Origin of the sequence: Rhodococcus gordoniae (genome assembly GCF_001646655.1) — a bacterium.
Taxonomy (GTDB): Bacteria; Actinomycetota; Actinomycetes; order Mycobacteriales; family Mycobacteriaceae; genus Rhodococcus; species Rhodococcus gordoniae.
The window spans coordinates 1-57,237 of the sequence record NZ_LPZN01000004.1 but is presented as its reverse complement, the minus strand read 5'-3'; the positions used below and the strand labels follow the sequence as shown (position 1 = coordinate 57,237).

Sequence of the window (57,237 nt, the reverse complement as noted above, 5' to 3'; positions counted from 1 at the left end):
TACCAGTGGCCGAGCACCTGGATCGCGGCGCAGATCGCGAGCACCGGCGCTCCGCGCTCGGCTGCACGCTGCAGTCCCGGGTAGCGCTGCAGGTGCCGCGTGGCCAGCCGCTGTGCCGCGTCCTCCGCGCCGCCGAGGGTGTAGAGGTCGAGGGACTCGGGGACGGGATCGTTCAATCCGATCTCGACGACCTCGGCGTCGTGACCGCGCATCCGCAGTCGCTGGCGCAGCACCAGGGCGTTGCCGCCGTCGCCGTAGGTGCCCATCACGTCGGGCAGGACGAGTCCGATGCGGACGGTCGACTCAGACATGGGCAGCTCTCCTGGCAATGGCGGTGTTGAGATCGCGGAACGCGGTGTAGTTGGCGAGCACCTCCACACGGCCGGGAGGGCACGAGGCGATGGCCTTCAGCGGATCCGGCACCAGCGTGTGCTCGACCCCCGCATAGGTCAGACGGACCGCGAGATCGGTGCCGCGTTCACCTGCGGCGACGACCTGCACGCCCTCGAAGTGCTCGAACCGCACGTCCCACAACCACGACAGGTCCTCGCCGTCCGGCACCTGACCGTTGACGGCGATGACCAGACCGTCGACGGTCGGATCGATCATCGACAGGGCCTCCTGCCAGCCGGCGGGGTTCTTCGCGAGAAGCATGTGCACCGAATGCGGCCCGACCTGCACCGTCTTGTAGCGGCCGGCGACCTCCTCCACGACCGCTGCGGCCGCGACGGCCTTCTCCGGATCGGCGCCGAGGGCCACGGCGGCCGCAACCGCCTGGGCGGCGTTCCCGCGGTTCGCGCGGCCGGGGAGGGTGAGCTTCAGCGGGAGGACGAGACCGTCGGGTCCGTGGAGGTTCTCGTCGTCGACCCACCAGTCGGGTGTCGGGCGCGCGAAATCGGAGCCCGTGCTGTACCAGTGGTCGCCTTCACGGACGATCGGTTCGCCCGAGCGCGGGCAGCTCACCGAGTCGTTGGCCCAGCCGGCTCCGGCGGCGACCCACACGACGTTCGGGTTGTCGTAGGCGGCGGACGTGACGAGCACGTCGTCGCAGTTCGCGACGATCACGGCGTCGGGATGCCGCTTCAGGCCCTCGCGCAGCTTCCGCTCGATCATGTTGATCTCACCGACCCGGTCGAGCTGGTCGCGGCTGAGATTGAGCAGCACGATCGCTCTGGGTTCGAGGGAGTCGGCGACGTGCGGGGTGTGGAGCTCGTCGACCTCGATCGCGGCGAGCGGCGCCCGGAGGTCGGTGGCGAGAGCGGCGACGATCCCGGCGTCCATGTTCGCGCCGTCCGCCTGGGTGACGACCGAATCGATCGTCTCGAGAGCGGCGGCCGTCATGCGTGTCGTCGTGGACTTGCCGTTCGTCCCGGTGACGAGCACGGTCTGCCGGCCGTGGCCGAGCTGCTTCATCAGTGCCGGATCGATCTTCAGGGCGACGAGCCCTCCGATCATCGAGCCCTTACCGCGTCCGGCCTTCTGGGACGCCCACGCGGCGGCCCGGGCTGCGCGTAGTGCGAGCCGTCCACGTGCGGTGATTCCTGTGCTGGTTCCCACGTCGGCGAGTGTTCCACAGGCACGGGAGCGTTGTGTCGCCGGAGGAGCGTCCTGCTCGTCACACTGCCGTGGCCACCCTGGGCGGCGAGGGCTCCGACGACGACGATCACACCGCCGATCAGCGACGACGGCGCCGGTCGCTCACCGAGCGTGATCCATGCGACGGTGAAACCTACGACCGGCACCATGAGGGAGAGCGGCGCCACGGTCCCGGCGGGATAGCGCGACAGCAGCGAGGCGTAGATCCCGGTACCGGCGATCGTGCCCGCCAGCACGACGTAGGCGAGTCCGGCCAGTGCCAGGCTCCCGTCCACGGTGGTGACGGCGGTACCGAGGGTGGACCACGCCTGCGGGCCCTCGACGAACCAGGAGACCCCGAAGAACGGGAGCACGGGCACGACGCACATCCACAGCATCAGGCGCATGGGGTCACCGGCGCCGGCCTTGCGGGTCCCGATGTTGCCGACCGCCCACGACAGTCCGGCGAGCAATGCGAGGGTCATGGGTATCAGGCTCGCGTCCGCGGCGCCCTGTCCCACGGCGACGATCACCATGCCGGACACGGCGACCACGAGACCGGCGAGACGGATGCCGTCGAGCCGTTCGCGCAGGAACAGCGCGGCGAGCAGGACCGTGAAGGGCGCTGACGACTGCAGTACGAGGGACGCGAGGCCGGTGGGTAGACCGGCCTCCATCGCCCAGAAGAGGAACGCGAACTGGGCGAAACCGAATCCGGCGCCGTACAGCAGGAGCCAGCGCAGCGGAACAGCGGGTCGCGGCACGAACAGCACCACCGGGACGGCGATGACCGCGAAGCGCAGACCGGCGAAGAAGAACGGAGGGAAGTGATCGAGACCCATCCTGATCGCGAGGAAGTTGCATCCCCAGAGCACCACAACAGTGAGAGCGAGCAGACGGTCCCGGAACGACATGCATCGATTCTTTGCTCAGGAAACAATCAGATCAAGCGAATGTTTCTGAAGAGATCGTGTAATTTTTCTACATGGATGTCGCGCGCATGCGGATTCTTCGCGAACTCGCCGACCGCGAGACGGTGGCCGCGACCGCTGCGGCCCTGTCGATGACGCCGTCGGCCGTGTCGCAGCAGCTCAAGGTGCTCGGGCGGGAGGCGGGAGTTCCGCTGCTCGAACCGGACGGTCGCCGGCTACGGTTCACCGACGCGGGTCGTGCGCTGGTAGTGCGCGCCGACGAGGTGCTCGACGCCCTCGACCGAGCGACCGACGAGATGGCCGCCTACGCGCGGTCGCCTCGCGGGCGGGTACGCGTGGCGTCGTTCCCCTCGGGGGCGGCGCTCCTGCTCCCGGCCGTGCTCGAAGCAGCCGAAGCGATCGGTGTCGAGCTGGACGTGAGCGACGAGGACGTCCCTGCCTCGGCCGCACCCGCTCTGCTCGCCGACTACGACGTGGTGCTCACCCACCGCGACGAGCGATCGGCGCCGCTGTCGGGACCCCGCCTCCATGTCGAGACGCTGATGCGTGAACCGATCGATCTCGTCCTGCCGTCCGGGCACCGCCTCGCGTCGCAGGAACGCGTGCGGGTCGACGAACTCGCGGGGGAGAGCTGGATCAGTGTGCGGGGTGGTTTCCCCGTCGACGACGTGCTGCTCTCCGTCGCCGCGGTGACAGAAATACGGCCGCGAGTTGCGCACCGCATCAATGACTTCCGTGTCATCGAAGAGCTCGTGGCGGCGAGTCGCGGGGTGGCGCTGCTGCCCCGGTACTCGGTGCTGCACCCGGCGCTGGTGCGGCTGCCGTTGGCCGGGGTGCGCGCGGCGCGGATCTACGAACTCGTCACCCGTCCGGGCGCGGCGCGACGACCGGCCGTGGGCGCGGTGCTCGACAGCTTCCGTGCCGCCGCGGCGCGGAAGCTGTCGACGTGAGAAACGACGCGATCGTGCGGGTCGGGCGAGCACCCCGGCCTTCAGTGCATCGAACTCGTCCCGGTCGATGACACCGTCGTCGAGCAACTGTCGATGTCCGGATGAACTGCCGGGGTGAAATCCCGGACAACGACGAATGCGGTGGCCCCCGAAGGGGCCACCGCATTCCTGTCGGAAGGGTCAGCGGTGCGAACGGTTCACCGCGGAGACCACCGCGCGCAGCGACGCCGTGGTGATCGACGGGGCGATACCCGCGCCCCACACCAGCGTGGTCGTGCCGTCGGGACGCGTGACGTCGGCCTCGACGTATGCGGCGGCGTTGGCGTCGTCGCCGGCGGACATGGCGTGCTCGGCGTAACCGCGGACGGCCACCCGGTAGCCCAGCGACTCGAGGGCATCGACGAAGGCCGCCAACGGGCCGTTGCCGGTACCGGAGATCTCCTTCTCCACGCCGTCGACCACGAGCACAGCGGTGATGGTGTCCTCGCCGTCGTCGGTCTCGGCTGCGGTGACCTTCTGCCGGATGCGTTCGAGCGGCGTGACCGGAGCCAGGTACTCCTCGTGGAAGATGTCCCACATCTCCTTGGGACTGACCTCGCCACCTTCGCCGTCGGTGACCTTCTGCACGGCCTGCGAGAACTCGATCTGCAGACGTCGCGGCAGGTTCAGGCCGTGGTCCTGCTTCATGATGTACGCGATGCCGCCCTTGCCGGACTGCGAGTTCACGCGGATCACGGCCTCGTAGGTACGGCCGACATCCTTCGGGTCGATGGGCAGATACGGCACGGCCCAGGTGTGGTCGTCGACGTCGACGCCGGCGGCCTCCGCGTCGACCTTCATCGCGTCCATACCCTTGTTGATCGCGTCCTGATGGCTGCCGGAGAAGGCGGTGTAGACCAGGTCGCCGCCGTAGGGATGGCGCTCGGGGACGGGCAGCTGGTTGCAGTACTCGACGGTGCGGCGGATCTCGTCGATGTTCGAGAAATCGATCTGCGGGTCGATGCCGCGGCTGAACATGTTCATGCCCAGGGTCACCAGGCACACGTTGCCGGTGCGCTCACCGTTGCCGAACAGGCAGCCCTCGATACGGTCGGCGCCGGCCTGGTAACCCAGTTCGGCCGCCGCGACACCGGTGCCGCGGTCGTTGTGCGGGTGCAGCGACAGGATGATCGAATCGCGCTTCGCCAGGTTGCGGTGCATCCACTCGATCGAATCGGCATACACATCGGGCGTGGCCATCTCGACCGTTGCCGGCAGGTTGATGATGACCGGGTTCTCCGGGGTCGCGCCGAGGGTCTCGACGACCGCGTCGCAGACCTCCTTGGCGTACGACAGTTCGGTTCCCGTGTAGGACTCGGGGGAGTACTCCCAGCGCCAGTTCGTGTCGGGGTGGTTCTTCGCCTCCTCGAGCACCAGTTCGGCCGCGTCGGTGGCGATCTTCTTCACCGTCTCCTTGTCGGCCCGGAACACCACGCGCCGCTGCAGGATCGACGTCGAGTTGTAGAAGTGCACGATCACGTTCTGTGCCCCGGCGCAGGCCTCGAAGGTGCGCTTGATCAGTTCGGGACGGGACTGCGTCAGGACCTGGATGGTGACGTCGTCGGGAATCGCGCCGTCTTCGATGATCTCGCGGACGAAGTCGAAGTCGGTCTGGCTCGCGGACGGGAAACCGACCTCGATCTCCTTGTACCCCATGCGCACGAGCAGATCGAACATGCGCCGCTTGCGAGCGGGGCTCATCGGGTCGATCAGGGCCTGGTTGCCGTCGCGCAGGTCCACGGCACACCAGGCGGGAGCGCGATCGATGATCTTGTCGGGCCAGGTGCGGTCGGGCAGCGAGACCGGCTCGACCTCCTCGGCGAACGGCCGGTACCGGTAGGCCGGCATCGACGAGTTCTTCTGCTTGTTCCACGACGGCTGGTCGGCCGGGCCCGGCTTGCTCGGCGGCGTGATGGTGCGCGAGCCGGAGGTGAAAGCGTCGGCGGGTGACATGACGTAACTCCAAAGAGAAAAAGGGACCTGTAGGCCCAGATCGAATATCGACCGGCGCGTCGAAACCCCGCGACGGGAAGCCGGTCTGGTCAGATCCCGCCGCGGCGGCCGAGGAGAAGCACGCGCTGCATGTGGAGAAGTGTATCGCGACATCCCCCACAGCACCCAAGTGGCACCGCCCACACCCGACCGGATCGCCGGCTCGTGACCCGATCGATACACACTCGCCGGACATGACGGGTGATCGGCGAGTCGATGGGATCGTGCCCCGTTCATCCATCCCCGGCCCACGGAATCGGACCTGTACTTCGCCGCGTCCCTGTTGCACACGACACTTTCCTGAGACGCCCCGGGGCGACGAAAGGCACGGTCGGTAAGCTGGGCCACTGGACTTGTTCCCGAAACTCGGAGGTTGGCCAGCGTGGCACTCGTCGTCCAGAAGTACGGAGGATCCTCGGTCGCGACGGCCGAGCGGATCCGGCGCGTCGCTGAAAGGATCGTCGAGACCAAGAAGGCGGGCAACGACGTCGTGGTCGTCGTCTCGGCCATGGGAGACACGACCGACGAACTCCTCGATCTCGCGCAGCAGGTGTGCCCGGTCCCGCCGGCCCGCGAGATGGACATGCTCCTCACCTCCGGTGAGCGCATCTCCAACGCCCTCGTCGCGATGGCGATCCACTCGCTCGGCGCCGAGGCCCGGTCGTTCACCGGTTCGCAGGCGGGCGTGATCACCACGGGCAGCCACGGCAAGGCGAAGATCATCGACGTCACCCCCGGCCGTGTGCGCACCGCCCTCGACGAGGGCAGCATCGTGCTCGTCGCCGGCTTCCAGGGTGTGAGCCAGGACAGCAAGGACATCACGACTCTCGGTCGTGGCGGTTCGGACACCACCGCCGTCGCACTCGCCGCCGCGTTGAAGGCCGACGTCTGCGAGATCTACACCGACGTCGACGGCGTGTTCACCGCGGACCCGCGCATCGTCAAGGACGCTCAGCGACTCGAGAAGGTCTCGTTCGAGGAGATGCTCGAGCTCGCCGCGTGCGGCGCGAAGGTTCTCATGCTGCGGTGCGTGGAGTACGCCCGCCGCTACAACGTGCCCGTGCACGTTCGTTCGTCGTACACCACCAAGCCCGGCACCATCGTGTCCGGATCGATGGAGGACATTCCTGTGGAAGAGGCCCTGATCACCGGCGTTGCGCACGATCGCAGCGAAGCCAAGATCACCGTCGTCGGAATCCCCGACACTCCCGGTTACGCCGCCAAGGTGTTCCGTGCCGTCGCCGACGCCGAGATCAACATCGACATGGTGCTGCAGAACATCTCGAAGGTGGAGACCGGCAAGACCGACATCACCTTCACCTGCCCGAAGAGCGACGGGCCGCGTGCGGTCGAACTGCTCACCAAGCAGCAGAGCGATATCGGCTTCACCCAGGTCCTCTTCGACGACCACATCGGCAAGGTCTCCCTCGTGGGTGCCGGTATGAAGAGCCATCCCGGTGTCACGGCCAAGTTCTGCGAGGCTCTCGCCGGCTCCGGTATCAACATCGACCTGATCTCGACCTCGGAGATCCGCATCTCCGTGCTGGTCGACGACAACGAACTCGACGACGCCGTGCGCGCGCTGCACGCGGCATTCGAGCTCGGCGGCGACGAAGAAGCCGTCGTGCACGCAGGAACGGGGCGGTAACAATGACCACCGATCACGCGAGCCGGGCGACGGGGACGACCGTCGCAGTCGTAGGTGCCACCGGTCAGGTCGGCATCGTCATGCGCACTCTGCTCGAGGAGCGCAACTTCCCCGCCGACACGGTGCGGTTCTTCGCGTCGGCCCGCTCGGCCGGCAAGAAGCTGCCGTTCCGCGGTGAGGAGATCGTCGTCGAGGACGTCGCCGCGACCTCCGACGAGGATCTGAAGGGCATCGACATCGCGCTGTTCTCGGCCGGTGGCACCCTCTCCAAGGAGCAGGCGCCGCGGTTCGCGGCGGCCGGTGCGATCGTCGTCGACAACTCGTCGGCGTGGCGCAAGGATCCCGAGGTCCCGCTCGTGGTGAGCGAGGTCAACCCGGAGCAGGTGAAGAACCCCCCGAAGGGCATCATCGCCAACCCGAACTGCACCACCATGGCTGCGATGCCGGTGCTCAAGGCGCTGCACGACGAGGCCGGGCTCCAGCGCCTGATCGTGTCGAGCTACCAGGCCGTCTCCGGTAGCGGCCTGGCAGGCGTCGAGGAACTCGTCGGCCAGGTGCGTGCCGTCGCCGACGAGGCCGACAAGCTCGTCCATGCGGGCGACGCGGTCGACTTCCCGGCCCCGAAAAACTACGTCGCCCCCATCGCGTTCAACGTGGTGCCGCTCGCGGGTTCGATCGTCGACGACGGATCCGGTGAGACGGACGAGGACCAGAAGCTGCGCAACGAGTCGCGCAAGATCCTCGGTCTGCCCGACCTGCTCGTGTCGGGCACGTGCGTACGTGTTCCCGTCGTGACCGGTCACTCGCTGTCGATCAATGCCGAGTTCGAGCGGCCGCTGTCGGTCGAACGTGCGCAGGAACTGCTCGCGAACGCGCCGGGCGTCCGACTCGTGGACGTGCCCACCCCGCTCGCGGCAGCGGGTGACGACGTCTCGCTCGTGGGTCGTATCCGCCAGGACCCGGGTGTTCCGGAGGGGCGCGGTCTCGCGCTCTTCGTCTCGGGCGACAATCTGCGCAAGGGTGCTGCCCTGAACACGATCCAGATCGCGGAGCTGCTCGTCTAGCGATCTTCCGAGCTTCTCGACGGAGCGGGCGGACCTCTTCCGGGTCCGCCCGCTCCGTCGATTTTCGGGTGACCTGCACTCCGGACGTTATTTACAAGCAGTCTGGACTGTTTGTTGTTTTCCCATTACGCTTCGGAGCGTGATCGAGGACACTGCGCCGAACGGTAGTCGGACCCAGGCGGAACGCACAGCCGCGACGCGAGGCAAGCTGCTCGACGCTGCGGTCGACTCGCTCGTCGAACACGGTTACTCGGGCACCAGCACCCAGGGCATCGCCAAACGTGCCGGAGTCTCGCGAGGCGCCCAGCTCCACCACTTCCCGACGAAGGAGAGTCTCGTCGTCGCGGCGGTCGGGCACCTCGTCGACAAGCGACTGCGGGAGATCCTCGAGACGCGGCCCGACCCGGAGCACGGCTTCGAGGCCCTCATGGATGCCTTCTCCGGGCCGCTCTTCGCCGCGGCGCTCGAACTGTGGGTCGCGGCACGGACCGATCCCTCCCTGCACGAGGCCATGATCCCGCTCGAGCGCAAGGTCTCCGACGCTCTTCGCACCGGATGCCTCCAGATCATGGGCGACCGGGTCTCGCCCGACCACATCGACCTCAGCATCGAAATCGCCCGAGGCTTCGCCGTCTCGGCCCTGATGCGTACCCCCGAATCCGATCGAGAATTCCGGGAGCGCCTGCTCCCGGTCTGGAAGGCGCTGGTGATGAAATGAGTCTCGCACTGCTTCCCGATCACGTGCACACGCTCGTCGTCGGCGCGGGCTTCGGCGGTATCGGTATGGCCGCAACGCTGTTGCGCGAGAACCTCGATGCCGACGTCCTCGTCCTCGAGCGCGGTGACGATGTCGGTGGAACCTGGCGTGTGAACACCTATCCCGGTGCCGCATGCGATGTTCCGAGTGCGCTGTACTCGTTCTCCTTCGCGCCCGAACCCGACTGGTCGCGAGCGCACGGCACCCAGGAGGAGATCTACGCGTACCTCCGCCGCGTCGCCCGTGAGCAGGGTGTGACCGACCGGACGATGTTCGGATGCGAACTGCGTGAGGCGCAGTGGGATGCCGAGCGTGCCGTGTGGCGGATCTCCACCTCCCGCGGCGATCTGACCGCCGACGTGCTCGTCGCGGCGACCGGCACTCTCTCCACGCCCGTCCACCCGAAGGTGCCCGGACTGGACTTGTTCCGCGGCAAGAAGTTCCATTCGGCCGAGTGGGATCACGACCACGACCTCACCGGCGAGCGTGTCGCCGTCATCGGTACGGGAGCCTCGGCCGTCCAGTTCGTGCCGGCCATCGTCGATCGCGTCGAACACCTCACGCTGTTCCAGCGCACCGCCTCCTGGGTGATGCCCAAGCACGACCACGTCATCGCGCGGTCGGTCCGCACGCTCTACCGGCGTCTCCCCGTCACCCAGAAGATCGTGCGCGCAGGGGTCTACGGGCAGAAGGAGATCTACGTCGTCGGAATGACGAAGCCTTTCGCCCGTAAGTACTTCCTGCCGCTGTTCGAGGTTCGGGCCCGGCAGGTACTGCGCAGGAGCGTGCGCGATCCCGAACTGCGCAGGCGTCTGACACCGGACTTCGTGATCACCTGCAAGCGGATCCTCCTGTCCAACGACTGGTTCCCCGCCATCACCCGGCCGAATGTGGACGTCGTGTCCTCCGGTCTGGCGGCGGTCACCGAGAACGGTGTCGTCGACGACGACGGCACCGAATACCCCGTCGACACGATCATCTTCGGCACCGGTTTCACGCCGACGGAACCGCCAGTCGCGCACCATATCCGTGGGAGCGACGGCCGCACTCTCGCCGAGACGTGGGACGGCAGTCCGTCGGCCTATCTCGGGATCACCGTGCCCGGCTTCCCGAACCTGTTCCTCATGTACGGACCCAACACCAACCTCGGTCACAGCTCGATCGTGTACATGCTCGAATCGCAGGCCGATTACATCTCCGACGCGCTGCGCACGATGGAGCGCCGGGGAATTGCAGCCGTGGAGGTGCGCGACGACGCGGTGCGCCGTTACACCGCCGACCTCGATCCGGCACTGGACGACACGGTCTGGAACCAGGGTGGCTGCAGCAGCTGGTACATCGACGAGAAGGGCCGCAACTCCGTGATGTGGCCGACCTTCACGTGGCAGTACCGGGCGCGGACCAAGCAGTTCGACCCGGAGAGTTACACCGAGCACCGAGCGACGGGAGGGGCGAGCGCATGACCCGCTACGACGTCCTCGTCATCGGATCCGGATTCGGCGGCAGCGTTGCAGCACTGCGCGCCACCGAGAAGGGTTACACGGTGGGAGTTCTCGAAGCCGGACGGCGCTTCGAGGACGACGAGCTGCCCGAGACGAGCTGGCGGCTGCGCAAGTACCTGTGGGCGCCCCAGCTGGGGTGCTACGGGGTGCAGCGTATGCACCTGCTGCCGAACGTGCTCGTCATGGCCGGTGCGGGTGTGGGCGGCGGGTCGCTGAACTACGCCAACACCCTGTACAAGCCCCCGACGCCCTTCTTCCGCGACCCGCAGTGGGGTCACATCACCGACTGGGAAGCGGAACTGACGCCCTACTACGACCAGGCGGCCCGGATGCTCGGGGTGCGCCCCAACCCCGGCACCACTCCCGCCGACGAAGTGATGCGCCAGGTCGCCGAGGAGATGGGTGTGGGCCACACCTACACGACCACCCCGGTCGGTGTGTTCTTCGACGAGCCCGGCAAGACGGTTCCCGACCCGTTCTTCGGCGGAGCGGGCCCCGACCGCACGGGATGCACCGAATGCGGCAGCTGCATGACGGGTTGCCGTGTGGGAGCGAAGAACACGCTCGTCAAGAACTATCTCTACCTCGCCGAGAAGGCCGGTGCGCACATCCACGCACTCACCACGGTGACCCGTGTGGTGCCCCGTCCGGGCGGCGGATACGAGGTCCACACCCGCAGCACCGACGGGATCAGGAAGCAGCACAAGGTCTTCACGGCCGACCAGGTGGTGGTCGCAGCCGGTACCTACGGTACGGCTCGCCTGCTGCTCGCGAGCCGGGAGACGGGTGATCTTCCGAACCTGTCGCCTGCTCTGGGCACCGTGGTGCGGACCAACTCCGAGGCGGTGCTCGCCGCGACCGCGCAGGATCGTGTCGTCGACTACACGCAGGGCGTGGCCATCACGTCGTCCTTCCATCCCGACGACCACACGCACATCGAGCCGGTGCGGTACGGCAAGGGCAGCAATCTGATCGGCCTGCTCCAGACGCTGCTCGTGGACGGTGGCACCCGTATGCCGCGACTGCTGAGGTTCTTCGGTGTCGCCGCGAAGAATCCCGGTGCCTTCCTCCGCTCGCTGTCGGTGCGGAACTGGTCGGAGCGCACGGTGATCGCCCTGGTCATGCAGACCGACGACAACTCGCTCGAGCTCGCGACGCGCCGCACGCCGGTCGGCCGGGGACTGACCGGCAAACCGGGGCCGGGCACCCCGCCCCCCGAGTGGATCCCGGTGGGCCACGAGGCGGTTCGCCGCGTCGCCGACAAGATCGGCGGTGACGCCGGTGGTTCGATCGCCGACCTGTTCGACATCCCGATGACGGCGCATTTTCTCGGCGGCTGTGCGATCGGGGATTCACCGCGTAGCGGCACCGTCGATCCGTATCTGCGCGTCTACGGGCACGAGGGGCTGCACGTCGTCGACGGGTCCGCGGTGAGCGCCAACCTCGGCGTGAACCCGTCGCTCACCATCACCGCGCAGGCCGAGCGTGCGATGGCGCTGTGGCCGAACAAGGGGCAGAAGGACAACCGGCCGCCGCTCGGTTCCGCGTACGAACCCGTGCAGCCCGTCCGGCCCGTGCGACCGGCCGTGCCCGTCGATGCTCCGGCGGCGCTGAGGCTCCCGATCACCCCCGTGCGAAAGGAGAGCACCCGTGCTCTGGACAGTGCCTGAGAGCAGGGACGACCGCACCGAGTACCCGGTCTCACCGCCGCCGCCCTGGCCCGCCGCCGTGCGGGCCACCCTGTGGTGGCATCGCAGCACGCCGGAGGCCGCCGAATACGGCCCGACCGGGCCGACGCTGCCCGTCACGCTCGCGATGGCGGTCGATTATCTCGACTCTCCGGTCGGACCGTACCGCGAGGTGCTCGCCAGTCCGGTTCTGCGTCGCGGCCTGATCCCGGCGATGGCGGTGCCGTTCATCGCCGTCGATTCCGAGCCGTCGGTGCACGGAGGTCGCGAGCACTGGAAGCTGCCGAAGGTGCTTGCGAAGTTCGACGGAGACGTCCTCGGCGACTTCTCCGCGACCGGCGCGCGGTGGAGTGTCGCCACGTCGACCGTTCCGAAGGGGCCCGAACTGCCGATCGCGGGTGGGCTGACCTTCGCCCAGCCGATTCCCGGTGGTGCGGTCCGACGCGCCACGGCCCGGCTGCGGGGCAGGTTCCGCTATGCGCGGGTCACCGTCGCTGCGGAGGGGCCGACGCTGAGCCGCTGGCTGCGCCCGGGCACCCACCACGGCATCGTCATCACCTCCGGGCGGATGTCGACGGGCCGGTCGCGGGTCGTGCACCGGGTGTAGGTCACCGGGTGTCGTGCGTGCGCTGATGGACCTGGTGTTCGGTCCACCGGCGGCCGCATCGATCCTTTTCTTGACTTATTCCAGAAAAGGGGCATACTTGGGGTCGTGCAACAAGGACGCGAGGATCACTTCGACCCCCAGGAGCAACTGCGCTCCGTGGGTCTGCGGGTGACCGCTCCCCGCGTTGCCGTACTGAGAACCGTTGCCGAGCATCCCCATTCGGATGCAGACCGGATCGCCGCACATGTGCGCGACGAACTCGGTTCGGTGTCGACGCAGGCTGTGTACGACGTACTCAAGGCATGCGTGGGGAACGGGCTGCTCCGCCGGATCGAACCGGCCGGTTCGCCCGCACGGTACGAGACCCGCATCGGCGACAACCATCACCACCTCGTGTGCCGCGCATGCGGCACGGTCGTCGACATCGACTGCGTCGTCGGGGCAGCGCCCTGTCTGACGCCGTCCGACGACCACGGCTTCGTCGTCGACGAAGCGGAGGTCACCTTCTGGGGCCTGTGCCCCTCCTGTCGCGAGAACTAGCTCCCGCTCACTTCGCCGGTGGCCCGGCTCGCCACGGGTCGAGCTGCCGGGTTCGTGTCCCGAGAACCCGAACCCACGTATTCGGAGGTCATCCATGACGAACACCCGTTTCACCACGAACAACGTCGGTATCCCCGTCGCGAGCGACGACGAGTCGCTGACCGCCGGCGCCCAGGGCCCGATCCTGCTCCACGACCACTACCTTGTCGAGAAGCTCGCGCACTTCAACCGCGAGCGCGTACCCGAGCGCGTCGTGCACGCCAAGGGCGCCGGTGCGTTCGGTGAGCTCGTCGTCACCGAGGACGTCTCCGCCTACACCAAGGCCGAGCTGTTCCAGCCCGGTGCGACAACCGAGATGCTGGCCCGCTTTTCGACCGTCGCCGGTGAGCAGGGCAGCCCCGACACCTGGCGCGACCCGCGTGGCTTCGCCCTGAAGTTCTACACCGAGGACGGGAACTACGATCTCGTCGGCAACAACACCCCGGTCTTCTTCATCAAGGACCCCATCAAGTTCCCCGACTTCATCCACTCGCAGAAGCGCCTGCCCGGCTCCGGCCTGCGCGACCACACGATGCAGTGGGACTTCTGGACTCTGCGTCCCGAGACGGCGCACCAGGTCACCTGGCTGATGGGCGACCGCGGCCTGCCGCGCACCTGGCGGCACATGGACGGCTTCGGCTCGCACACCTACCAGTGGATCAATGCCGCCGGTGAGCGCTTCTGGGTGAAATACCACTTCAAGACCGACCAGGGCATCGAGTTCCTCACCCAGGCCGAGGCCGACCGCCTGGCCGGTTCCGATCCCGACTACCACCGCGCCGACCTGTACACGGCGATCGAGCGCGGCGAGTTCCCGAGCTGGACGCTCCACGTGCAGATCATGCCGGTCGCGGAGGCGGAGAACTACCGGTTCAACCCGTTCGACCTGACCAAGGTGTGGTCGCAGAAGGACTACCCGTTGATCAAGGTCGGCACCATGACCCTGAACCGCAACCCGCGCAACTTCTTCGCGGAGATCGAGCAGGCCGCGTTCGCGCCGTCGAACATCGTGCCGGGCATCGGTTTCTCGCCCGACAAGATGCTGCTCGGCCGCGTGTTCTCCTACGCCGACGCCCATCGCTACCGCATCGGCGTCAACCACGCACAGCTGCCGGTGAACTCCGCGAAGGCCGCCCGTGTCGACTCCTACAGCAAGGAGGGCAGCATGGCCTACACCTTCGGCGACCCGCAGACGCCGGTCTACGCACCGAACAGCTTCGGCGGCCCGCACGCCGATCCCGGGCGGGCCGGTGACGAAGGCCTGTGGGACTTCGGAACCGAGGCCGTGCGTGCGGGATACGTGCAGCACCGCGAGGACGACGACTTCGCCCAGGCGGGCACTCTCGTCCGCGAGGTGATGGACGACGCGGCACGTGAGCGGCTCGTGAACAACATCGTCGGTCACGTCCTCGGCGGTACCTCGGAGGCGCTCTACGAGCGGATCTTCGAGTACTGGCGCAATGTCGACGAGGAACTCGGCAAGCGGGTCGAGGCGGGCGTGCGCGCCGGAGCCTGATCCGTCGCCGGGGGAGCCGGCGGGATCAGAGGAGCCCCCACCAGTAGATCAGCGCTGCCAGCGCCAGCACGATCAGCGTGGTATCCATGTCGCTCTCCCTCCGGACCTTCGGTCATGCGCCGTTCGCGGCGCCGACGGTACAACTCCATCTTCCTCGCGGACGAGGAATCCGGCACGGATGACAGGGCCGTCCACCGCTCCGGGGGGCGGCCCCGTCCGTATCCGGGCACGATATCGCTCGTTCGAACATGCGTGTGACAGCTGTGTCGGCTGTGGTTGTTAGGTTGGAGACCCGGACCGGCGGTGTCCCCGTCGGGGCGGGTCCGCGGCCGTTCTTCGAAAGGTGTTGCCCGACATGGTGATGGGTCCTACCCATGCAGTTTCCGGAGCGCTGGTGGGGCTCGTCGTCGCCGATCTGCTTCCTCCCGACTGGGGTGCGCCCGCGTCCACCGCGGAGACCTTCGCCTTCGCGGCGGTGTGCTCGGGGGCGGCCCTGCTGCCGGATCTCGACACGGCACAGTCGACGGTCGCGAGGTCGTTCGGGCCTGTGAGCCAGATCTGCGCCAAGGGCGTCGACGCGGTCTCGCTCGGTTACTACTCGCTCACCAAGGGAAGCCGCGACCGGAAGCGACGTGGCGGGCACCGCACCATGACGCACACCGCACTGTTCGCGGCGCTGCTCGGCGCCGGAGTCTCGGCACTCGTCGCGAGCTTCGGCAGGGAAGCGATCATCGGGGTCCTGTTCGTCACCCTCGGTCTCGCTCTGCGGGGACTGTTCGGGTCGTGGGCCAACAAGCGCGGGTGGGTGATCGTCACCCTGAGCGCTGCGGTGCTGTCGATCCTGTCGTGGACGTGGTTCCCTCAGGAGGTCGCATCGACGGGCCTGGGTGTGGCGGTGGCCCTCGGGTGCGCCACGCACTGTCTCGGTGATGCCATCACCAAGGAAGGCATCCCCTTCCTCGCGCCGTTCGTGCCGTGGCGCGGGTCGCGCTGGTGGGAGATCAAGCTGCCCTCGGTCTTGTCCATCCGTGCGGGCGGCCCGTTCGAGCTCGGCATCCTCGGTCCCGCTCTGACCGTGGCGGCGGTCGCGATGGGGATCTGGTCGGTCGACGGCGCTCCCGAACACATCCTCGGCACGCTGGAGGCGTCGGGACTGTCGTTCTGGAGCGAGGGCGGCGCAAACCGGTAGCAGTACTGGAACGAAAAGAGAACTTGTTCTATTTTTGCGGAGTCCGTGCCCGCAGAACAGAACGGAACCTGCCCCGTGAGCGATCGAGCCTCAGGCCCCACACTCAGCCGTCGCGGTCTTCTCGGAGCGGCCGCCGGAGCCGCTGTCCTCGCAGGCACGGGATGGACTCTCGCAGGTGCGGTGCCACTCGGCGACCCGGCCGCGACCATCCCGGCGCCACCGGATTTCCCGGCCGACATCCCGCTCTCGCAGCAACAGTTCGTCAACTGGGCGAAGACCATCCGGTTCGACGCGGTGTGGACCGCGACCGCGCGCACCGCCGACGACGTCGTCCGCCTCGCCAACTGGGCACACGTCCACGGCTTCCGCATCCGCCCTCGTGGATCGATGCACAGTTGGAGCCCGCTCACCCTCGAAGCCGGCCAGGACATCGGCAACGTCGTGCTGGTCGACACCATGTCGCAACTGAATCAGGTCGTCGTCGACTCCGCCGCCGCACCTCCGCGCGTGACGGCAGGCGGCGGGGCGAGCATCGAAGCGATCCTCACCGCGCTCGAAGCGCACGGACTGGGCTGGGCCAATTCGCCCGCCATCGGCGACATCTCCATCGCGGGCGCGCTGTCGATCGGAGCCCACGGCGCCACCTATCCCGCAGCGGGGGAGACGGTGATCCCGGGCCAGTCGTTCGGATCCCTCTCCAATCTCGTCCTGGCCCTGACCGCCGTGGTGTGGAACCCGTCGGCCGGTGCCTACGAACTGCGCGAATTCCGGCGTGCCGAACCGGAGATCGGACCACTGCTCGCCCATCTCGGACGCACCTTCGTCACCTCGGTGACCCTGCAGGCCGGGGCGAACTACCGGGTGCGCTGCCAGAGCTTCACCGACATCCCGTGGCGCGAACTGTTCGCGCCGCCCGGCTCGCCGGGACGCACCTTCGAGCGCTACGTCGAGGAGCACGGGCGGGTCGAGGCGATCTGGTTCCCCTTCACCGAGACACCGTGGCTCAAGATCTGGTCGATGTCGCCGGAGAAGCCCGCCGCCTCCCGCGAGGTGCGGGGCCCGTACAACTATTTCTTCTCCGACAGCCTCCCCGAAGAGCTCACCGACCTGCTGGGGCAGGTCGTGCGCGGCGCCCAGGGCGTCACACCGGCCTTCGGCGCATCACAGTTCGGTGCGGTGGCGGCGGGGCTCGCCGCGACCGGCACGAGCGACCTGTGGGGATGGTCCAAGGACCTGCTGTTCTACCTCCGCGCGACGACCCTGCGGGTCGTCGCGGGCGGGGGCGTCGTCGTGACCCGGCGCGACAACATCGCCCGCGTCATCAACGAATTCACGACGTGGCTGCACGAACGGATGACGCACTACGCCTCGCAGGGGCAGTACCCCGTCAACATGCCCTTCGAGGTGCGGCTGTGCAAGATCGACGACGTCGACGAAGTGCTCGTCGACGCCGCCGGAGTGCCCGACCTGTCGCCGGTGCGCCCTCGTCCCGACCGGCCCGACTGGGACACCGCGATCTGGCTCAACGTGGTCTCCATCCCCGGAACCGTCGGAATGCCGGCCTTCTTCCGGGAGATGGAACAGTGGATGGCCGCCCACTACTCGGGCGACTACGCGACGTTCCGGTCGGAATGGTCGAAGGGGTGGGCTTTCGACGAACAAGGCGGCTACCGCGATCCCGGTTTCCTCGGGAGCACGGTGCCGGCCATGTACCGCACCGGGGTGCCGTCCGGGCAGGGCTGGGACGCCGCGCTCGCGGCCTTCGAACGGCACGACCCGCATCGAGTGTTCAGCAACCGGTTCCTCGACCGCTTGCTGCCCTGATCGTGCGACGTCAGCATCCCGTGTGCGAGAAGGCCCGCAGGTAACCCGCGGTCTGATAGGCGTACGCCCACGCCCAGTACGACAGGGCGATGTCGCCGGGGCTGGCGGCCATGATGAGTTCGCCGTCGAAGCAGCGCTCGAGGATGAAACGCGCCCGGGAGACGTGTGGCACGAATGTCACGACGATGACGCTCTTCCAGTCGTGCTGCTGGGCGAGACGGCTCAGTTCCATCGCCTCACCGCGCGTGGTGGGTGGGTCCGGTTCGAAGCACGTGACGGAAAATTCGTAGCGCGGGTGGTTGCAGAGGTCCGTCAGCCAGACATCTTCCGCTCCATTGGGATTCGACACGACGACCTGGGGCGCGAAGCCGTCGAGCGCGAGTTCGAGCGCATAGGGGTAGCGCTCGTATATCGCTCCGCCGAGGACGAAGATCGCATCCGCTCGGCGGTACGGACTCAGGTTTTCGATTTCGATCTGCGGGGCCACGTAGACGGGCACGCCCGCGGCGACGAAGGCACACACGGTGAGCAGCAGGAGGACGGCGAGCCACCGTCGTCGGGAGCGGCGCCTGGTCGTCAGCGTGGAACCACCGGAGTTATCCGGCGTGTTCTCCCGGGAGGCCCTGTGTCGTCGCGTCATCCGCCGATTTCCGTCCCCCCGACCGGAGCCGGGACGTCTCGCGGGTGCACTGCCGCGTTTCAGTCTAAGTGAGACAAGTCTGTTTTCACCTCTGAAACAAACTCGAAGAACTTTTACGAAGGTGCGACGTCCGTATTTCCCGTGGAGAGGCATCGATCCGGGAGCGAGCGGCATATTCTGCTCATACACCCTGCGACAGGGCGGCCGGCCACTTCGGTTCGTGCCCGAAGCGGTGGGTTCCTTCCGGGAGAGGATCGCGATGACTCGGATCGGTAGGCCCCCCAGGACCGGACTGCTTCGCGCCAAGTCGGTGGAGCAATCCATCCGCGACACCGACGAACCCGATTCGAGGCTGCGCAAGGATCTGACCGCCTGGGACCTCATCGTGTTCGGAGTCGCAGTCGTCATCGGCGCCGGCATCTTCACGCTCACCGCCCGGACCGCGGGCAACGTCGCCGGCCCGTCGGTGTCACTGGCCTTCGTCTTCGCGGCGATCGCGTGCGCCCTCGCCGCCCTCTGCTATGCCGAATTCGCCTCGACCGTGCCTGTCGCCGGAAGCGCCTACACCTACTCGTTCGCGACCTTCGGGGAATTCGTCGCGTGGATCATCGGATGGGACCTCATCCTCGAATTCGCCCTCGCGGCGGCGGTGGTCGCGAAGGGGTGGTCGCTCTACCTCCACGAGGTCATGACCGTGTCCTCGAGCTTCACGATCGGGCCGGTGAAAGTCGACTGGGGTGCGATCCTGATCGTCGCCGTGATCGGCGTGCTGCTCGCCACGGGTACCAAACTCTCGTCCCGGGTCTCGTTGGTCATCACGTCGATCAAGATCGCGGTGGTGCTGTTCGTGGTGGCTCTCGGCGCCTTCTACATCAAGGCCGAGAACTATTCGCCGTTCATCCCACCCTCGGAAGCCGGCGACACCGGTGACGGACTGCATCAGTCCCTGTTCTCGTTCGCCACCGGCGCAGGAGGCAGCACCTTCGGCTGGTACGGGCTGCTGGCCGCAGCCAGTCTGGTGTTCTTCGCGTTCATCGGATTCGACGTCGTCGCCACCACGGCCGAGGAAACGCGTCATCCGCAGAAGGCGGTGCCGATCGGCATCCTCGGCTCGCTCGCGATCGTGACGGTGCTGTACGTGGCCGTCAGCCTCGTCCTCACCGGCATGGTCGACTACACCGCCCTCGAAGGGGACGAGTCGACGCTGGCGACAGCGTTCGCGCTCAACGGGATGGACTGGGCCAAGAACCTGATCTCGATCGGTGCCCTCGCGGGTCTGACGACGGTCGTGATGGTGCTGATGCTGGGTCAGACGAGGGTGTTGTTCGCGATGGCGCGGGACGGACTCGTGCCACGCGGGCTCTCCCACACGGGCAGTCGAGGAACCCCGGTGCGCACGACGGTACTCGTGACGGTGGTCGTCGCGCTGCTCGCGGGTCTCGTGCCGCTGGGCACGCTCGAGGAGATGGTCAACATCGGCACGCTCTTCGCGTTCGTACTCGTGTCGATCGGTGTGATCGTGCTGCGGCGGACACGACCGGATCTCGAACGCGGGTTCCGGGTGCCGCTGGTGCCGCTGGTCCCGATTCTCGCGGTGATCGCGTGCGTGTGGCTGATGGTGAATCTGTCCGTCGAGACATGGCTGCGTTTCGTGCTGTGGATGCTCCTCGGCCTGATCATCTACTTCGTCTACAGCCGGAACCACTCCGTCCTCGCGACCCCGTCTCGGGTTCGCACCGACCCGCAAACGTAGTCAGGGCACCTTCTCCGTGAGGAGAAAGTGCCCTGACGAGTTCTTCCACGAGTCGGGGTGGCGGGATTCGAACCCACGACCTCTTCGTCCCGAACGAAGCGCGCTACCAAGCTGCGCCACACCCCGTATTGAACCTCGGTCAGCTTACAACACGAGCCCGCAGAAGATTAAATCGGCTGGTCAGCGACGTAACCCTGCGCGCTCTGCCGCGTCGCCACTGGTGTGCTGCGTGGTGTCGCGCGAGGCCGGAACGAGGGTCAGCAGGGTGGCCTCCGGACGACAGAAGAACCGCGCGGGAGCGAACGGCGACGTGCCGATGCCCGCGGAGACGTGCAGTCGCATGTGAGCGCCCCACCGCGACGCGCCCTTCACCCGCGACCGGTCGATTCCGCAATTGGTCACCAACGCGCCGTAGAACGGCAGGCACAGCTGACCACCGTGGGTATGGCCCGCGAGAACGAGGTCGTAGCCGTCCTCGGCGAAACGGTCGAGCACCCGCGGCTCGGGGGAGTGCGTCATGCCCAGCCGCAGATCGGCCGACGGATCGGCCGCACCGGCAATCGTCTCGTACCGGTCGCGGTCGAGGTGCGGGTCGTCGACACCGCCGACAGCGATGCGCACACCCCCCACCTCGATGTCGCGGCGCACATGTGTCATGTCCTGCCAGCCCCGCTCGGTGAACGCCGCGCGCAGGTCGCCCCACGGCAACGGAGGACCGTAGACCCGGTCGTGGTTCTTGTCGAAGTAGGCGAGCGGGTTCTTCAGCACGGGAGCGAAATAGTCGTTGCTCCCGAAGACGAACAGACCCGGGCGGGCGAGAAGCCCGCCGAGGGCCTGGACGACGGCCGGAACGGCCTTCGGGTGCGAGAGGTTGTCGCCCGTGTTCACCACGAGATCGGGCTCGAGGCTGTCGAGCTCACGCAACCAGTTCTGTTTGAGCTTCTGGTCGGGAGTCATGTGCAGGTCGCTGATGTGCAGCACCCGCAGTGTCGACGCGCCGGGTGCGAGCACCGGCACCGTGACCTCGCGAAGGGTGAACGCATTCCGTTCGATCAGCGTGGCGTAACCGAGGCCGAGAGCGGCGGCGCCGGCAGCACCGAGGGTTACACGGCGAATTGCAGACAGGTCAGGCACTTCTCCAGCGTACCGCCGTGTGTGGTCACTGCACGCGGTTCGCTTGCCCCGCGTAGCGTTTCCGGCATGAGCAACACCACATCCTCCCTCGAATCCAGACTGCGGACAGACCTGACGGCTGCGATGAAGGACAAGGACAAGCTGCGGACCGAGACGCTCCGGATGCTGCTGGCGGCGGTCCGGAACAAGGCGGTGGCAGGCAAGGAGGCACGTGAGCTCTCCGACGACGACGTGCTCGAGGTTCTCGCGAAGGAGTCGAAGAAGCGCGGCGAGGCTGCCGAGATCTACACCGAGAACGGACGCGGCGAGCTCGCGGCCAAGGAGCACGCCGAGGCGCGGATCATCGACGAATACCTGCCCACGCCGCTGACCGATGCCGAACTCGTCGACGTCGTCGACACCGCACTCGCGCGCGTCGCCGAGGAACTCGGAACGCGTCCGGGCCCGAAGAACATGGGCCAGGTGATGAAGGCCGCCACCGAGATCGCGGCAGGAAAAGCCGACGGCAAGCGCTTGTCCGCAGCCGTTCGTTCACGCCTGTAGCCGGACGGCCGTGCAGTTCTCGCGGGCCTTCACCAGGAAGGGGCGACGAGAACTGCACGGCCGTGGACGCCCTGCGGCTCAGTTGTCGGGGCGACTCGGTGTCGTCGTGGGAGTGGAGTCCTCGTCCGCGGGAGGACTCGACTCGCTCTGCTCCAGCTCACGTTCCGGAACAGGCGCGCGGGTCGACGGGCGGGTCGTGTCGGGAACCTCGCGATCGCGCGGACGCGCCGGGGTGGCGCTGGTGGTGGGAGCCACGCGGACCGATCCGTCGCTGATGAACAAGGTCACCGTCGAACCCGGCACCGCCGAGCCGCTCGGGGACGTGCCCGTCACGGTTCCGGCGCGTTCCTCACCGGCGATCGTCGCCTCCGACACCGAGAAACCGGCGTCGCGCAGGCGCTGCACCGCGCGGTCCTTCGACAGGCCTGTGACGTCGGGGACCTGAGCGTTACCGGCACCGCGGACGTACCGCGGGTCGGGGGCAGGGAGCTCGACGGGACCGAACTTGTTCGCGACCGGCAGCATCGCCGAGAACCACGTCCGAGCCGGCTCCGTGCCACCGAAGAGGTTGCCGTCGTAGCAGGGGCGAACCGGACCCGAGCAGATCTGCCCCGGGGTGGGGGAGTCGCCGTAGGTGTAGACGACCCCGGCGAACCGGTTGGTGAAGCCGAGGAACGCCGACGACATGTGCGACTCCGTGGTACCGGTCTTCGCCGCGACCGGCAGGTTCCAGCCCACCGAACCCGCGGCACCCGAAGCGGTGCCGCCGCCGGCGGTGTCCTTGCTCATCGCCGTCGCGAGGGTGTCGGCGAGTCCGGGCTCGACGGCCTGCTCGCAGGCCTGCTGGGTGATCGGGACGGGCTTGCCCTCGCGGTCGAACACTCCCTCGATCGGGCTGGGCGGGCACCACTTGCCGTGCGAGGCGAGGGTCGCCGCGACGTTCGACAGCTCGAGCGCGTTGATCCACGTCGGGCCGAGCGTGTACGAGCCGAGGTGCTGGTCCTTCTGCATCTCGGCCATCGACTGGTCGCCGAAACCGGAGGTGCGGGGCTGCAGGTACGACCGCAGGCCCAGCCGCACCGACATGTCGACGACCGCGTCGACGCCGGTGGCCTCGATGAGCTTGACGAACGCCGTGTTCGGAGACTGCGCCAGCGCGTCGGTCACCGACAGTTGCGACGGATACGGCGCGGCGTTCTCGACGCAGTAGTAGTTGGCCGGGCAGCCACGGGCACCGCCGTCGCCCAGACCACGGGCGTTGTAGCGGGACGGGACGTCGAGCACGGCGGACGTGCCCAGACCCTGTTCCATAGCGGCCGCGACGGTGAAGATCTTGAAGATCGACCCGGCGCCGTGACCCGCCAGCGAGTAGGGCTGCGGCTGGACCGTCTCCTTGGCCTCGGCGTCGAGCCCGAACTTGCGGCTCGACCCCATGGCAAGGACCTTGTGCGAATCCTGTCCCGGTTCGATCACGTTCATCACGGAGGCCACATCGTCGACGGTGGGGCTGGTGAACCGGTCGAGCGATGCCTTGACGGAGTCCTGGACCTCGGGATCGAGGGTCGTGCGGATGAGATATCCGCCCCGGTCGATCTGCTCACGGGACAGGCCGGAGTTCTCGAGGTACTGCAGCGCGTACTCGCAGAAGTAGCCGCGGTCGTCGGCCGCGATGCAGCCGCGCGGGAGCGTGTTCGGTTCGGGCAGCACACCGAGCGGCAGTTCCTTCGCGGCGCGGATCTCGTCGGCGCGCTCCGGGATGTTGTCGATCATGGTGTCGAGCACGATGTTGCGCCGGGCGAGCACGCCGTCGGGATTCGTGTACGGGTTCAGCGCCGAGCTGGACTGCACCATGCCCGCGAGCATCGCGGCCTGCGGGATGTTCAGGTCCTTCGCGTCGATGCCGAAGTAGGTCCGGGCGGCGTCCTGGATGCCGAACGATCCGTTGCCGAAGGGGACGAGGTTCAGATAGCGGGTGAGGATTTCGTCCTTGGTGAGCTGATCGTCGAGCGTCAGCGCCATGCGGATCTCACGGATCTTGCGGGCCGGGGTCGTCTCGATCGCCGCGCGGCGTTCGGCGTCGGTCTTCGCGATCACGTGCAGGAGGTAGTTCTTGACGTACTGCTGGTCGATCGTGGAAGCGCCCTGCTCGACCTGACCGCTCGTCGTGTTGGTGAGGAATGCGCGGATGGTGCCCTGCCAGTCGACGCCCTGGTGCTCGGGGAACCGCTTGTCCTCGATCGAGACGATCGCGAGCTTCATCTCGTTGGAGATCTGCTCGCTCGGCACCTCGAATCGGCGTTGGTCGTAGAGCCACGCGATGGGCTCACCCGCCTTGTCGACCATGGTCGTCACGGCAGGGACGACACCTTCGACGAGCTCTGCGGAACTGTTGTCGACGGTGTCCGCGGCGCGGTTCGAGAGGTACCCGAATCCACCCGCTGCCGGGAAGAGCATCCCTGCTACGAGAACGCCGCCGAGGGCCGTGCAACCGGCGAGCTTCGCCACCGTTCTTCGGATCGACACGCCTACACAGTACGTGGCGGGGGACCGGGCGGCGGTTCCGAGGGAGCGGGCGTGGCTCGACAGACCCGGTGAAAACGCCTCCGACGTGCAACTATGTACGTACGTACCAGAAAAGGTTTCGTTCGCCTTGCGCGTGGGCATCAGTTTACCTAGATTGAGACATCAGTGTGACGCAGATAACACCTTTACGGGCAGGTTTCGCGCCGTCGCGGCACACGGGCGGCGCAGACCTCGAACACCGCGAACCGGCGTTCGGAATGTAAAGGGGCAACTGAATGCACATGACCACCCCGACGACCCGACTCGACGTCGATCAGGCCGAAGCGCGCATCGCTTGGGTCTCCAAGGCTCGCTGCCGCGAAGTCGATCCCGATGAACTGTTCGTGCGTGGCGCAGCGCAGCGCAAGGCCGCGGTGATCTGCCGGCACTGCCCGGTGATGCTCGAGTGCGGGGCGGACGCCCTCGACAACCGTGTCGAGTTCGGTGTGTGGGGAGGCATGACGGAACGGCAGCGTCGTGCACTCCTCAAGCAGCACCCCGAGGTCGAGTCCTGGGCCGACTTCTTCCAGGCGCAGCGGCAGCACCAGAGCGCGGTCTAGTCACCACCTCCCGGTACGAACCGCCGAGATCATGACCCGCGAGACATCACGCCTCGCGGGTCAATTGCTCGCCCACGGCCCGTAGGGCCTCGAGATCGGAGACCTCGAAGGGCAGCGAGGGCACCCCGACGACGGGAACGGTGGGATGCGCCGCGGTGAAGTTGCGTAGCAACCGCAGTTCCCGCTTGGCGATCACGGCCCGATGAGCGTGGATGCGGAGAACGGCCTCCGCGGCGTGCGCGTCCACCCCCTCCTCCTCGGCGAGTTGATCCGCCGCGGTGAGCGCGTGATCGGACGGAAGTGCCGACAGTGTCGGATGGGTGCGGTTGAGCACCAGGCCCGACAGCGGCATGCGGTCGCCCGAGAGTCGCTCCACGAAGAAAGACGCCTCGCGCAGAGCGTCGGGTTCGGGCGCCGCGACCACCATGAAGTGTGTTCCCGGCTGCTGGAGCAAACGGTAGGTGCGGTTGGCGCGCTCCCGGAACCCACCGAACATCGAGTCCAGCGACTGCACGAAGGCCGACGCGTCCGACAGCATCTGGCTCCCGACGATCGTCGAGACCGCCTTGAGCGCGAGCCCCATCGCACCCGTCACCAATCGGCCGAAGCCTCGCCCGGGAGCCGTGAAGAGCCGGATCATCCGGCCGTCGAGGAACGCGCCGAGCCGCTGAGGAGCGTCGAGGAAGTCGAGCGCGTTACGGGACGGCGGAGTGTCGACGATGATGAGGTCCCACTCGTCGCTCTGCGAGAGCTGACCGAGCTTCTCCATCGCCATGTACTCCTGCGTGCCGGAGAACGACGATGCCACGGTCTGGTAGAAGGGGTTGTCGAGGATCTGCTGGGCCTTCTCCGGTGTCGAGTGCTCGAGCACCATGTCGTCGAAGGTGCGACGCATGTTGAGCATCATCGCGTGCAGCTCGCCCTTCGCTTCCGGCCCGAGCTCCACCTTCTGCGGTGAATTGTCGAGCGACGCGACCCCGAGAGCCTGTGCCAGTCGCCGCGCCGGGTCGATCGTGAGCACCACGACGCTGCGGCCCCGTTCGGCGGCCCGCAGCGCGAGTGCCGCAGCGGTGGTCGTCTTACCGACACCCCCCGACCCGCAGCACACGATCACCCGGGACGAGCGGTCGTCCAGGATGCGGCCGACGTCGAGGGCCTTCCGGATCGGTGCGCTCATCGGACACCCTGCTCGGCGAGGACGTCGGCGAGTTCGTAGAGGCCACCGAGATCGACACCGTCGGCGAGGGCCGGTAGGGACATGCGTGCCACCTTCACTTCGTCGAGTTGAGCGGCGCTCACCTGTTGCGCCTGGAGTACCGCGGCGTGCTCGATGGTCTGGGTCAGCAGGCCGGCGAAATCGTCGTCGGAGAGCTTGATGGACACCCGTTCGAGGGTCGACCGGATCGCGGGGCCCTCGATGCGTCCGGCGGCGACGTCGTCGACGAGTTCCTCGGGCAGGTGTTCGGGGGCGGTGCGGTTGACGATCACCGTTCCCATCCGGAGATCGGCGGCCTCGAGTTCGTCCACCGCGTCGGCCGTCTCCTGCACCGGCAGTGCCTCGAGCAGGGTCACCAGGTGGACGACGGTCTGGTCGGAGTGCAGCAGCCGGACCACGCCCTCGCTCTGCGACCGGATCGGACCGGACTTCGCGAGATCGGCCATGGCCTTGGTGACGTCGAGGAAGCTGCCGATGCGGCCGGTGGGCGGGGAATCGACCACCACCGCGTCGTAGACGGGTGTGCCCGACGCGTCGGTCCGCACCACGGTCTCCTTGATCTTGCCGGTGAGGATCACGTCGCGCAGACCCGGCGCGAGCGTGGTCACGAACTCGATCGCCCCCATCCGGCGCATCGCGCGACCTGCGAATCCGAGGTTGTAGAACATGTCGAGGTATTCGAGGAAGGCCGCCTCGATGTCGATCGCGAGAGCCGACACCTCTCCGCCACCCGGCGCGGTGGCGATCTTCGTCTCGACCGGCGGGAGCGGCGGTACGTCGAACAACTGGGCGATGCCCTGGCGTCCCTCCGTCTCGACGAGCAGGACCTTGCGCCCCCCGGCGGCGAGCGCCAGCGCGAGCGCAGCGGCCACGGTGGACTTGCCGGTGCCGCCCTTGCCGGACACGAAGTGCAGTCGCGCCTGGGCGGCGCCTGTCGGCCACTCGCCGGAATGTGATGTCGGAGATGCCACGATCACGAGCCTATAAGTCGTGGACGGTGAACGGTGCCGGATAGGGTCAGGACATGAGTGAAACCACCACATGGGAATACGCAACCGTGCCGCTGCTCACGCACGCGACCAAGCAGATCCTCGACCAGTGGGGCGCCGACGGATGGGAGCTCGTCACCGTTCTGCCCGGACCCACCGGTGAACAGCACGTCGCCTACCTCAAGCGTCCGAAGGGCTGATCCGTGGCGCACCACACCTGGAGCGAACGCCTGACCGAACTCGGCATCACCCTGCCGCCGGTCGCCGCGCCGGTGGCGGCCTACGTGCCCGCCGTCCGCAACGGCGACGTCGTCTACACCTCCGGTCAGTTGCCGCTGGTCGACGGGAAGCTGACGCACACCGGCAAGGTGGGCGCGGAGGTGTCGGCGGAGGAGGCGAAGATCGCGGCCCGGACCGCCGCGCTCAACGCGCTCGCCGCCGTCGACGGTCTCGTCGGGCTCGACAACATCGCGAGCATCGTGAAGGTCGTCGGCTTCGTCGCGTCCGCGGAGGGCTTCACCGGGCAACCCGGCGTCATCAACGGCGCGTCCGAGATCCTCGGCGAGATCTTCGGCGAGGTCGGGGCGCATGCCCGCTCGGCGGTCGGTGTCGCGGAGCTGCCCCTCGGCGCTCCCGTCGAGGTCGAGCTGATGGTGGAAGTACGCTGACGCCACCTCCTCCGGCTGCGGCATCGGCGGCAGGCGGCGAGGGCGGCTTCCGACGGACTCGACACGAGAGGCACAAGTGATGGCGCTGGTCCACCCCGCCTACGCGCAGCTGCGGCAGGTCACCGAGAACGCCGCGGTGATCCTGGCCGAGAATCCCTCGATCATGTCTCTCGAGGGAACGAACACCTGGATCCTCCGGGCTCCCGGCAGCGACGAGTGTGTCGTGGTCGATCCGGGTCCCCTCGACGAAGGACATCTCGAGCGGATCGCGCGGGTACCGGTGGCGGCGACACTCATCAGTCACCGCCACTTCGACCACACCGAGGGTGCCGAGCGTTTCTCGCAGCTCGCGGACTGCCCGGTGCACGCGGTCCTGCCGGAACACCGCCACGGCGGTGGGCAGCAGTTGTCCGGCGGCGACGTCGTCGAGGCGGCGGGACTGCGCATCCGGGTGGTCGCGACGCCGGGGCACACCGCCGACTCGCTGTCGTTCGTGATCGAGGACGACCGGAGTGTGCTCACCGCCGACACCATCCTGGGACGCGGCACGACCGTGCTCGACGATTCGGACGGCGACCTCGGCGACTATCTGAGCTCGCTGAGGTCGCTCATCGGTCTGGGCGGCGGCTACACCGTGCTGCCGGGGCACGGTCCCGAGCTGCCCGACCTCGAGACGATCGCGCGGGAGTACCTCACGCACCGGGAGGGGCGGCTGGAACAGGTGCGAGGTGCGCTGCGCACCCTCGGCACCGACGCCTCGGCGCGGCAGGTCGTCGAGCACGTCTACGCCGATGTCGACCCGTCGCTGTGGGGCGCGGCGGAGAAGTCGGTCAACGTGCAGCTGGACTACCTGCGCAGCCACGGCTGAGACAGGACACACGAAAGGCCGGGACGCAGCGAGCGGCCCGGCCTTTCGGTGATCCGTGGGTCAGCGAGCGCGACGCGCCAGACGCTCCGAGTCGGAGATCAGCACGCTCTTGCCTTCGAGGCGCAGCCAGCCGCGGTGCGCGAAGTCGGCCAGGGCCTTGTTCACGGTCTCGCGGGACGCGCCGACGAGCTGTGCGATCTCTTCCTGCGTCAGGTCGTGCGTGACACGCAGGGCGCCGGCCTCCTGGGTGCCGAAGCGCTGTGCGAGCTGCAGCAGCGCCTTGGCGACTCGACCGGGCACGTCGGTGAAGATCAGGTCGGCGAGGCTGTTGTTGGTGCGACGCAGACGTCGGGCGAGCACCCGGAGGAGCTGCTCGGCGATCTCGGGGCGCTGGTCGATCCACGCCTTGAGCGCCTCGCGGTCCATGCTCACAGCACGCACCTCGGTGACGGTGGTGGCGGTGGAGGTGCGCGGACCCGGGTCGAAGATCGACAGCTCGCCGAACATGTCGGACGGGCCCATGATCGTCAGGAGGTTCTCGCGACCGTCGGGCGAACGACGCCCGAGCTTCACCTTGCCGGAGACGATGATGTACAGCCGGTCGCCGGGTTCACCCTCGTTGAAGATGACATGGCCGCGCGGGAAATCTACAGGCTGAAGCTCTTTGATCAGCGCCGCAACCGCCGAGGGCTCGACTCCTTGGAAGATGCCTGCTCTGGCCAGGACCTCGTCCACGTGCGCTCCTTTTGGGAATGATTCGTCATCTACTGCCGGGTCTGCACGTCGACGGACTTCCCGGGCAGGTCACCTGTCAGGCGTACGAGCGCCCAGTCTATCGTGCGCGCTGCACGGACGAGTGACCGATACCACGGAAACGGTCGACGAACCCGATCATCGGTACCTCGAGGCTACCGGCAGGTAGTCGATCAGCTGGCGCGGCGGGTGCGGAGATGGCCGTCCGAATCATCCGATCCGTCGACGCTCGGTCCGCGGCGGCGGCGACGCTGGAAGCGGGCCAGGGCCCCGGGGAAACCTTCCCGGGCAAGTGCCGCGACATCGGCGTGGTCCGCTTTGTCGAGGAACTCCTCCACTTCCTGCTCACGGACGGACAACCGACTCAAGCGCGCTTCGACACGTTCCATGGACAGTGCGAACAACATGAGCAGCACCGGGAAGAGGACGACAGCAAGAGCTTGCATACCCGGAAGTAAACACCGGAAAGATCTCGGAAGAGACACGGGGCCGAATCCTGGGGGGAGTGTTTACGTAGAGTGGATCAGGTGCATGCCACCCAGTCCGAGAGCCCCGAGACGGCCCCGCGCCGAGTGAACGGAAAGGCTCGCGGACCGGAGTCGCGCCTCGCCCTCGTCCGTCGCGCACGACGGATGAACCGGCGCCTCGCCGAGGCATTTCCGCACGTCTACTGCGAGCTGGACTTCACGACTCCGCTCGAACTCGCCGTCGCAACGATCCTGTCGGCGCAGTGCACGGATGTGCGGGTCAACCAGGTGACTCCGGCTCTGTTCGCCCGGTATCCGGACGCCCGCGCCTACGCGGAAGCCGACCGCACCGAGCTCGAGGAGTACATCCGCTCGACCGGCTTCTACCGCAACAAGGCCAACTCCCTGATCGGACTGGGGCAGGCGTTGCTCGAACGTCACGACGGCGAGGTGCCCGCCCGCCTGAAGGATCTCGTCGCGCTGCCCGGCATCGGCCGCAAGACCGCCAACGTCATCCTCGGCAACGCCTTCGATGTGCCGGGTATCACCGTCGACACCCACTTCCAGCGGCTCGTGCGCCGCTGGGAATGGACCGAGGAGACCGATCCCGTCAAGATCGAGCATGCGGTGGGTGCACTCATCGAACGCAAGGAGTGGACGCTGCTGTCCCATCGGGTGATCTTCCACGGCCGGCGGGTGTGCCATGCCCGCAAGCCCGCGTGCGGGGTGTGTGTGCTCGCGAAGGACTGCCCGTCCTACGGGACCGGGCCCACCGATCCGCAGACCGCGGCCGCGCTGGTGAAGGGACCGGAGACCGAGCACCTGCTCGAGCTGGCCGGGCGGTGACGGAGTGCGTCCTTCCACAGCAGGCCGTTGGAGCCTGGCAGCCCTCGTCGTCGTCATCGCGTTGATCGTGGCGATCTGGCCGCGCGACCGCGGCGACACTCCGTCCGCCGCCGGATCCGGACCGGCCACGCCGTCCGCCGCGTCCGTGGACCGGCGTCCCCAGGACGACGCGCAGGCCCTCGCACCGTTGCGGGAGGCCGCCGCACTGGAGTCGTGTCCGCAACCGGGCGTGCCCGGGCCTGCCGCCGGTCCGCTCGCCGGACTGGTCTTCGAATGTGTCGGTGACGGATCCTCCGTGGACCTCGCGGCCGCCCTGGCCGGCAGGCCTGCCGTGGTGAACCTGTGGGCCTGGTGGTGCGGCCCCTGCGCCGAGGAACTTCCCGTGCTCGAGGAGTACGCCGCCCGCGTGGGCGACGCGGTCACGGTCGTCACAGTCCACACCGATCCCAACGAGTCGAACGCGCTCTCCAAACTCGCCGACTACGCCGTGCGGTTGCCGGGTGTCCAGGACGGATCCGGACGGGTCCAGGCCGCCGTCGGCGCGCCTGCGGTCCTTCCCGTGACGGTGCTGCTCCGCGCGGACGGATCGGTCGCCGCGGTACTGCCGATCCCGTTCCGGTCCGCCGACGAGGTCGCCTCGCTCGTCGAGGAGCATCTGGGGGTGGCCGCATGATCCCCGAATGGCTCCGGCGTGTCGCCTCGGTGTCCCCGGCCGACCCCCACGGTCTCAACCCGATCCTGAACCGTCGCGCACCCCGTGACGCGCGGGTGCGGCAGGCCTCGGTCCTGGTGTTGTTCGGCGGGTCGCCGGCGACCGACCCCATCGCCCGCGGCGGACTGCCCACCGACGCCGACGTCCTGCTCACCCAGCGGGCCGCGACGCTGCGGCAGCACAGCGGACAGGTGGCCTTTCCCGGGGGCGCTGCCGACCCGGAGGACTACGGAGCCATCCACACCGCGTTGCGGGAGGCACAGGAGGAAACAGGCCTGGACCCGTCCGGCATCCGGCCGCTCGCGGTGCTTCCCGAACTGTTCATCCCACCCTCCGGCTTCGAGGTGACACCCGTGGTCGCCTACTGGGAGACTCCGAGTCCCGTCGGTGTGGTCGACCCGCGGGAGGCCACCCGCGTGGTCCGGGTGTCGCTGCACGACCTGCTCGACCCCGACAACCGGTTCCAGGTCCGGCACCGGCTGGGTTATCAGGGTCCGGCCTTCCAGGTGGACGGGATGCTGGTCTGGGGTTTCACCGCGGGCGTGCTCGCGGGTCTGTTCGCGGTGTCGGGTTGGGAGATCGAGTGGGATCACGACGATGTCCGTGATCTGGACGTCGTGCTCACCGAAGTGGAGACGGGGGTGGTCGAATCATGACCGGATCGGGCTGGATCGATCTGATCATCGTGGTGATCGTCCTGATCGCCGCGTCCTCCGGGCTCCGGCAGGGAGCCGTCGCCTCGGCTCTGGCCTTCCTGGGCGTGCTGCTCGGTGCGGTCGCGGGCATCCTCATCGCCCCGCACGTGCTCGTGCACATCGACGATGCCCGCATGCGCATCCTGGCCGGGATCGCCCTGATCGTGGTGCTGGTCGTGATCGGCGAGGTGGCCGGCATGGTGCTCGGCCGTGCCGCGCGCAGCGGCATCCACAGTCCGGGTGCGCGGGCGGTGGACAGTGTCGTCGGCGCCGGTCTGCAGTCGGTCGCGGTGCTCGTCGCCGCGTGGTTGCTCGCCATCCCTCTGACCGCCGCGACCCAGCCCGCTGTCTCCGCGGCCGTTCGGGGTTCCGATGTGCTCGGGACGGTCGACGATGTCGCGCCCGACTGGATGCGCGCCATCCCCAACGAGTTCTCGGCGCTGCTCGACACATCGGGCCTGCCCGAGGTGATCGGACCGTTCGGGCGCACCCCGATCGCCGAGGTGGAAGTACCCGACGGCACTCTGCTCGAAGGATCGGCGCCGGCCCGGCTGCAGACGAGTGTGCTGCGTATCAACGGTGTCGCGCCCAGCTGCCAGAAGGCGCTCGAGGGATCCGGCTTCGTCGTGGCACCCGAACGGGTGATGACGAACGCGCACGTCGTCGCAGGAACCGCGGCGGTGACCGTCGATACGGAGAGCGGACCGCTCGACGCGACGGTCGTGCTGTTCGACCCGGAAGTGGATGTCGCGATCCTCGCGGTGCCGGGACTGACCGCGCAGCCGCTCCGTTTCGAGTCGGAGGCCGCGGAGTCGGGCGACGACGCGATCGTGCTCGGCTATCCGGGTGGCGGGCCGTACACGGCGAGCGCGGCGCGGATCCGCGAGACACTCGATCTGCAGGGCCCCGACATCTACCGCGGCGGCACCGTCGAACGTGAGGTGTACACGGTGCGCGGCACGATCCGTCAGGGCAATTCGGGTGGTCCGCTGGTCGATCCGTCCGGCAACGTCCTCGGGATGGTCTTCGGGGCGGCGGTCGACGACACCGATACCGGCTTCGTCCTCACCGGTGCAGAGGTGAGCCGGCAGCTGGCGATGGCCGGAAGGAATCAGCCGGTCGCGACCGGCGCCTGCATCGTCTGACGGCCCGCATCGTCCGGCCGCCCACCCGGGGCGGATTCAGTCGAGCGTGCGGAGGAAGTCGGCGAGCAACGCCGTCACCGCGTCGGGCCTTTCCTGGTGGGCGTAGTGGCCGGCCCCGTCGACGAACTTCAGGATCCGACCGGGGGCGTGTCGCACGCAGCGGCGGAGTGTCGCCGCGAGGACGTAGGGATCCAGTGCGCCGTGGAGTTGCAGGATCGGCAGTGTGAGCTCGACGTCCATGGCCTTCATGAACCGGCGCCCGTCGGGACGCCACTGACTGCGGAATGCCCAGCGCTGGTATTCGAGGGTCAGGTGGGCCGTGCCCGGGATGCGGATCGCTGAACGAAGCCGGTCGACGACCTCGGCGAACTCGCCGGTACGTCGCCAGTCGGGGCCGCAGCGCACGCGCATCAGCCGTTCGATCTCCCGGCCGTCGTCGCGGACCAGTTTCCGCTCGGGGCGCCACGGCAGCTGGTAGGCGAGGAAGGTCGGCAGCAGGGCTTTGCGTTGCGCGCGGTCGCGCAGCGTCGCATCGCGCAGCGAGATCGGGTGCGGGGAGTCGACGACCGCGATCGCCCGCACGAGAGTGGGATGGAGCACCGCGGTCGCCCAGCACACGAGGCCCCCGTCGGCGTGACCGACGAGGATCGCCTCGGTGTGGCCGAGCGCGCGGATCAGACCCGCGATGTCGTTCGAGAGCGTCCATCCGTCGTACCCGCGCGGCGGCTTGTCGGTGTCGCCGTAACCGCGCAGGTCCACGGTCACGGCCCGGTAGCCGAGCTCCGCGAAGGCTGTGAGCTGGTGGCGCCACGACCACCACAGGTCGGCGAAGCCGTGCACGAACACCACGAGCGGTGTGTCCGGGTCGTGCGGGCCGGCTTCGACGGCATGGAATCGGATGCCGTTGGCGTGGATGTCTCGATGCGTCCACGGTCCGGGATATCGGACCGTGGACGGGTCGGGGACGGGCACTGACGATCCGGTGGTCAGCGGGTGGCGTGACGCGGCGCGGCGTGGCGGGGGCCGGCCGAGTCGTGTCCGTCCTGGCTGTTCGGGAGGATCGACGCGGTCTGCTTGAGCGAGTCGATGGTCTTGTTGGGTGCGCGCACCTTGCGCACCCGCATATAGCCGATCAAGGCCAGCAGGGCGGTCACCACCACCATGATCAGGAAGACGATGAGGAAGGCGAGCCAGCGCGCCACCCAGATGTCGAGCAGTTCGGCGAGGAAGAAGAAGAAGAAGAACGAGCTGAAGGTCAGCACGGCGAGCGCGAGGATGAAGAACAGGCTGCCCTGCACGCCCTTCTTGACCTCACCGGTCACCTCGGCCTTGGCGAGCTGGACCTCGGCGCGGAACAGGGTGGACAGCTGTGTCGCCGCATCGCGCACCAGTTCGCCCACACTGGCGTCGCGGGGCGTCGGAGCGTCCACCTTCGTCAACGGGATGCCCGAGATGCTCGACGGGACTCCGTTCTCCGGACGATTCGCGTTCGTCACGCTCACTACTCGACCCCTTCGGTTGGTTCGTTCCGTTGGCGGTGGGCGCGCCCACGCCGTAACAGTAGCGCCGACCCGATGACGGAGGCGATCAAAGACGTCACCAGTACGGCGGCCTTGGCGATCTCGGCGGGCTCGCCGCCGTGGATGTCGCCGAGCGAGAGTTCGGCGATGAGCAGGCTCACCGTGAATCCGATGCCGCCGATCACGGCGAGCGCGAACACATCGCCCCACATCAGCCCGGTCGGGCGGGTCGCGAGACCGAACCGGATCGCGATCCAGGTCGCGCCGAAGATCCCGACGGTCTTTCCGACGAGTAGACCCAGGACGACGGACTGGCCGACAGGATCGGTGAACACCTCGCCGAGCATCTGCGCACCGATGGGCACGCCCGAAGCGAACAGGGCGAACAGCGGAACGCACAGGCCGGCGGACCACGGCTGGATGCGATGGACCAGCCGCTCGGCGGGTGCGTAGTCCTCGCCGGGATCGTTGCGTACACGTGTGAGCAGGCCGAGGAGGACCCCGGCGACGGTCGCGTGGATACCGGCGCTGTGCATGGCGTACCAGGTGAACAGTGCGAGCGGTACGTACAACCACGGGGTGGTGACGCGCTTCTGCTGCGCGAACCGGTACGCGGCCGCTGCGGCCACCGTGGCGAGCAACCACACGACGGCGAGCCCCGAGGTGAACAGGATCGCGATGAGCGCGATGCCGATGAGGTCGTCGACCACGGCCAGGCTCAACAGGAACACTCGGGCGCTGGTGGGGATGCGGGAACCGGTGAGAGCGAGCACGCCGAGCGCGAAGGCGATGTCGGTGGCGACCGGGATCGCCCAGCCCCGGTCCATTCCCGGTGCACCCCAGCCGACGAAGGCCGCGATGAGGGCCGGCAGGATCACGCCGCCGGCCGCTGCGATCACGGGCAGGATCGCCTTCTTGCGGTCGGCGAGTTCACCCGTGACGAGTTCGCGTTTGAGCTCGAGGCCCGCGACGAAGAAGAAGACGGCGAGCAGGCCGTCCTTGGCCCAGTCGCCCACCGAGAGGTGCAGGTGCAGGGATTCCGGGCCGAAGGTGAAGTCCCGCAGCGCGATGTAGGAGTCCCCGAACGGGGAGTTGATCCAGATCAGAGCTATCGCTGCGGCGATGAGCAGCAGCGAACCACCCACCGTCTCGGTGCGGAGGAAACGACCCAGAGGTGCGGTCCAGGTGGGCGAGGAGGTGTCGGACACGAGTGTCTTTCGGTCGGGGGAATGCGGGCACGGCCGAGCCGTCGCCGACCAGACTTCCCGGCACACCCCGTCAGGAGTCTAACGGGGTACGGGTCGGGCAGACCCAGGGTGTCCGATTTGCGGGAGACGGAAACCGGGGTGTTCACTTTTCCTAGCAGTTGGGATTTTTTCTCACCATTTGGTTTCAAGTTCTGGAGTTGGTTCAGTGAGCACATCGGTCGGAGTGGAGGACGGCGGTTCCTCGATCGTCGCGGGTGTCCCGCGCCGGCGGATCGTCGTCGCCAGCATGGTCGGCACGTCCATCGAGTTCTACGACTTCTACATCTATGCGACAGCCGCCGTCTCGGTGTTCCCGCACCTGTTCTTCCCGCAGGGCAACAGCACGACCGCGCTGCTCGCCTCCCTCGCGACCTTCGGCATCGCCTTCGTCGCCCGTCCGGTCGGATCCGTGGTCTTCGGGCACTTCGGCGACCGCATCGGCCGCAAGGTCACCCTCGTCGGCTCGCTCCTGACGATGGGGATCGCGACCTTCCTCATCGGTCTGCTGCCGACCTACCATCAGGCCGGGCTCATCGCGCCGGCCCTGCTGGCCCTCATGCGCTTCTGCCAGGGACTGGGCCTGGGCGGGGAATGGTCCGGCGCGGCCCTGCTCGCCACCGAGACGGCCGAGCCCGGCAAACGTGCCTGGGCGGCGATGTGGCCGCAGCTCGGCGCACCCATCGGCTTCATCGGAGCCAACGGCCTGTTCCTGATCATCACGCTGCTGCTCGGGCACGACAACGGCGACCCCGACCTGTCGAGCGCCTTCCTCGAATGGGGCTGGCGCATTCCGTTCCTGCTCAGCGCGATCATGGTGATCATCGGGCTGTACGTGCGGCTCAAGCTCGAGGAGACGCCGGTCTTCGCCAAGGCCGTCGCCGAGGGCAAGAAGGTCAAGACGCCGCTCGCCGAGGTGTTCAAGAACAGCTGGCGTGAGCTGATCATCGGCACCTTCGTCATGCTCGCGACGTACACGCTCTTCTACATCATGACCACCTGGGTTCTGAGCTTCGGAACGGGCAAGACCCCCGAGGAAGGTGGCCACGGGGCCGGTTTCCAGTACGCGGACTTCCTCGTGCTGCAGCTGGTCGCGGTGCTGTTCTTCGCCGCGGCGGTTCCCGCCGCCGGGTGGCTCGCCGACCGCTACGGTCGCCGCTCGACCCTGCTGGTCGTCACGGGCGCGATCATGGTGTTCGGCCTGTGCTTCCAGTTCCTGCTGTCGAGCGGCGGCATGAGCTCCGGCCGCATGCTGTTCTTCCTCATCGTCGGCATGCTGCTGATGGGTCTGACCTTCGGACCGCAGAGCGCGATCCTGCCCGAGCTGTTCCCGACCAACGTCCGCTACACGGGTTCCGGAATCTCGTACAACGTGTCGAGCATCCTCGGTGCCGCGGTGGCCCCCTTCATCGCGACCTGGCTGGCCACGAGCTACGGCGTCGGGTGGGTGGGCATCTACCTGCTGATCGCCGCGGCGACGACCTTCGTCGCGCTGCTCGTCGTCAAGGAGACCCGCGACCGGTCGCTCGACGAGGTGTAGTCGCACAGACCGCGAAAGGCCCCTTCCGGATCCGATCCGGAAGGGGCCTTTCTCGTCGTTCGGGACTACTTGCCGCGGATCGCGTCGAAGACGGCCGGGTCGACGAGCGTCGAGGTGTCGCCGAGCTCGCGGCCTTCGGCGACGTCGCGCAGCAGGCGGCGCATGATCTTGCCCGAGCGGGTCTTCGGCAGCTCCGGCACCACGGTGATCTGGCGCGGCTTGGCGATCGGGGAGATCTCCACCGCGACATGATCGCGCAGTTCCTTGATGAGCGTGTCGCCGGTGTTCTCGACATGCTCGCGCAGGATCACGAACGCGACGATGCCCTGACCGGTGGTCTCGTCGGCGGCGCCGACGACCGCGGCCTCGGCGACGGACGGGTGCGACACGAGCGCCGACTCGACCTCCGAGGTGGAGATGCGGTGGCCGGAGACGTTCATGACGTCGTCGACGCGACCGAGCACCCACAGCGCGCCGTCCTCGTCGTAACGCGCACCGTCGCCGGCGAAGTACCAGCCCTGCTCGGCGTAGCGCGACCAGTAGGTCTCGCGGTAACGCTGATCGTCGCCCCAGATGCCGCGCAGCATCGCCGGCCACGGCTCGTCGAGGACCAGATAACCGTTACCGCCCGGACCGAGAGGCTCGGCCTCGTCGTCGACGATCTTCGCCGAGATGCCGGGTAGCGGAGCCATAGCCGAGCCGGGCTTGGTGGCGGTGATGCCGGGCAGCGGCGAGATCATGATCGCGCCCGTCTCGGTCTGCCACCAGGTGTCGACGATCGGGGCCGAATCCGCGCCGATGACCTCGCGGTACCAGCGCCACGCTTCCGGGTTGATCGGCTCGCCGACGCTGCCGAGCAGACGGATCGACGACAGATCGTGGGCGTCGGGGATCTCGCGACCCCACTTCATGAAGGTGCGGATGAGCGTCGGGGCGGTGTAGTAGATCGACACCCCGTACTTCTCGATGATCTCGAAGTGCCGGTGCTCGTTCGGCGAGTTGGGGGTGCCCTCGTAGACGACCTGCGTGACCCCGTTGCTCAGCGGGCCGTAGACGATGTAGCTGTGGCCGGTGACCCAGCCGATGTCGGCGGTGCACCAGTAGACGTCCTTGCCGGGCTTGTGGTCGAAGACGTAGTGGTGGGTGTACGAGGCCTGGGTCAGATAGCCACCGGAGGTATGGATGATGCCCTTCGGCTTACCCGTGGTGCCCGAGGTGTACAGAATGAACAGCGGATGCTCGGAGTCGAACGGCTGCGCCTCGTGCTCCGGGGACGCCTTCTCGACGGTCTCGTGCCACCACAGGTCACGACCCTCGGTCCACTCGACGTCGATGCCGGTGCGCGCGACGACCAGCACGTGCTCGATCGACTTCGCGTCGGCGACGGCCTCGTCGGCGGCGTTCTTGAGCGGCGCGGCCTGGCCACGACGCCACTGGCCGTCGACCGTGACGAGCAGCTTGGCCTGCGCGTCGTCGATGCGCGACCGCAGCGCCGACGACGAGAAGCCGCCGAACACCACCGAATGAGTCAGGCCGAGGCGCGCGCACGCGAGCATCGTGACGATGGCCTCGGGGATCATCGGCATGTAGATCGCGACGCGATCGCCGGCGACCAGACCGAGCTCGGTGAAGGTGTTCGCGGCGCGACAGACCTCGGCGAGGAGGTCGTTGTAGGTCAGCGATCGGCTGTCGCCGGGCTCGCCCTCGAAAAAGATGGCGACCCGATCGCCGTTACCGGCCTCGACATGCCGGTCGACGCAGTTGTAGGCGACATTCAGCGCGCCGCCGACGAACCACTTCGCGAACGGAGCGTTCGACCAGTCGAGCACTTCCGTCCAGGGCTGTGCCCAGTCGAGTCGTTTCGCCTGCTCGTCCCAGAATCCGAGCCGATCGGCGTCGGCCGCGGCCTGCAGTTCCGGACCGGCGTTGGCCGTGGCGGTGAACTCCGGGCTCGGCGGGTACGCCTTCGATTCGTGCTCCTGGGCTGCGCTCGTCATGATGCGGGGCCTCTTTCCGGGTGGTTCCATTCGGGCTCTTGTGAGCGTAATCATCTGTGACCGGCACCGCACCGTTGCATCGATATGCAACCCCGTCACTTTCGCTCATCGGTCGAATTCGCGCGACGAACGGCTTTCCGGCACGACCGGTGAACCTCTCGGCCGCTCGACGCGTGGGCGGCGGTACCGTCGTCGACGTGACCGACCCTCTTCAGCCTCTCGTCGACCTTCCGGGCGTGCGCGACGCCGCAGACCGCGCCCGCGACGCGCTCGCCGAGGTGCACCGGCATCGGACCAACCGGCGGGGGTGGGCGAACACCGCTGCGGAGGCATCGGTGCGGGCTGCACGTGCCTCTGCGTCGATCGACGGCGGGTCGACGGAACTTCCCCGACCGGGGGAGAGCGGAGACCCGATCCTGGCCGGAGCACTGCGGGTCGCGCAGGCGCTCGACGGTGATGCGCTCGGCACCATGGTCGCGACCTGGCGTCGCGCTCCGCTGCAGGCGCTCGCCCGTCTCCACCTGCTCGCCGCGGCCGATCTGGTGGAGGACGCGGAGGACCTGGGTCGTCCGCGCACGGAACCGGGCGTCGCCGAGCGTCTCGACGGGCTCGCGCAACTCGTCACGGGCGGGACGAACGCCCCGGCGCCGGTTCTCGCGGCGGTCGTGCACGGCGAACTGTCCGTTCTGAAGCCGTTCGGTGTCGCCGACGGTGTCGTAGCGCGGGCGGCGTCCCGGTTGGTGTGCGTGGCGTCCGGACTCGACACGCACAATCTCGGCGTGCCCGAGGTGCACTGGATGCGCCGCCTGCAGGCCTACCGCGACGGTGTCGCCGGATTCGGGGCGGGAACCGTGGAGGGTGTCGGCGGCTGGGTGCTGTTCTGCTGCGGGTCGCTCGAGGCCGGGGCCCGTGAGGCCACGTCGATCGCGGAGGCTTTCGCCGGCTGAGTGGGGAGATGTCCCCACACGCGAAAGCGGGTGGCATATCGATCGAGATCGATTCCGCCACCCGCTAGCACGGGCGGTCCGAGTTACCATGCGTGCTGAAATGGGTTGTGATTCAACGGCCTCGGCGATGATCCGGGTATCGTCGATTCGTCCTCGCAACGGGTGCGGGGTACTTGTCTTCGAAAATCCGGAACTCGCAGGCCCACAACGCTTGTGCCCTTATAGTGGCATCGGCTTCGCGTGGGTACTCGGTGTCCGTGCTGGGAAGAACAGTCGGGAGATCGAATCTTCTCTTCCGATTCGGTCTTGGCCTTCCGTCCTTCCGTAACTCCTTTCTACCCCGTCCGGGAGATGTGGGCAAGCCCCCGACGTCATCACTTCGGTTCTGCTCTCGCGGCGAGTGACCCTGAGTGTCAACGCATCCGGTGTTCGGTCAGGCGACGCGTGGCACCCAGTATCAGTGCGGTCACACCGAGGGTGACGGCGAGCGTCGCCAGGGCACGCGGCGAGGGGCGGGCGCGCCGCCCGAGCGGCACAGGACGGGCGAAAATGAGAACGGGCCAACCATTTTCGGTGGCCGCCCGACGCAACGGACGATCCGGGTTGACCGCACGCGGATGGCCGACCTCCAGCAACATCGGCAGGTCGGTGGCCGAATCGGAGTACGCGTAACTGCGGGAGAGGTCGTAGCCGTATCGATCGGCGAGTTCGCGGATCGCGACCGCCTTCGCCTCTCCGAAACAGTAGAACTCGAGCTCGCCGGCATACCGTCCGTCGACTATGCGCATCCGGCTCCCCGTGCTGTGGGAGGCACCGAGTGTCCGCGCGATCGGAGTGACCACTTCCTGACCCGACGCCGACACGATGATCACGTCGTGACCACGGGCCCGGTGGTCGGCGATCAGATCCTTCGCCTCCGCGTAGACGAGCGGCGTCACGACGTCCTGCAGGGTCTTCTCGACGATGGATCCGACCTGCTCGACGTCCCAGCCCTTGCACATGTGTGCGATGTGTTCGCGCATCCGGTCCACCCGGGTCTGATCGGCCGCCGACAACAGGTAGAGGAGCTGGGCGTAGGTGCTCTGCAGCACGGCCCGGCGACTGAGGAGACCCTCTTCGAAGAACGGCCGGGTGAAGGCCAGCACACTCGACTTGGCGATGACGGTCTTGTCGAGATCGAAGAACGCTGCGATGCGAGTCGCGTCCGGTGAGTCCCCCGTCGACGGGGCCGGTCGGGACGGATTCACGGACGTGTCGGTCACGATCACCACAATAGGTGCGCGCGGACTTCGAAGTGCCCGGCGCGCGGCGCGCCGGTGTTTGAAGTTGCAAGTAGTCGCGCCTAACGGTGTACTATCGCGGATGCCCGGGTCGATACTCGGGTTGTGGTCAGCCCGACCCCCCGGGGCTGAACGCAGACGGCCCTCGCCTCCTCCCCCCTGGCGAGGGCTGTCGCTTTGTCGGAGGTCGTTACCTGCCGATCCCCGTACCGTCCTTACACCCCGGATCCTGCGCAGCGACCTGCGAATGTCGCGGACGCGCCGGTTGTCCACAGCCCCCCGATTCATCCACAGGTAGGGCTTCCGGCACCGTTCTCGCGGCGTCCCGGACTCCGTGGCGCGGCAGCCTGTCGGGCATGAACGACATCCTCGGACTGGTCGACGATCCCGCGCTGGTCGCCGACCTCCGTCGCGTGGTCGCGGCGGCCGACCGCACGTTGCACGAGATGTCCGTGCCGGTGCCACGCAGAGCGTGGACCGACGCGCCCATCGTCGTCCTCGACGCCGCTGCTGCCGTGTCGTGCGCGGGTGGGTATCCGCGCCGCCCCGGTGTGATCCTCGTGTGCAGCGGAACCGCCGACCTGACGGAATGGCAGGCCGCCGCGACCGTCGGCGCCGAACACGTCCTCGCGCTCCCGTCCGAGGAGGTGGAACTGCTCTCGATCATCGCGGCCGCCGGCGAACCCTCGTCCGGTGCAGGCGTCGTCCTCGCGGTCGTCGGAGGGTGTGGGGGAGCGGGGGCGTCGACCTTCGCAGCCGCGCTGGCCTGGGCTGCCGGGCACGACGAGCGACGCGACACCCTGCTCGTCGACGCCGACCCGTTCGGCGCGGGACTCGATGTCCTGACCGGACTCGAGGAACACCCCGGTGTGCGGTGGTCAGGTCTCACCGTCGACGGAGGCCGGATCTCGGCGCGTGCCCTGCGCGACGCCGTGCCCGTCTGGTCGTCCGGCGTGGGAGTCCTGTCCACCGACCGCGAGAACAACGAACGGCTCACCGCCGGAGCCGCCGGGTCGGTCGTCGAGGCGGCGCGAGGAGCAGGAACGACCGTCGTGTGCGACGTGGGACGTAGCTTCGGCCCCGTCGCCGATGCGGTGATCACACTGGCCGACCTCACCGTTCTCGTGGTGCCGGCCCGTATCGGCGCGGTGCTCTCGGCTGCCCGGGTCGCCCGCACGCTCGCGGCCCGTGGCGAACCGGCAGGGGTCGTCGTCCGCGGACCTGCACCCGGTGGCCTGCGAGCCGCCGACGTGGCCGACGCGGTGGGCGTGGACGTGCTCACCGCGATGCGTCCCGAGCCCGGCCTGACGGAAAGGCTCGAACACGGCGGCCTGCGGTTGCGGCCACGGTCGCCGCTGCTCGGTGCGGCGCACGACGTGCTGGCGGCCGTCGGTGTCGACCACGCCGGTCGGAGGCGGGCAGCATGAGCGGGATCCTCGGAGACGAGCTCCTCGGCCGGGTCCGCGACCGGCTGGCCGACGAGGCGGGAGACCTCACCCCCGCCCGCGTCGCCGCCGCCCTGCGCGCCGAATCCGGTGGGGTGCTCGGGGACTCCGATCTCCTTGCGGCCCTGCGACATCTGCAAACCGAACTGACCGGCGCGGGTCCGCTCGAGGATCTCCTGGCGGACCCGGCGACCACCGACGTGCTCGTCACCGCACCCGACCGCGTCTGGGTGGATCACGGCAACGGGCTGCGCCTGACCGATGTCACCTTTCCCGACGAAGCGGCGGTCAGACGACTCGCACAGCGACTGGCGCTGTTCGCCGGGCGCCGCCTCGACGACGCCCAGATGTGGGTCGACGGCAGGCTGCCCGGACACGGCGAGTTCGGCGTCCGGCTGCACGCGGTGCTCTCGCCGGTCGCGCAGGGTGGGACGTGCCTGTCGCTGCGGGTCCTGCGACCCGCGACCCAGGGGCTCGACGCGCTGCGCGACCGCGGAGCGGTCTCCGAGGTCGCCTATCAGCTGTTGCTCCGCATCGTGCGTGCCCGGTTGGCCTTCCTCGTCGTCGGGGGCACCGGGGCAGGGAAGACGACCATGCTCGCGGCGCTCCTCGGTGCGGTCGCCCCGGCGGAACGCATCGTCTGCGTCGAGGACGCCGCCGAGCTGGTTCCGGCCCACCCGCACGTGGTGCGGCTCGTCGCGCGTGCACCGAACGTCGAGGGCGTCGGCGAGGTCACCGTCCGCGATCTCGTGCGGCAGGCCCTGCGGATGCGACCGGATCGCATCGTCATCGGGGAGGTGCGAGGCGCAGAGGTCGTCGATCTTCTGACCGCATTGAACACGGGTCACGACGGCGGCGCCGGGACGGTGCACGCCAATTCGCCCGACGAGGTGCCTGCCCGGCTCGAGGCCCTCGCTGCGCTGGGTGGCCTCGACCGGCCCGCATTGCACAGTCAGCTCGTCGCCGCGGTGCAGGTGGTCCTGCACGTGCACCGCGGTACCGACGGAGTGCGGCGTCTCGTGGAGATCGGCGTGGTCGAACGCGACGCGGTCGCGGGTGTGATCGTCACGCCCGCATGGACACACGATCGCGGCAGCGAGCACGGCATGGACGTCCTCGAACGAACACTGCGTCGGCGGGACGCGCCGTGAACGCGGCGATTCTGTGCCTTGCGGCAGCGCTGGTCGTCCTGCCGTCGTTCTCGGCCCGTCGCCGGCTGCGACGCGGAATACCCGAGGTGATTCCGCGTCCGGTGCCGCGTGCTCTCGTCCTCGGGGCGGTGGTCGCGGTGGGCGCGACGATCGTGATGTGGGCGGGGATCACGCCGGCCGCGGCCGCTGCGACGGTCGTCGCGACCGTGATGTGGCGTGGCCGAGCCCGGAACCGCGCAGCCGAACTCGATCATCATCGGCGAATGCTGTTGTCCGGCTTGGACACCGTGATCGCCGAGCTGCGGGTGGGCACGCATCCCGCCGACGCATGCGAAACGGCCGCCCGGGAGACGGCCGGTCCCGTCGCCGCGGCGTTCCGGGTCGCTGCGGCACGGGCGCGGCTCGGCGGATCGGCCGCACACGGATTACGTTCGGCCGCAGCATCGCCGGATGGTGGCGGTGTCGCCGACAGCCTGGTTCGCGTGGCCGACGCGTGGTCGGTCTCCGACCGTCACGGTCTCGCTCTCGCCGAGCTGCTCGGCGCTGCACGAGTCGATCTGGCCGCACGCATGCGGATCCGCGCCCGCACGGAGGCCGGGCTCGCCGGTGCAAGGGCCACGGCGTCGGTCCTGGCGGGACTACCGGTGCTCGGGGTCGGTCTCGGGCAGCTCATGGGTGCATCTCCGCTCACCATCCTTCTCGCCGGTGGTCTCGGAGGAGTCATGCTCGTCGTCGGCACGGTGCTGGTCTGTGCGGGTCTGCTGTGGACGGACCGGATCGCGGCCCGGGTGGCGTCATGAGCGCGACCTGGGCGGTGGTGCTGGGAGCGGCCTCGCTCGTCGTCGTGCCCGTTCCCCGCGGTGCGGAACGTCTCTCCTTCGCGAGATCCGATGTCGCCGGGCGCACCGCGCCGGATCCGGTGATCGATCCGCATGCGGTTCCCGCCGCCTTCGATCTGTTCGCGGCGTGCTTGCGCGCGGGGATGCCGGCCGGCGCCGCCGCGCGGGTCGTCGCCGAATCGGCTCCGCCGGAACTCGCGGCGGCGCTGCGTCGAGGCGCCGACCGGTTGGCGTTGGGAGCCGATCCGGCCGGGGCATGGGAGGGATCCGGAACTACCGATGCGCTGGACGACTTCGCGCGCGCGGCACGACGATCCGCGAAATCCGGTGCGCCCTTGTCGGATACTGTCGCCGAACTCGCGGCCCGGCATCGCGCCGAGACGGAGGACCGGGTGGCCGCCGAGATCGATCGTGCGGGGGTGCTCGTGAGCGGTCCCCTCGGATTGTGCTTTCTGCCCGCCTTCGTATGCCTGGGCATCGTGCCGGTCGTCGTCGGCCTGGCGCGGGACGTCCTGGGTGCGGGGCTGATGTGAATGTCGGCGCGGACGGTCCGCGCTGCACGAATGGGAGGGGACCGAAGATGGAAGAACGAGCAACGACCTCGGAGTTCGTACGTGGATGGCGAGGTCGGATCGGCGGGTTCGTCGCGCAGGACGACGGCATGTCGACGGCGGAGTATGCGATCGGCACCATAGCGGCGGCGGCGTTCGGGGCCGTGCTGTACACCGTGGTGACGGGCGACTCGATCGTTTCCGCACTGACGGGCATCGTCGAACGAGCACTGAACACATCGGTGTGAAGGCTCCGGAACCGAAAAGCGTTCTCCGGAAGTCGGTTACGGTCTTCGTCCGTGAAGACCGCGGAGGCGTCACCGTCGAAGCGGCTCTTGCGATCGCAAGCCTGGTCTCGGTGCTCGTGCTGTGCCTCGGTGCCGTACTGGGCATCGCGTATCAGGTGCGGTGCCACGACGCCGCACGCGAAGCGGCCCGCCTCACGGCGCGGGGCGATCAGGAACGGGCGCTCGACGTGGCCGCGCGCGTCGCGCCCCCGGACGCACGCGTGGCGGTGCGCGAGGAGGGGGACTTGATCGTGGTGACCGTGACCGCCGAGAGCCCGTTGCTTCCGCTGCTGACCCTGACAGCCGAGGCGGTGGCGGCGCGGGAGCCGGAAGGGACGCGATGAAGTCGGGTCGGTCCCTCGTCGGCGACGACGGAAGCGCGAGCGTGATGGGCTGTGCCGTGATGGCCGGCCTCATCGCACTCACGGCGACTCTGCTGCACGTCGGATCGGTTGTCGTGGCACGTCATCGTGCCCAGGCGGCGGCCGACCTGGCCGCGGTGGCGGTGGCCTCGGCGCTGGACCGAGGTGTCGTGACGGCATGCGAGGCGAGTGAACCGATCACCTCGCGGATGCGAGTGCGCTTGCGGCGCTGCGATATCGATCGGTGGGACGCGATCGTCGAGGTCACCGTCCCGGTGTCGCCCCTCTTCGGGGACAGGGAGGCGTCCGCCGTGGCGCGGGCGGGTCCTGCCGGATGATCGGATGGAGGGGCGCATCGGCGTCCTGAACCGGTACTGCTTCGGGTGGTCGACGAGGCCCGGGCGAGAGGAGCACGGGATCAGGACCCGAGCGGCCCGGGCCTCTCGATAGCAGCGAGAACGGCGTCGAGGACGGCGACCGCTCCGGCCTTGTCGAGAGGATCGTTGCCGTTGCCGCACTTGGGGGAGTACACGCACGACGGGCATCCCGCGGCACATTCGCAGGCTGCAACCGCGTCGCGGGTGGCGCTGAGCCACTCGACGATCCGGTGGTAACCACGGTCGGCGAATCCGGCACCGCCCGGTTGCCCGTCGTAGACGAAGACGGTGGGCAGCCCGGTGTCGAGGTGCAGATCGGTGGAAACGCCGCCGATATCGCCGCGATCGCACGTCGCGAGCAGGGGGAGCAGGCCGATCGCGGCGTGCTCGGCGGCGTGGAGGGCGCCCGGCACGCGATCGGGCGTCACCCCGATCCTGCCGAACAGGTCGGGTTCGATCGTGTACATCACCGCGCGGGTGTCGAGCGTGTGTTCGGGCATGTCGAGGGGAATCTGATCGAGCACCTCTCCCGACGGCAGGCGGCGCAGATAGCCGACCACCCGGTGCGTCACCTCGACCCTCACGGACGCAACCGTGACGGGTCCGTACTCCCGTCGTTCGTCGACGGAGATGCAGCAGATGTCGGTGATCTCCCGAGCGCTCGTCGACCATTCCGGATCTTCGGCGTGCACGAAGGCGATGCCGTCCTCGAGATACAACTCGTCGACCACGAATGTCTCACCCTGATGCAGGTGCACGGCGCCGGGATGGATGGTCGCGGGCGCCCGGACGGCGTCGACGGTACCGAGCATGCGACCGGTGTCGCCCTCGACGATCGAGATCTGATGGCCGATCCCGCCGCGGATCTCGACATCGCCGTGCGGTTGCGTACCGGGGGTGACGAACCAGCCGTGCGGCCGGCGACGGATCAGGCCCTGCTCCGCGAGGGCCGTGAGGACGTCGAGCGCACCGAACTCGTCGACCTCGGCGTCGCCGAGGGGTAGTTCGGCTGCGGCGCAGAGGAGCTGGGGACCGAGCACGTACGGATTGTTCGGGTCGGTGACCGTCGCCTCGACCGGCCGGTCGAGCAGTGCCTGCGGGTGGTGCACGAGATAGGTGTCGAGTGGGTCGTCCCGCGCGACCAGCACGACGAGCGAACCCTGCCCGCGGCGTCCGGCGCGACCGCCCTGTTGCCGGAACGACGCCACCGTGCCGGGGAAACCGGCGACGATCACCGCGTCCAGACCGGCGATGTCCACGCCGAGTTCGAGGGCGTTGGTGCTGGCGACCCCGAGCAGGCGTCCGTCGGACAGCGCCGACTCGAGGTCGCGGCGGTCCTCGGCGAGATAACCCGCCCGGTAGGCCGCCACCCGGTCGACGAGATCCGGTGCCGCCTCGGTGAGAAGCCGGCGTGCACCCATGGCGGCGAGTTCGGCGCCGTGGCGCGACCGGACGAACGCCAGCGTGCGGGCGCCTTCGACGACGAGGTCGGCGAGCAGACGCGCGGCCTCGGTGCCCGCGGCCCGGCGTACCGGGGCGCCGTGTTCGCCGGTCACCTCGCGCAGCAGGGGCGGCTCCCACATGGCGACCGTGCGAGGTCCGTGCGGTGAACCGTCCTCGGTGACCTCCCGGCAGGGAGCGCCGATGAGGCGGGACGCTGCGGCCCCGGGTTCTGCGGTCGTCGCGGAGGCGAGCACGAAGACGGGATCGGCGCCGTAGCGGCGGGCCACGCGCCGGAGCCGGCGCAGGATCCATGCGACGTGCGATCCGAACACGCCCCGGTAGGAGTGGCACTCGTCGACGACGACGTACCGCAGACGACGCCACAACCGGGCCCATCGTGCGTGCGCGGGCAGCAGTGACAGGTGCAGCATGTCGGGATTGGTGAAGATCCAGCGTGAGTGCCGTCGCGTCCACTGCCGGATCTCGGTGGACGTGTCGCCGTCGTAGGCACACGCGCACACGGTCGACAGTGCGTCGATATCGGAGGTCAGTTCGGTGACCGCACGCAACTGGTCGGCGCCGAGCGCCTTGGTGGGCGACAGGTACAGGGCCGTGGCCTGCGGGTCGTCGGCGAGGGCACTGAGGACGGGAAGCTGGTAGGCCACCGACTTGCCGGACGCGGTGCCGGTGGAGACGACCACGTGCTCGCCGCCGGCGGCGATGTCGGCGGCACTCGCCTGATGGTGCCACGGACGCTGCACGCCTTGTCCTCGGAACGCGGCGACGACGTCGTCGTGTGCCCACTGCGGCCAGTCGCTGTGACGGGCGGGCCGAGCCGGGATCTCCGCGACGTGGGTCAGCGGTGACTCGCCCGACGGGGTGCCTGCGAGCAGCCGCTCGAGTAGCTCGCGACCGTAGGTGGGGGTGGCGTCGCCGCTGGGGAGGAAGGGCGAGCCGGTCACGCAGTACTCCGCGGGTCGAACGAGATGGTCTGTCGGATACGAGGTCTGTCGGATACGAGTGGGGGCCGAGATCCGGGACGAGTGTGGCATCAGTGCCCGCCCGTAACATGGGAGCAACAACTACCCCTGGGTAATGCTACCGAGACGTGAACAAGATCAGAGGATTGGCACGTTTGTGCCCATTCCTACTGTTGCCCGTGCCCGGAACGTGGTTGACTGACACCCGGTCGCAGCTTCTGTGTTCGTAGACTTGGAAAAGTGCACGCTCGCAGGATCGATGGTTGCGAGCGCGGTGCTTTAGCTCTTCCAACGGGGGACTCCAGAAGTACAGCGGTCGGAACCGGGACCTGGCGGATCGCGTACCCGGCGGTTCGTCGAATCCGGTGTTAGAAAGAGAAGGAAAAGCATGGCACAGGGCACTGTGAAGTGGTTCAACGCGGAGAAGGGCTTCGGCTTCATCGCTCCTGAGGACGGCTCCGCCGACGTGTTCGTTCACTACTCCGAGATCCAGGGTTCCGGCTTCCGCACCCTCGAGGAGAACCAGCGAGTCGAGTTCGAGGTCGGTCAGGGCACCAAGGGCCCGCAGGCCACCGGCGTGCGCGCAATCTGATCCACCCGCTCGAGCGAGCAACCGGGCAAGGTCGACAACCTCGCCCGATCGTCCCCCGTCGCCTCAGGTGATGGGGGACGATGCATTTTCCGGGAGGTGTGCGCGAAGGAGCGTACGACCTCGCTCGTCGCGCTCGCGGAGTCGCGAGAGGAGGACCCGTGAGTCAACTGTCCTTCTTCGGCGCCGACACGATGCCGCCGGCTCCGGCCGACCTGAGCGGTCTGCTCGCGGCGCACGGACGCGCGCGTCTCACCGACGACGGCGCAGTGCTGACCGTGGAGGTCGACGCCGAATGGCGTGCTCGTGCCATCGCCCAGCTCGTGACCGATACAGGAGTGGAGGCGGACATCGTCGCCGACGGCGATCTGTTCACCGTCGGCACGGCCTCCGCCGGCGCTCTAGTCCCGCTCGCCACCCAGTGGATCGGCGACCACACCAAGACGGTCCCGGACGGCTGGGTTCCGTCCTCGCGGGCCCAGCGCGCCTGGTTCCTCGCGTCCGGTCGTATGGAGGTCGAGGGAGCACAGTATGTTCTCGGTCTGGATCCGGCCGCTCCCGAGACCCATGCCTCCCTGGCGCAGGCGCTCATGCGCGCCGGAATCGCGCCGACTCTCATCGGTACGCACGGCACCGGTGGTCCCGGGTTGAGGATCTCCGGTCGCAAGCGACTGACGAGGCTCGTCGAGAACATCGGCGCACCTCCGGACGCCGACGCGGCACGCCGGATCTGGCCGTACGTGGAACCGGGTGATCATCACTCGTGAAGAGCCGTTCCCCGAGGATGTGCGACCCTGTGTGTGGCCGCGTCTGGGGAACGGGTCGGTATACATGTCTTCGAACAAGGCGACATGTCGGCAATGAGGGAAGGTGCGGGCGGCACGGTGGCAGCACGGGAGAAGAGCACTGCGGGCGGTTCGTCGGGCACGCGTCGGCTCGTGATCGTCGAGTCCCCGACCAAGGCGAGGAAGATCGCCCCCTACCTCGGCCGCGACTACGTCGTCGAGGCCTCGGTCGGGCACATCCGCGACCTGCCGCGCGGTGCCGCGGACGTCCCCGCCAAGTACAAGGGCGAGTCGTGGGCGCGCCTCGGTGTCGACGTCGACCACGACTTCGAACCGCTCTACGTCGTCAGCGCCGACAAGAAGTCCAAGGTCTCGGAACTGAAGAGCCTGCTCAAGGACGCCGACGAGCTCTACCTCGCCACCGACCCCGACCGCGAGGGCGAAGCCATCGCCTGGCACCTGCTCGAAACCCTCAAACCCAAGGTGCCCGTCCGGCGCATGGTCTTCCACGAGATCACCGAGCCCGCGATCCGCGCGGCCGCCGAGAACACCCGCGACCTCGACAACGACCTGGTCGACGCGCAGGAGACCCGCCGCATCCTCGACCGCCTGTACGGCTACGAGGTCAGCCCGGTGCTGTGGAAGAAGGTCATGCCCCGCCTGTCGGCGGGTCGCGTGCAGTCCGTGGCGACCCGCGTGATCGTCCAGCGCGAACGCGAGCGCATGGCGTTCACGTCCGCCGAGTACTGGGACATCGCGGCCACGATGGACGCCGGTGCCGACGCAAGCCCCCGCTCGTTCGGTGCCCGACTGGTCAACGTCGACGGTGCGCGGGTCGCGTCGGGTCGTGATTTCGGCGCCGACGGGAACCTGAAGTCGAACGGCGTCGTCGTCCTCGACGAGGACCGTGCCCGCCGCCTCGCAGAGGCACTCGCCGGTGCCGCGCTGACGGTGTCGTCGGCCGAGAGCAAGCCGTACACGCGCAAGCCGTACGCCCCGTTCATGACGTCGACGCTGCAGCAGGAGGCGGGCCGCAAGCTGCGGTTCTCGTCCGAGCGCACGATGCGCACGGCGCAGCGCCTGTACGAGAACGGCTACATCACCTACATGCGTACCGACTCCACGACGCTGTCGGAGTCGGCGATCGCGGCGGCCCGCGCACAGGCCACCCAGTTGTACGGCGCCGAGTTCGTCCACCCGACGCCGCGCCAGTACACCCGCAAAGTCAAGAACGCGCAGGAAGCGCACGAGGCGATCCGTCCCGCCGGCGACGTCTTCGCCACCCCCGGCGAGCTGCACTCGCGTCTCGACGGCGACGAGTTCAAGCTCTACGAGCTCATCTGGCAGCGCACCGTCGCCTCCCAGATGGCCGACGCGCGGGGCACGACGCTCACGTTGCGCATCACCGGCACCGCGGGCACCGGCGAGGAGTGCACCTTCTCGTCGTCGGGTCGCACCATCACCTTCGCGGGCTTCCTGAAGGCCTATGTCGAAAGTGTCGACGAGGAGGCCGGCGGACAGTCGGACGATGCGGAGTCGCGTCTGCCGAACCTGTCCGAGGGCGCGTCCGTCACCGCGACGAAGCTCGATCCGGACGGTCACTCCACGAATCCGCCCGCCCGGTACACCGAGGCGAGCCTGATCAAGACGCTCGAGGAGCTCGGGATCGGCCGGCCCTCGACCTACGCGTCGATCATCAAGACGATCCTCGATCGCGGCTACGTCTACAAGCGCGGTAGCGCACTCGTGCCCTCGTGGGTGGCGTTCGCCGTGATCGGCCTGCTCGAGGCGCACTTCGCTCAGCTCGTCGACTACGACTTCACGGCGGGGATGGAGGACGATCTCGACGAGATCGCCTCCGGTCACCGGCAGCGCACCGATTGGCTGACGCGGTTCTACTTCGGCAGCGACGACGGTCACGAGGAGTCGGTCGCCCGCAAGGGTGGTCTGAAGAAGCTGGTGGGGGAGAACCTCGAGGACATCGATGCCCGCGAGATCAACTCCATCCGCCTGTTCGACGACTCCGAGGGTCGCGAGATCCACGTGCGGGTGGGCCGGTTCGGTCCGTATCTCGAACGGATGATCACCGATCCCGACGATCCCGAGGCCGAGCCGACCTCGCAGCGCGCCAACCTGCCCGACGACCTTCCGCCGGACGAGCTCACCCTCGAGTACGCCGAGAAGCTCTTCTCCACGCCGCAGGAAGGGCGTGTTCTCGGTGTCGATCCGTCCACCGGCTACGAGATCGTCGCGCGTGAGGGCCGCTTCGGTCCCTACGTCACCGAACTGATCCCCGACCCGGAACCCGAGCCCGAGCCCGACGTCACGCCCATCCCCGTCGAGGAACTCGGGTCCGAGGGGGAGGGCGGCACGAAGACCGCCACCAAGAAGGCCGTCGCGAAGAAGGCAGCGAAGAAGGCTCCGGCCAAGAAGACCGCCAAGAAGGCCGGCCCGAAGCCGCGCACGGGTTCGCTGTTCAAGTCGATGGACCTGTCCACGGTCACGCTGGACGACGCCCTGAAACTGCTGTCGCTGCCGCGCGTGGTGGGTACCGATCCGGAGTCCGGCGACGAGATCACCGCTCAGAACGGCCGTTATGGTCCGTACCTGAAGAAGGGCACCGACTCGCGGTCGCTTGCGAACGAGGAGCAGATCTTCACTGTCACCCTCGAGGAGGCGCTGAAGATCTACGCGGAACCCAAGCGGCGCGGCCGGCAGGCCGCGGCCACACCGCCGCTGCGCGAGCTGGGCACCGACCCGGTGAGCGGCAAGCCGATGGTGATCAAGGACGGCCGCTTCGGTCCGTACGTCACCGACGGTGAGACCAACGCGAGCCTCCGTAAGGGCGACGAGGTCACGACGATCACCGACGAGCGGGCGTCAGAACTGCTCGCCGACCGCCGCGCGCGCGGCCCGGCCAAGAAGACCGCGAAGAAGACGGCGGCGAAGAAGACCACCGCCAAGAAGACGGCGGCCAAGAAGACCACGGCGAAGAAGACGACGAAGAAGGCCGCAGCGAAGAAGACGACCGACTGACCGTTCTCGTCGGATCACGCCGTTAGCCTCACGGTGTGTATCGCGAACGACCGTCGGGATTGCCCGGCGTCACGCTGTGGCGGTCCGAGCCGTCCGGTGCCCGCGTGGGCGGTACCCACGTGCTGCCGGACGGATGCACGGACCTCATCCGGCACGCCGACGGCTTCCTCGTCGCCGGCCCCGACACGACGTCGCAGTTCTCCGATCTGGCGACGAGGCAGCCGTTGACGGCGGTCCGCTTCGAACCGGGCGTGGGGCCGCGGTTCTTCGGCGTCGACGCGAGCGAGCTGACCGATCGGCGGGTTCCGCTCGACGGCCTGTGGTCGTCACGCCGTGTCCGGCTCCTTGCGGGTCGCGCCGAGCACGATCCCGTCGGCGCACTGATCGGCGCCGTCCGCGAGGCGGTCGACGAACACGATCCGATGGCCGACCTCGCGCGGGCACTGGCCTCCGGCACGGCCGTCACGGAACTCGCGGCGAACCTCGGCTGGAGCGACAGAACGCTGCGCCGACGATCGGTCCGGGCCTACGGGTACGGACCGAAGATGTTGTCGCGGGTGCTGCGGTTCCGTCGGGCGGTCGCCCGCGCCCGCGCCGGTGACGACTTCTCCCGTGTCGCGGCGGAGTGCGGGTACAGCGACCAGGCGCATCTCGCCCGGGAGGTGCGTGCGCTCTCAGGCGTCACCCTCGGGGAACTGGTCCGGCGTCACCCCGGAAGCGCGGCGAACAGGTCGAGGGTATGGCCGTCGGGGTCGAGCACGCTCGCGTAGCGCTGTCCCCAGAACGCGTCCCACGGGGCCTTCGTCGAGGTGCACCCCGCGTCGATCAATGCGGCGTGCGTCTCGTCGACCGCGCTCGGGGAGCTGCAGTCGAACGCCAGAGCCGCCCCGCTTCCGGACGACGGTTCGAACGTCGGGTCGAAGCTGCGGACGGACTCGACGGTGTCCCACATCAGGCGCAGTCCACCGGGGAGCATGGCCTCGAAGTGCGGCACCTCGGGAGCTTCGGCGGGCAGGTCGAGGCCGAGCACGCGATAGCACGCGAAGGACCGATCGAGGTCGGCGACGACGAGTCCCACCGCGGAGAAGTGAATGGTCATGGCCCGACGGTAGGGCTCCGGAACCACGCCCGTCTTGAATGTTCCGGACACGTGATACGGATCGGTCGGAGCCGATCGTTAGGCTGAGCGCATGCCCGGGGTCTTCGATCGTCTCGTCGGTCAACGTGATGTCGAGACCGAACTCGTCGCGGCTGCTGTTGCCGCCCGTCGCGGCGACACGGGGTCGGCGATGACGCACTCGTGGCTGTTCACCGGCCCTCCCGGATCCGGGCGCTCCGTCGCGGCGCTGTGCTTCGCGGCCGCGCTGCAGTGCACCGATGAGGAGACTCCCGGCTGCGGGCGATGCCACGCATGCACCACCACGATGGCCGGCACGCACGGCGACGTGCGGCGGGTCGTGCCCGAGGGACTGACGATCAGCGTCAAGTCGATGCGCGACATCGTGCAGGTCGCGTCGCGGCGCCCCAGCACGGGGCGATGGCAGGTCGTGGTGATCGAGGATGCCGACCGTCTCACCGAAGGGGCCGCGAACGCTTTGCTGAAGGTGGTCGAGGAGCCACCGCAGCGAACGGTTTTCCTGCTGTGCGCGCCGTCGGTCGATCCCGAGGACATCTCGGTGACGCTGCGTTCCCGTTGCCGCCACGTCGGGTTGGTGACGCCCAGCGTCGACGCCATCGCACGTGTTCTCGAAGCCACCGACGACATCGATCCGAAAACGGCACAGTGGGCCGCATCCGTCAGCGCGGGGCACGTCGGGCGAGCCCGGCGACTCGCCGTCGACGAGGGCGCCCGCGACAACCGGGCGCGTGCCCTCGCCGTCGCAGGCGCGGTCCTCCGGCCCGCCACTACCTACGCCGCGGCCGACGAGCTCGGCCGCAGTGCAGAGACCGAGGCGAAGGAGATCAGCGCCGAGCGCGACGAACGCGAAACGGAAGAATTGAAGACAGCGCTCGGTGCCGGCGGTACCGGCAAGGGGGCCGCGGGCGCGCTTCGCGGTTCGGCGGGGGTGCTCAAGGAACTCGAACGCACCCAGAAGTCGCGGAAGACGCGCACCGAACGCGACATCATGGACCGGGCCCTCATCGATCTCGCCGGCCTGTACCGGGACGCGCTGGTGCACGCCTTCGGATCACGGGTCACTCTCAACCATCCGGACATGTCGGATCGCGCGGCCGACCTCGCGTCGAGAACCCGGCCGGAAGCGCTGCTCGAGTGCATCGAGGCCATCCTCGACTGCCGGGAAGCGCTCGCTCAGAACGTCAAACCCCGGTTTGCCCTTGCGGCGCTCGCGGCCAGGCTGAGCGGAGCATTCCGGTAGCCGAAGTGCCGGTTTGCATCGGGGTGGGGGTAGTCCGCTAGACTTCGGACGCCGAAAGGCTCGCTGCCTTAGCTCAGTCGGTAGAGCATTTCACTCGTAATGAAAAGGTCGTCGGTTCGATTCCGACAGGCAGCTCCACGAAGGCCCCTCACCACGGTGAGGGGCCTTCGACGTTGTCTGCGTCCTGCGCGTTGTGCGCGGATGATGGAGGCATGTTGATGGAACTGTTCTCCTTGGTCCTGATCATCGGTGCTCTCGCTGTGGTGCTGCCCATGGCGATCCGGGTCTTCCGTAACCGCGACCGTTGAGACGGAGCGACCGCGACGGTTGACACGGCGTCGAAATCCTCGACAAGGCGGTGACCGCGCAGCATGCTTCTCTCATGGCTGAGTCGTTGAAAGACCGGGTTCGGGAGAAGATCCTGCGGCAGCGCGCCGAGGACGGAGGCCGGCCGATCGGCGACGCCGAGGGGGACGACCCCCGGCTCATGGATATCCGCAGCGATCTCGCGATGCTCGAGCAGGCCGAGGAGGACGACCCGATCGTCCAGCATCTTGCCGCCAAGTACTGGGTGCCTTGAGCACCCTCCGATACCGTTTCCGAGCCGAGAAACACGCGTTGAACAGGTGATTTGGCGTTCTCGACGATGTTCGCGTAACTTATTCCAGGTCAGAGCGACACGGACACCGACCCGGGCCGAAAGGAACGGGACAACGAGGTTGGACGAAGGCGCCTGCAGATTTCACTGGTTCGAAACCTTCTGGTAAGGTTTGGAACCGTGCCCGAGAGCCGGAAGGCCTTCGGATGAACAGTCACCCCGGAGTGAACGGACCGGAAGGTTCGGGATCGATGGTGTGTGCGTGTTCTTTGAGAACTCAACAGTGTGCCGATGAATGTCAGTGCCAAATAATATTTGGTGCGACCACTTCACTTTTGTGGGGTGGTTGTTGCTGGACATCGCATTCTTCCGTCTGCGGTGATCCAGTGTTGTATAGCTAGTTTGAGTTTTTTTGCTAGTGATTTGACTCTTGTGTCTATGACTGATTGCCCTTCGGGGTGATTGTGAGTCTTCA

54 protein-coding genes and 2 tRNA genes (1 of these 56 only partly in view) are annotated in these 57,237 nt (G+C 68.2%); 37 read left to right on the top strand and 19 right to left on the bottom strand.

Annotated elements, in window-relative coordinates; genetic code table 11:
- The 3 genes in view from A8G18_RS04095 to A8G18_RS04085 are tightly spaced (each overlapping or abutting the next) and all read right to left on the bottom strand, a layout consistent with a single transcriptional unit that may run on beyond the window.
- Nucleotides 1-311, bottom strand: the 5' portion of a protein-coding gene (locus A8G18_RS04095; RefSeq protein WP_064062830.1) for a type 1 glutamine amidotransferase. The gene continues 400 nt to the left of window position 1, outside the view; the window shows 311 of its 711 coding nt (coding positions 1-311); its start codon is at nt 309-311; its stop codon lies off the left edge, out of view.
- Nucleotides 304-1,557: a Mur ligase family protein gene (locus A8G18_RS04090; protein WP_064062829.1), complete on the bottom strand. Its 1,254-nt coding sequence runs from the start codon at nt 1,555-1,557 to the stop codon at nt 304-306. Before A8G18_RS04090 ends, A8G18_RS04095 begins: the two co-directional genes overlap by 8 nt.
- Nucleotides 1,452-2,489, bottom strand: coding sequence for an EamA family transporter (locus tag A8G18_RS04085; RefSeq protein WP_064062828.1), 1,038 nt, complete (start codon nt 2,487-2,489; stop codon nt 1,452-1,454). Before A8G18_RS04085 ends, A8G18_RS04090 begins: the two co-directional genes overlap by 106 nt.
- Nucleotides 2,490-2,560: 71 nt before the next feature.
- Here A8G18_RS04085 and A8G18_RS04080 point away from each other — a divergent pair, with 71 nt between their 5' ends.
- Complete coding sequence (locus A8G18_RS04080) at nt 2,561-3,457, top strand: LysR family transcriptional regulator (protein ID WP_064062827.1); 897 nt, start codon at nt 2,561-2,563, stop codon at nt 3,455-3,457.
- Between the two features lie 180 nt (nt 3,458-3,637).
- Here the strand turns inward: A8G18_RS04080 and leuA are convergent, their stop codons facing one another.
- A complete protein-coding gene (leuA, locus tag A8G18_RS04075; RefSeq protein WP_064062826.1) occupies nt 3,638-5,449 on the bottom strand; it encodes a 2-isopropylmalate synthase in 1,812 nt (603 codons plus the stop codon).
- A gap of 421 nt (nt 5,450-5,870) precedes the next feature.
- On the opposite strand from leuA, the gene A8G18_RS04070 reads away from it, so the two are divergent.
- The 10 genes from A8G18_RS04070 (at nt 5,871) to A8G18_RS04025 (ending at nt 17,862) form a co-directional block, all read left to right on the top strand.
- Complete coding sequence (locus tag A8G18_RS04070; RefSeq protein WP_016932516.1) at nt 5,871-7,136, top strand: aspartate kinase; 1,266 nt, start codon at nt 5,871-5,873, stop codon at nt 7,134-7,136.
- Between the two features lie 2 nt (nt 7,137-7,138).
- A complete protein-coding gene (locus tag A8G18_RS04065; protein ID WP_064062825.1) occupies nt 7,139-8,200 on the top strand; it encodes an aspartate-semialdehyde dehydrogenase in 1,062 nt (353 codons plus the stop codon).
- Nucleotides 8,201-8,339: 139 nt separating this feature from the next.
- A complete protein-coding gene (locus A8G18_RS04060; RefSeq protein WP_064062824.1) occupies nt 8,340-8,918 on the top strand; it encodes a TetR/AcrR family transcriptional regulator in 579 nt (192 codons plus the stop codon).
- Nucleotides 8,915-10,420, top strand: a complete 1,506-nt coding sequence (locus tag A8G18_RS04055) for a flavin-containing monooxygenase (RefSeq protein ID WP_064062823.1) — start codon at nt 8,915-8,917, stop codon at nt 10,418-10,420. The genes A8G18_RS04060 and A8G18_RS04055 overlap by 4 nt, the downstream gene beginning before the upstream one ends.
- Complete coding sequence (locus tag A8G18_RS04050) at nt 10,417-12,129, top strand: FAD-dependent oxidoreductase (RefSeq protein WP_064062822.1); 1,713 nt, start codon at nt 10,417-10,419, stop codon at nt 12,127-12,129. The genes A8G18_RS04055 and A8G18_RS04050 overlap by 4 nt, the downstream gene beginning before the upstream one ends.
- The gene (locus A8G18_RS04045) at nt 12,122-12,754 is read left to right on the top strand and encodes an acetoacetate decarboxylase family protein (protein ID WP_064062897.1); all 633 of its coding nucleotides are present in this window, start codon (nt 12,122-12,124) and stop codon (nt 12,752-12,754) included. Before A8G18_RS04050 ends, A8G18_RS04045 begins: the two co-directional genes overlap by 8 nt.
- 105 nt (nt 12,755-12,859) lie before the next feature.
- Nucleotides 12,860-13,294, top strand: coding sequence for a Fur family transcriptional regulator (locus A8G18_RS04040; RefSeq protein WP_064062821.1), 435 nt, complete (start codon nt 12,860-12,862; stop codon nt 13,292-13,294).
- A gap of 94 nt (nt 13,295-13,388) precedes the next feature.
- Entirely contained in the window at nt 13,389-14,849 is a 1,461-nt protein-coding gene (locus A8G18_RS04035; RefSeq protein ID WP_064062820.1) for a catalase, read from the top strand.
- 355 nt (nt 14,850-15,204) lie between these two features.
- Nucleotides 15,205-16,038: a metal-dependent hydrolase gene (locus A8G18_RS04030; RefSeq protein ID WP_016932507.1), complete on the top strand. Its 834-nt coding sequence runs from the start codon at nt 15,205-15,207 to the stop codon at nt 16,036-16,038.
- Between the two features lie 75 nt (nt 16,039-16,113).
- Nucleotides 16,114-17,862: a cholesterol oxidase substrate-binding domain-containing protein gene (locus tag A8G18_RS04025; protein ID WP_064062896.1), complete on the top strand. Its 1,749-nt coding sequence runs from the start codon at nt 16,114-16,116 to the stop codon at nt 17,860-17,862.
- A gap of 10 nt (nt 17,863-17,872) precedes the next feature.
- On the opposite strand, the gene A8G18_RS04020 is transcribed toward A8G18_RS04025, so the two are convergent.
- Nucleotides 17,873-18,394 (bottom strand): YdcF family protein, encoded by a 522-nt coding sequence (locus A8G18_RS04020; protein WP_064062895.1) that lies wholly within the window; start codon nt 18,392-18,394, stop codon nt 17,873-17,875.
- Between the two features lie 367 nt (nt 18,395-18,761).
- Between A8G18_RS04020 and A8G18_RS04015 the strand changes: the two genes are divergently transcribed.
- Entirely contained in the window at nt 18,762-20,255 is a 1,494-nt protein-coding gene (locus A8G18_RS04015; protein ID WP_064062894.1) for an amino acid permease, read from the top strand.
- 52 nt (nt 20,256-20,307) lie between these two features.
- Here A8G18_RS04015 and A8G18_RS04010 read toward each other — a convergent pair.
- Nucleotides 20,308-20,381: transfer RNA gene (locus tag A8G18_RS04010), tRNA-Pro, on the bottom strand.
- Between the two features lie 54 nt (nt 20,382-20,435).
- Nucleotides 20,436-21,389: a metallophosphoesterase gene (locus A8G18_RS04005; protein WP_016934634.1), complete on the bottom strand. Its 954-nt coding sequence runs from the start codon at nt 21,387-21,389 to the stop codon at nt 20,436-20,438.
- 66 nt (nt 21,390-21,455) lie between these two features.
- Here A8G18_RS04005 and A8G18_RS04000 point away from each other — a divergent pair, with 66 nt between their 5' ends.
- A complete protein-coding gene (locus A8G18_RS04000) occupies nt 21,456-21,932 on the top strand; it encodes a GatB/YqeY domain-containing protein (protein ID WP_064062819.1) in 477 nt (158 codons plus the stop codon).
- A gap of 78 nt (nt 21,933-22,010) precedes the next feature.
- On the opposite strand, the gene A8G18_RS03995 is transcribed toward A8G18_RS04000, so the two are convergent.
- Nucleotides 22,011-24,437: a penicillin-binding protein gene (locus tag A8G18_RS03995; protein WP_064062818.1), complete on the bottom strand. Its 2,427-nt coding sequence runs from the start codon at nt 24,435-24,437 to the stop codon at nt 22,011-22,013.
- 293 nt (nt 24,438-24,730) lie between these two features.
- Between A8G18_RS03995 and A8G18_RS03990 the strand changes: the two genes are divergently transcribed.
- Nucleotides 24,731-25,054: a WhiB family transcriptional regulator gene (locus A8G18_RS03990; protein WP_006552432.1), complete on the top strand. Its 324-nt coding sequence runs from the start codon at nt 24,731-24,733 to the stop codon at nt 25,052-25,054.
- Nucleotides 25,055-25,100: 46 nt separating this feature from the next.
- Here A8G18_RS03990 and bagB read toward each other — a convergent pair whose 3' ends face one another.
- Nucleotides 25,101-26,231, bottom strand: coding sequence for an ATPase BagB (gene bagB, locus A8G18_RS03985; protein ID WP_016934973.1), 1,131 nt, complete (start codon nt 26,229-26,231; stop codon nt 25,101-25,103).
- On the bottom strand, nt 26,228-27,244 hold the full coding sequence (gene bagA, locus A8G18_RS03980; RefSeq protein ID WP_371053945.1) for an ATPase BagA: 1,017 nt from the start codon (nt 27,242-27,244) through the stop codon (nt 26,228-26,230). The genes bagB and bagA overlap by 4 nt, the downstream gene beginning before the upstream one ends.
- Before the next feature lie 50 nt (nt 27,245-27,294).
- Between bagA and sp36 the strand changes: the two genes are divergently transcribed.
- The 3 genes from sp36 (at nt 27,295) to A8G18_RS03970 (ending at nt 28,795) form a co-directional block, all read left to right on the top strand.
- The gene (gene sp36, locus A8G18_RS22705; RefSeq protein WP_006552429.1) at nt 27,295-27,459 is read left to right on the top strand and encodes a Sp36 family protein; all 165 of its coding nucleotides are present in this window, start codon (nt 27,295-27,297) and stop codon (nt 27,457-27,459) included.
- 3 nt (nt 27,460-27,462) lie between these two features.
- Nucleotides 27,463-27,927, top strand: a complete 465-nt coding sequence (locus tag A8G18_RS03975; RefSeq protein ID WP_064062816.1) for a RidA family protein — start codon at nt 27,463-27,465, stop codon at nt 27,925-27,927.
- 79 nt (nt 27,928-28,006) lie between these two features.
- A complete protein-coding gene (locus A8G18_RS03970) occupies nt 28,007-28,795 on the top strand; it encodes an MBL fold metallo-hydrolase (RefSeq protein WP_064062815.1) in 789 nt (262 codons plus the stop codon).
- Nucleotides 28,796-28,855: 60 nt separating this feature from the next.
- Here the strand turns inward: A8G18_RS03970 and A8G18_RS03965 are convergent, their stop codons facing one another.
- Together A8G18_RS03965 and A8G18_RS22975 are read right to left on the bottom strand one after the other, a co-directional pair.
- Complete coding sequence (locus tag A8G18_RS03965) at nt 28,856-29,530, bottom strand: Crp/Fnr family transcriptional regulator (RefSeq protein ID WP_016934470.1); 675 nt, start codon at nt 29,528-29,530, stop codon at nt 28,856-28,858.
- Between the two features lie 191 nt (nt 29,531-29,721).
- Complete coding sequence (locus A8G18_RS22975) at nt 29,722-29,994, bottom strand: hypothetical protein (protein WP_165369278.1); 273 nt, start codon at nt 29,992-29,994, stop codon at nt 29,722-29,724.
- 72 nt (nt 29,995-30,066) lie between these two features.
- On the opposite strand from A8G18_RS22975, the gene nth reads away from it, so the two are divergent.
- Genes nth through A8G18_RS03940 form a run of 4 tightly spaced genes read left to right on the top strand, consistent with a single transcriptional unit; the run spans nt 30,067 to nt 33,413 of the window.
- Nucleotides 30,067-30,861: an endonuclease III gene (nth, locus tag A8G18_RS03955; protein ID WP_064062813.1), complete on the top strand. Its 795-nt coding sequence runs from the start codon at nt 30,067-30,069 to the stop codon at nt 30,859-30,861.
- 4 nt (nt 30,862-30,865) lie between these two features.
- Nucleotides 30,866-31,534, top strand: coding sequence for a TlpA family protein disulfide reductase (locus A8G18_RS03950; protein ID WP_064062812.1), 669 nt, complete (start codon nt 30,866-30,868; stop codon nt 31,532-31,534).
- Nucleotides 31,531-32,229: an NUDIX hydrolase gene (locus A8G18_RS03945; protein WP_064062811.1), complete on the top strand. Its 699-nt coding sequence runs from the start codon at nt 31,531-31,533 to the stop codon at nt 32,227-32,229. Before A8G18_RS03950 ends, A8G18_RS03945 begins: the two co-directional genes overlap by 4 nt.
- Nucleotides 32,226-33,413: a MarP family serine protease gene (locus tag A8G18_RS03940; protein WP_064062810.1), complete on the top strand. Its 1,188-nt coding sequence runs from the start codon at nt 32,226-32,228 to the stop codon at nt 33,411-33,413. The genes A8G18_RS03945 and A8G18_RS03940 overlap by 4 nt, the downstream gene beginning before the upstream one ends.
- Before the next feature lie 36 nt (nt 33,414-33,449).
- On the opposite strand, the gene A8G18_RS03935 is transcribed toward A8G18_RS03940, so the two are convergent.
- The 3 genes from A8G18_RS03935 to nhaA are packed head-to-tail and all read right to left on the bottom strand — an operon-like array spanning nt 33,450 to nt 36,141.
- Nucleotides 33,450-34,385: an alpha/beta fold hydrolase gene (locus A8G18_RS03935; RefSeq protein ID WP_064062809.1), complete on the bottom strand. Its 936-nt coding sequence runs from the start codon at nt 34,383-34,385 to the stop codon at nt 33,450-33,452.
- 14 nt (nt 34,386-34,399) lie between these two features.
- Complete coding sequence (locus A8G18_RS03930; RefSeq protein ID WP_016934631.1) at nt 34,400-34,915, bottom strand: phage holin family protein; 516 nt, start codon at nt 34,913-34,915, stop codon at nt 34,400-34,402.
- A complete protein-coding gene (nhaA, locus tag A8G18_RS03925; protein WP_064062808.1) occupies nt 34,915-36,141 on the bottom strand; it encodes a Na+/H+ antiporter NhaA in 1,227 nt (408 codons plus the stop codon). Before nhaA ends, A8G18_RS03930 begins: the two co-directional genes overlap by 1 nt.
- A gap of 205 nt (nt 36,142-36,346) precedes the next feature.
- Here nhaA and A8G18_RS03920 point away from each other — a divergent pair, with 205 nt between their 5' ends.
- Nucleotides 36,347-37,717 carry an MFS transporter gene (locus tag A8G18_RS03920; protein WP_064062807.1) on the top strand — a complete coding sequence of 457 codons (1,371 nt, stop codon included), beginning with the start codon at nt 36,347-36,349 and terminating at the stop codon, nt 37,715-37,717.
- Nucleotides 37,718-37,782: 65 nt separating this feature from the next.
- Here the strand turns inward: A8G18_RS03920 and acs are convergent, their stop codons facing one another.
- Complete coding sequence (acs, locus tag A8G18_RS03915; protein WP_064062806.1) at nt 37,783-39,714, bottom strand: acetate--CoA ligase; 1,932 nt, start codon at nt 39,712-39,714, stop codon at nt 37,783-37,785.
- Nucleotides 39,715-39,911: 197 nt separating this feature from the next.
- Between acs and A8G18_RS03910 the strand changes: the two genes are divergently transcribed.
- A complete protein-coding gene (locus A8G18_RS03910; protein ID WP_064062893.1) occupies nt 39,912-40,661 on the top strand; it encodes a Fic family protein in 750 nt (249 codons plus the stop codon).
- Nucleotides 40,662-41,074: 413 nt separating this feature from the next.
- Here A8G18_RS03910 and A8G18_RS03905 read toward each other — a convergent pair whose 3' ends face one another.
- Complete coding sequence (locus A8G18_RS03905; protein WP_425337687.1) at nt 41,075-41,929, bottom strand: HAD family hydrolase; 855 nt, start codon at nt 41,927-41,929, stop codon at nt 41,075-41,077.
- A 368-nt stretch (nt 41,930-42,297) separates the two neighbouring features.
- Between A8G18_RS03905 and ssd the strand changes: the two genes are divergently transcribed.
- Genes ssd through A8G18_RS03870 form a run of 7 tightly spaced genes read left to right on the top strand, consistent with a single transcriptional unit; the run spans nt 42,298 to nt 46,914 of the window.
- Complete coding sequence (ssd, locus tag A8G18_RS03900; RefSeq protein WP_016934348.1) at nt 42,298-43,368, top strand: septum site-determining protein Ssd; 1,071 nt, start codon at nt 42,298-42,300, stop codon at nt 43,366-43,368.
- Complete coding sequence (locus tag A8G18_RS03895) at nt 43,365-44,537, top strand: TadA family conjugal transfer-associated ATPase (protein WP_064062805.1); 1,173 nt, start codon at nt 43,365-43,367, stop codon at nt 44,535-44,537. The genes ssd and A8G18_RS03895 overlap by 4 nt, the downstream gene beginning before the upstream one ends.
- Nucleotides 44,534-45,337, top strand: coding sequence for a type II secretion system F family protein (locus A8G18_RS03890; RefSeq protein ID WP_064062804.1), 804 nt, complete (start codon nt 44,534-44,536; stop codon nt 45,335-45,337). Before A8G18_RS03895 ends, A8G18_RS03890 begins: the two co-directional genes overlap by 4 nt.
- A complete protein-coding gene (locus A8G18_RS03885) occupies nt 45,334-45,909 on the top strand; it encodes a type II secretion system F family protein (protein WP_016935618.1) in 576 nt (191 codons plus the stop codon). Before A8G18_RS03890 ends, A8G18_RS03885 begins: the two co-directional genes overlap by 4 nt.
- 47 nt (nt 45,910-45,956) lie before the next feature.
- The gene (locus A8G18_RS03880) at nt 45,957-46,175 is read left to right on the top strand and encodes a DUF4244 domain-containing protein (protein ID WP_064062803.1); all 219 of its coding nucleotides are present in this window, start codon (nt 45,957-45,959) and stop codon (nt 46,173-46,175) included.
- On the top strand, nt 46,172-46,558 hold the full coding sequence (locus A8G18_RS03875) for a TadE family type IV pilus minor pilin (protein WP_172506075.1): 387 nt from the start codon (nt 46,172-46,174) through the stop codon (nt 46,556-46,558). Before A8G18_RS03880 ends, A8G18_RS03875 begins: the two co-directional genes overlap by 4 nt.
- On the top strand, nt 46,555-46,914 hold the full coding sequence (locus A8G18_RS03870; protein ID WP_064062802.1) for an Rv3654c family TadE-like protein: 360 nt from the start codon (nt 46,555-46,557) through the stop codon (nt 46,912-46,914). The genes A8G18_RS03875 and A8G18_RS03870 overlap by 4 nt, the downstream gene beginning before the upstream one ends.
- Nucleotides 46,915-46,994: 80 nt before the next feature.
- Here A8G18_RS03870 and A8G18_RS03865 read toward each other — a convergent pair whose 3' ends face one another.
- Nucleotides 46,995-49,358 (bottom strand): DEAD/DEAH box helicase, encoded by a 2,364-nt coding sequence (locus A8G18_RS03865; RefSeq protein WP_064062801.1) that lies wholly within the window; start codon nt 49,356-49,358, stop codon nt 46,995-46,997.
- A gap of 406 nt (nt 49,359-49,764) precedes the next feature.
- Here A8G18_RS03865 and A8G18_RS03860 point away from each other — a divergent pair, with 406 nt between their 5' ends.
- From A8G18_RS03860 to A8G18_RS03845, 4 genes are all read left to right on the top strand, one after another.
- Nucleotides 49,765-49,968, top strand: coding sequence for a cold-shock protein (locus A8G18_RS03860; protein WP_005515803.1), 204 nt, complete (start codon nt 49,765-49,767; stop codon nt 49,966-49,968).
- 158 nt (nt 49,969-50,126) lie between these two features.
- Nucleotides 50,127-50,732 (top strand): hypothetical protein, encoded by a 606-nt coding sequence (locus tag A8G18_RS03855; RefSeq protein WP_064062800.1) that lies wholly within the window; start codon nt 50,127-50,129, stop codon nt 50,730-50,732.
- 93 nt (nt 50,733-50,825) lie between these two features.
- Nucleotides 50,826-53,786: a type I DNA topoisomerase gene (topA, locus tag A8G18_RS03850; RefSeq protein WP_425337686.1), complete on the top strand. Its 2,961-nt coding sequence runs from the start codon at nt 50,826-50,828 to the stop codon at nt 53,784-53,786.
- Nucleotides 53,787-53,821: 35 nt separating this feature from the next.
- Entirely contained in the window at nt 53,822-54,556 is a 735-nt protein-coding gene (locus A8G18_RS03845; RefSeq protein ID WP_064062799.1) for a helix-turn-helix domain-containing protein, read from the top strand.
- Here A8G18_RS03845 and A8G18_RS03840 read toward each other — a convergent pair.
- Entirely contained in the window at nt 54,493-54,885 is a 393-nt protein-coding gene (locus A8G18_RS03840) for a VOC family protein (RefSeq protein ID WP_026003063.1), read from the bottom strand. The two genes, A8G18_RS03845 and A8G18_RS03840, sit on opposite strands and share 64 nt — an antisense overlap.
- A 91-nt stretch (nt 54,886-54,976) precedes the next feature.
- Here A8G18_RS03840 and A8G18_RS03835 point away from each other — a divergent pair, with 91 nt between their 5' ends.
- The 3 genes from A8G18_RS03835 to A8G18_RS03825 all read left to right on the top strand — a co-directional run bounded on the left by A8G18_RS03835 (nt 54,977) and on the right by A8G18_RS03825 (nt 56,744).
- Complete coding sequence (locus A8G18_RS03835; protein WP_064062798.1) at nt 54,977-56,164, top strand: DNA polymerase III subunit delta'; 1,188 nt, start codon at nt 54,977-54,979, stop codon at nt 56,162-56,164.
- Between the two features lie 62 nt (nt 56,165-56,226).
- Nucleotides 56,227-56,302, top strand: a tRNA-Thr gene (locus A8G18_RS03830).
- A gap of 244 nt (nt 56,303-56,546) precedes the next feature.
- Entirely contained in the window at nt 56,547-56,744 is a 198-nt protein-coding gene (locus A8G18_RS03825; RefSeq protein WP_026003667.1) for a hypothetical protein, read from the top strand.
- Nucleotides 56,745-57,237 lie beyond the last annotated feature (493 nt).

What these genes read in the sequence shown, in the direction of transcription:
- A8G18_RS04085 (WP_064062828.1), bottom strand. Translation starts at nt 2,489, where the DNA reads ATGTCGTTCCGGGACCGTCTGCTCGCTCTCACTGTTGTGGTGCTCTGG.
- A8G18_RS04080 (WP_064062827.1), top strand. Translation starts at nt 2,561, where the DNA reads ATGGATGTCGCGCGCATGCGGATTCTTCGCGAACTCGCCGACCGCGAG.
- leuA (WP_064062826.1), bottom strand. Translation starts at nt 5,449, where the DNA reads ATGTCACCCGCCGACGCTTTCACCTCCGGCTCGCGCACCATCACGCCG.
- A8G18_RS04065 (WP_064062825.1), top strand. Translation starts at nt 7,139, where the DNA reads ATGACCACCGATCACGCGAGCCGGGCGACGGGGACGACCGTCGCAGTC.
- A8G18_RS04055 (WP_064062823.1), top strand. Translation starts at nt 8,915, where the DNA reads ATGAGTCTCGCACTGCTTCCCGATCACGTGCACACGCTCGTCGTCGGC.
- A8G18_RS04050 (WP_064062822.1), top strand. Translation starts at nt 10,417, where the DNA reads ATGACCCGCTACGACGTCCTCGTCATCGGATCCGGATTCGGCGGCAGC.
- A8G18_RS04035 (WP_064062820.1), top strand. Translation starts at nt 13,389, where the DNA reads ATGACGAACACCCGTTTCACCACGAACAACGTCGGTATCCCCGTCGCG.
- A8G18_RS04030 (WP_016932507.1), top strand. Translation starts at nt 15,205, where the DNA reads ATGGTGATGGGTCCTACCCATGCAGTTTCCGGAGCGCTGGTGGGGCTC.
- A8G18_RS04015 (WP_064062894.1), top strand. Translation starts at nt 18,762, where the DNA reads ATGACTCGGATCGGTAGGCCCCCCAGGACCGGACTGCTTCGCGCCAAG.
- A8G18_RS04000 (WP_064062819.1), top strand. Translation starts at nt 21,456, where the DNA reads ATGAGCAACACCACATCCTCCCTCGAATCCAGACTGCGGACAGACCTG.
- A8G18_RS03990 (WP_006552432.1), top strand. Translation starts at nt 24,731, where the DNA reads ATGCACATGACCACCCCGACGACCCGACTCGACGTCGATCAGGCCGAA.
- bagB (WP_016934973.1), bottom strand. Translation starts at nt 26,231, where the DNA reads ATGAGCGCACCGATCCGGAAGGCCCTCGACGTCGGCCGCATCCTGGAC.
- sp36 (WP_006552429.1), top strand. Translation starts at nt 27,295, where the DNA reads ATGAGTGAAACCACCACATGGGAATACGCAACCGTGCCGCTGCTCACG.
- A8G18_RS03970 (WP_064062815.1), top strand. Translation starts at nt 28,007, where the DNA reads ATGGCGCTGGTCCACCCCGCCTACGCGCAGCTGCGGCAGGTCACCGAG.
- A8G18_RS22975 (WP_165369278.1), bottom strand. Translation starts at nt 29,994, where the DNA reads ATGCAAGCTCTTGCTGTCGTCCTCTTCCCGGTGCTGCTCATGTTGTTC.
- A8G18_RS03945 (WP_064062811.1), top strand. Translation starts at nt 31,531, where the DNA reads ATGATCCCCGAATGGCTCCGGCGTGTCGCCTCGGTGTCCCCGGCCGAC.
- A8G18_RS03940 (WP_064062810.1), top strand. Translation starts at nt 32,226, where the DNA reads ATGACCGGATCGGGCTGGATCGATCTGATCATCGTGGTGATCGTCCTG.
- acs (WP_064062806.1), bottom strand. Translation starts at nt 39,714, where the DNA reads ATGACGAGCGCAGCCCAGGAGCACGAATCGAAGGCGTACCCGCCGAGC.
- ssd (WP_016934348.1), top strand. Translation starts at nt 42,298, where the DNA reads ATGAACGACATCCTCGGACTGGTCGACGATCCCGCGCTGGTCGCCGAC.
- A8G18_RS03895 (WP_064062805.1), top strand. Translation starts at nt 43,365, where the DNA reads ATGAGCGGGATCCTCGGAGACGAGCTCCTCGGCCGGGTCCGCGACCGG.
- A8G18_RS03885 (WP_016935618.1), top strand. Translation starts at nt 45,334, where the DNA reads ATGAGCGCGACCTGGGCGGTGGTGCTGGGAGCGGCCTCGCTCGTCGTC.
- A8G18_RS03880 (WP_064062803.1), top strand. Translation starts at nt 45,957, where the DNA reads ATGGAAGAACGAGCAACGACCTCGGAGTTCGTACGTGGATGGCGAGGT.
- A8G18_RS03870 (WP_064062802.1), top strand. Translation starts at nt 46,555, where the DNA reads ATGAAGTCGGGTCGGTCCCTCGTCGGCGACGACGGAAGCGCGAGCGTG.
- A8G18_RS03860 (WP_005515803.1), top strand. Translation starts at nt 49,765, where the DNA reads ATGGCACAGGGCACTGTGAAGTGGTTCAACGCGGAGAAGGGCTTCGGC.
- topA (WP_425337686.1), top strand. Translation starts at nt 50,826, where the DNA reads ATGAGGGAAGGTGCGGGCGGCACGGTGGCAGCACGGGAGAAGAGCACT.
- A8G18_RS03840 (WP_026003063.1), bottom strand. Translation starts at nt 54,885, where the DNA reads ATGACCATTCACTTCTCCGCGGTGGGACTCGTCGTCGCCGACCTCGAT.
- A8G18_RS03835 (WP_064062798.1), top strand. Translation starts at nt 54,977, where the DNA reads ATGCCCGGGGTCTTCGATCGTCTCGTCGGTCAACGTGATGTCGAGACC.
- A8G18_RS03825 (WP_026003667.1), top strand. Translation starts at nt 56,547, where the DNA reads ATGGCTGAGTCGTTGAAAGACCGGGTTCGGGAGAAGATCCTGCGGCAG.